We start from the raw sequence: 54467 nt of genomic DNA on the forward strand, positions 1-54467 counted from the left end.
AACTCAGGCGACGCGGGCGCAAGAGGGCTTTGCGGAGCCGACACAGGCCCATGCTAGAACTCCAGCTCCGCGCTGAAGTAGGCCAGGCGCCGCGAATCGTAGCGGTTGTCGACGAAGGTGGTGGGCTCGTGGTCCAGGCGCTGCTGCAAGGTGGCGGCCAGTTCCAGGCGGGCCTTGCCCAGGGCCAGGCGCTTGGCGATGCGGCTGTCGACCCGCTGGAAGCGGTAGCCGTTCAGTGCATTGTCGCCATAGTAGAACAGCGCACTGGACCAGCCCTGGCCCCAGTCCCGCAGCCAGCCGGCAGAACCGCTGTTGCTGGCGCTCAGGCGTTGGTCCAGGGGGTTGCTGGCCTGGGCGTGGACGTAGGCGTAGGTCAGGCGCAGGCGGTCGGCGCGGCTGGCCTGCCAGTCCAGCTGGGCCTCGCTGCCGGAGAAGCGCGAGGAATTGCTGTTGCTGGCGATGTACTGGTTGTTGCGCAGCGGTTCGCTGATCATGCCGCTGATTTCGTCGTAGAACAGCTTGAGGTCGAGGTTCAGCGCCTGGTCGGCAAAATAGCCGTTGTAGCCCAGCTCGCGGGAGCGCATGCGCTCCTGGTCGAGGTTGCCGGGGCCGCGGGTCTTGACGAAGTACTGGGCGCTGTTCTGGCCATAGACCGGGCTGCTCAGGCCGGTCACCCGGTAGCTCCAGTTGATGTTGTTCTCGAACATGTCCGGGGAGCGGATGGCTTCCGAATACACCGCCCGCAGGCCGTGGCGCGGGTTGATCAGGTAATTGACCGCCACCCGTGGCGTCAGGGAGTTGCCGGTCAGCTGGGTGTCTTCGTACATAGCCCCGCCCTGGATCAGCCAGTGCTCGCTGGCACGCCATTCCAGCTGGCCGAAGAGGCGCCAGGTGGTGTCATTGAGGGTGCCGTTGAAGTAGGTCTCGGAGTCGGCCCGGTCATAACGATAGTTCATGCCGGAGACCAGGCGCAGGCTGTCGCCGAGGCTCAGGGTGTCCTGCAATTCCAGGTCAAAGCGGGTTTCCCGGGAGCTCTGGTCGATAGTGCCGCAGACTGGGTTCTTGCCGCCGGCATTCCATTGATCGATGACTTGGCTGGCCAGTGCTCGTTCCTCCGCCGTTCCCTGAGGGGCTCCACTCAAGGTGTCCGGCATGTTGCGAGCCAGGCGTTCGGTGAAGTTCGGGTTGAGCTGCCACAAGCGGGTCAGTTCGGGGCTGAAGGAAACCGCGGCATCACAGGCTCTCCATGTTTGCTGGCGGTCCCAGTGCTGGGCCGAGCCCTGTATATAAAGGCTGTGCTCGGAGTTGACGTCCAGGTTCCAGCGCAGTGAGCCGGCGTAATCCTTGGCGACAACGTCAGAGTTGTAGCCCTTTTCGGCATAGTTCCTGAAAACCGGCTGATAGGTATAGGGCCGCTGGTTGCCGCCTTCCTTGGCATTCAACTGCCAGTCGATGCTCTGTTGTTCGTTGAGCATCTGGCTCACTGCCAGGCTGATGCGGTTCAAACGCTTGCTGTCGCGATAGTCGGCACCCAGGCGGTCCTTGTCGAAGCCGTCATCTTCCTGGCCCGACAGCGACAGGCGCAGGTCGCCGCCTTCCCAGCCACTGCCCTGGCTGGCGTACCAGTCGCTGATGCCGCGCTGGCCGCGGGTCATCTTGATCCGCGTGCCGTGGCTGTTGGCCGGGGCCCGGGTGATGATGTTGACCACCGCCATCAGCGCGTTGGCGCCGTAGCTGACGGTGTTGGGGCCACGAAACACCTCGATGCGCTCGATGTCTTCCATGGCCACCGGAATATCGCTCCAGTCCACCGTGGCCAGGCCCGGACGGTATACCGAGCGGCCGTCGATCAGTACCTGCATGCGCCGTGCTTCGCTGGCATTGGTGCCGTGATAGTTGACCGTGGCCTGGTTGCCGCTTATGGCGCCCACCATCATGCCCGGCACCAGGCGCAGCAATTCGCTGATATCCCGGGCGCCGCTGGCGTGGATCAGCTCGCTGTCGAGCACCGTCATGCTCCCGGGCACTGCGGCCGGGGACTGTTTCAGGCGGGTGGCGGTGAGAACCTGGGGCAATGCCGAACCATCGACGAACAGATCTTCGGCCAGCACCGATTGGCCAAGCAGCAGGCCCAGCAGCAAGGACAGACGAAGAGGTGAGGGGCCTGCGAACACGACACTGCCTTGTATCTTGGGAGGTGGCGCGCATGTTAACCGAGATACTCGAGTTTTCCAGTCGATAAACCCGACATTCCCGGTATGACCCCGCGTGTTCCCGACAGATCGCCTGAATGGCGGTCGGGGCTGGTGGTGACAGGTGCGCCCCGTATAATGCCGCCATCGCCACTGCTATGGATAAACGGATTGCATATGACACAACAGCGCCCGATTGCGGTCCTGGGAGGCGGAAGTTTTGGCACCGCCGTGGCCAACCTGCTGGCCGAGAACGGCCATGCGGTGCGGCAGTGGATGCGTGACCCCGAGCAGGCCGAGGCCATCCGGGTCAATCGCGAGAATCCGCGCTACCTCAAAGGCATCAAGATTCATCCGGCGGTGGAGCCGGTCACCGACCTCTCGGCCACCCTGAGCGACTGCCAGCTGTGCTTCGTGGCCCTGCCATCCAGCGCCCTGCGCACGGTGCTGGCGCCCCATGCCCAGGTACTTCGCGGCAAGCTGCTGGTCAGCCTGACCAAGGGCATCGAGGCCCAGACCTTCAAGCTGATGAGCCAGATCCTCGAGGACATCGCTCCAGAGGCGCGGATCGGCGTGCTCTCGGGGCCCAACCTGGCCCGGGAAGTGGCCGAGCACGCCCTGACGGCCACCGTGGTGGCCAGCGAGGATGAGGAACTGTGCCAGCAGGTCCAGGCCGCGCTGCATGGCCGCACCTTCCGTGTCTACGCCAGTGCCGACCGTTTCGGCGTGGAGCTGGGCGGGGCGTTGAAGAACGTCTACGCGATCATCGCCGGCATGGCGGTGGCCCTGGGCATGGGGGAAAACACCAAGAGCATGCTGATCACCCGTGCCCTGGCGGAAATGACCCGCTTCGCCGTGAGCCAGGGCGCCAACCCCATGACCTTCCTTGGCCTGGCCGGGGTCGGTGACCTGATCGTCACCTGTTCCTCGCCCAAGAGCCGCAACTACCAGGTGGGCTTTGCCCTGGGCCAGGGCCTGAGCCTGGATGAGGCGGTCAACCGCCTGGGTGAAGTGGCCGAGGGCGTCAATACCCTCAAGGTGCTGAAGGTCAAGGCCCAGGAGCTGGGCGTCTATATGCCGCTGGTGGCCGGGTTGCACGCGATCCTCTTCGAAGGGCGTACGCTGAACCAGGTGATCGAGCTGTTGATGCGCGGCGAACCCAAGACCGATGTCGATTTCATCTCCACCAGCGGATTCAACTAAGAGCACAGGAGCCAGACATGAACGAACCCCATTCCGAAGCCAAATACGAGTCCATCCTGCTGCGGGTGCTGTGGATGCTGATCTTCGCCATGGTGTGGCAGGTGGCCCAGTTCCTCCTCGGTGCCCTGGTGGTGGTGCAGCTGATCTACCGCCTGGTGTACGGCGCGCCGAATGCCGGGCTGATGAACTTCGGCGACAGCCTGAGCCAGTTCCTGGCGCAGATCGGTCGCTTCGGCAGCTTCCACACCGAGCAGAAGCCCTGGCCGTTCGCCGACTGGCCGGCGCCCCGGGCCCCTGAAGGCGAGGCGCCCCACAGCGTGCCGCCGGCGCCGCACCCGGTGCGTGACGAGGAGCCCAAGCTGTGAAGCTGTGGGTCCTGCGCCATGGCCAGGCCGAGGCCCATGCGCCCAGCGATGACCAGCGCCATCTAACGCCCCACGGTCGCGAGGAAGTGCTGCGCAGCGCCGCGCAACTGATCGGCCAGCCCATCGCCGCAATCATTGCCAGCCCCTATGTCCGCGCCCAGCAGACCGCGCAACTGGTGCGCGAGGCCCTGGGCCGGGACGATGAGATCCGCACCGTGCCCTGGCTCACCCCAGACGCCAACCCCTTGCAGGTGCTGGAGCAACTGGACGGTGCCGACAACCTGCTGCTGGTCAGCCACCAGCCCCTGGTGGGCAACCTGATCGGCCTGTTGCAGCACGGCCACCTGCGTGATCCGCAACTGATGAACACCGCCAGCCTGGCGGAACTGCAAGGCGACTGGCCGCTGGCCGGGCTGATGACCCTCAACAGCCTCAAGCATCCTTGAGTGTCTGCGGCGACGGGCCTTCTCGGCCCGTCGCCGGTCCCGGGACCTGGCGGGGTTGCCTGTTGGTCCGCAACATTTCTTAGCTTGCAGCGCTCCTGTGTGCATGGAATAGTCAGCCAAGCAAGTGCTTGGTTGGCTGGTCCAGAACAACAATAAAGGAGCGAGTCATGTCTGCTGCTTTTCGTTTGCCACTGCAACTGTTCTACGAGCGCGAGTCCCGTCACCCCCAGCAGGTTTTCCTGGTCCAGCCCAGCGCCGGCGGGCAGGTAGAGGAACTGAGCTGGTTCGAAGCCGGCCAGCAGGCCCGACGCGCCGCCCGCTGGCTGCGGGAGCGGCAACTGCCACCGGGCAGCCACATTGCAATCATCGGCAAGAACTCCGCGCACTGGATCATCTGTGACCTGGCGATCTGGCTGGCCGGGCACGTTTCGGTGCCCCTGTACCCCAACCTCACCGCCGAATCGGTGGCCCAGGTGCTTGAGCACTCCGAGGCGGCCCTGGCGTTTATCGGCAAGCTCGATGACTGGCCAGCGATGGCGCCGGGCATTCCTCCCGGTCTGCCGACCATCGGCCTGCCCCTGGCGCACCCGGGGCCCTTCGATTTCAGCTGGGAGCAGTTGCAGGGCTGTGCGCCGCTGGAGGACAACCCGGATCCACCGGCCGAGCAACTGGCAACCATCATCTATACCTCCGGCACCACCGGCCTGCCCAAGGGCGTGATGCACAGCTTCGGCAACCTGGGCTTTGTCGCCAGCCATGGGGTCCAGCTGTTCGGCCTGGGGCCGGGGGACCGGCTGCTGTCCTACCTGCCGCTGTGCCATGTGGCCGAACGCATGTTCGTCGAGATGGCAGCGCTCTACACCGGGCAGACGGTGTTCTTCGCCGAAAGCCTCGAGACCTTCCTCAGCGACCTGCAGCGGGCCCGGCCCACCGCGCTGTTCGGCGTACCGCGAATCTGGACCAAGTTCCAGATGGGGGTCTACGCCAAGGTGCCGGCCAAGCGCCTGGATTTCCTCCTGGGCCTGCCCTTTATCGGCAAGCGGGTCGGCCACCAGGTGCTGGTGGGGCTTGGGTTGGATGCCGTGCGCGTGGCCCTGTCGGGGGCGGCGCCGGTGCCCCAGGAGCTGCTGCACTGGTACCGGCGCCTGGGCCTGGATGTGCTGGAGGTCTACGGCATGACCGAAAGCTGCGGTTACTCGCATATCGGCCGCTGCGGCGAGCATATTCCCGGCTGGATCGGTCGGCCTTGCCCGGGGGTCGAGGTGCGCATCGACGAAGCGGGGGAGGTCCAGGTGCGCAGCGGGGCGACCATGCTCGGCTATTTCAAGGACCCGCAGAAAACTGCGGAAACCATCGCCGCCGACGGCTTCTTGCGCACCGGCGACAAGGGCGAGCAGGACGCTGCCGGCAACCTGCGGCTAACCGGTCGGCTCAAGGAAATCTTCAAGACCAGCAAGGGCAAGTACGTGGCCCCGGCGCCCATCGAGAACCGCCTGGCGGTGCATGCGCATATCGAGCAGGTGTGCGTGGTGGGCGATGGCCTGAGCGCGCCGCTGGGCCTGTGCGTGCTCTCGGCGGCCGGTTTGCAGGCGGCGGGCGGCAGCGCCCGTGACGGCCTGCACAGCAGCCTGGAAAACCTTCTGGCCCAGGTCAATGGCGGCCTCGACAAGCACGAGCGCCTGCACCGGCTGGTGGTGGTCAAGGACAGCTGGGCGGTGGAGAACGGCTTTTTGACCCCGACCCTGAAGATCAAGCGCAATGTGATCGAGGCCACCTACGGCGACAGTTTTCAAACCTGGAGCGAGCGCGGCGAAGCGGTGCTGTGGCAGGATTGAACGGCCGTCCCCCCTTTGGATCTTGGATAAGGAAGCGACTATGAGTCTGTGGCGAAGCGTGCCGAACATCGAGCAACTGAATGCGATCCAGAAGAACACCATCGGCGAAGTGCTGGATATCCGCTTCGAATCCTTTGATGAGCAGTCGCTGACGGCGAGCATGGTCATCGATCATCGCACCCATCAGCCTTATGGCCTGTTGCATGGCGGGGCCTCGGTGGTGCTGGCGGAAACCGTCGGCTCCATGGCCAGTTACCTGTGCATCGATGCCAGCAAGTTCTACTGCGTGGGCCTGGAGATCAACGCCAATCACCTGCGGGGGCTGCGCAGTGGTCGGGTGACGGCGGTGGCCCGGGCGATCCATATCGGCCGTACCACCCATGTCTGGGATATCCGCCTGAGCAGCGACGAAGGCAAGGCCAGTTGCGTCTCGCGCCTGACCATGGCGGTGGTGCCCCTGGGGCAGACGCCGCCCGGGGCATGAAGGCAGGGCGGCAGGGGTTGAGCCCGGGTGTCAGCATTCTTGTCCGTTACTGTCATTGCCCCGGTGCGGGGCCTTGCGGACAATCGCGATTGATTTGATGGATGGATGAGTCGGTATGTCGCAACAGGTGTTTTTCGCCCACGCCAATGGGTTTCCCTCTGGCACCTACGGCAAGCTGTTCGCCGCCCTGGCGCCTGAATTCCAGGTCAGCCATTTGCAGCAGCATGCCCATGATCCGCGTTTTCCGGTGGACGATAACTGGCGCAGCCTGGTGGACGAGCTGATTCATCACCTGCAACGGCAGGATCAGCCGGTGTGGGGCGTCGGCCATTCCCTGGGCGGCGTGCTGCACCTGCACGCCGCCTTGCGCTGCCCGCAGCTGTATCGCGGGGTGGTGATGCTCGATTCGCCGGTGCTGACCCGCGCCGACCAGTGGGTGATCCGCGCGGCCAAGCGGTTCGGCTTTATCGACCGCCTGACCCCGGCCGGCCGCACCCTGGGCCGGCGTGAGGAGTTCAGCGATATCGAATCGGCCCGCGACTACTTCTCGCGCAAGACCCTGTTCCGTGCCTTCGACCCGGATTGCCTGGACGCCTACCTGCAACACGGCCTGCTACCGGTCGGCGATCGACTGCGCTTGCGCTTCGACCCGGCCACCGAGATCCGCATCTATCGCGGCGTGCCCCACACCAGCCCCGGCAGCGCCCACAAGCTGCAGGTGCCGCTGGCGGTGGTGCGCGGGCAGCAGAGCCGAGTGGTGATGCGCCACCACACCAGTGCCGTGGGGCGCATGCCCCTGGGGGAATCCCTGACCATGCCTGGCGGCCACATGTTTCCCCTGGAGCGCCCGGAAGCCACCGCGGCCTTGCTCAAGGACCTGTTCAGCCGCTGGGAACAGCGCCAGCAACGGAGTTGTGCATGAGCCACGGGGTCGAGGAAGTGCGCCTGAACCTGCCGCATATCGAGCTGGCGGCCCATCTGTTCGGGCCCGAGGACGGTATGCCGGTGATTGCCCTGCATGGCTGGCTGGACAACGCCAACAGCTTTGTCCGGCTGGCGCCCAGGCTCGAGGGGCTGCGTATCGTCGCCCTCGACCTGGCCGGCCACGGCCATTCCGGGCATCGCCCTGTGGGCGCCGGCTATGCCCTGTGGGACTACGTGTACGACGTGCTGCAAGTTGCCGAGCAACTGGGCTGGCAGCGCTTCGCCCTGCTCGGACACTCCCTGGGGGCGATCGTTTCCCTGGTGCTGGCGGCGGCCATGCCGCAGCGGGTCAGCCACCTGGCGCTGATTGACGGGGTGATTCCGCCCACCGCCAATGGCGAAGGCGCCGCCGAGCGCCTGGGCATGGCCCTGCAGGCGCAATTGGCCCTACAAGACAAGCGCAAGCCGGTCTACAGCACCCTGGAACGGGCGGTGGAGGCGCGCATGCACGGCCTGGTGGCGGTCAGCCGCGAAGCTGCCGAACTGCTGGCCCAGCGTGGCCTGATGCCCGTGCCCGGTGGCTACACCTGGCGCAGCGACAGTCGCCTGACCCTGGCCTCGCCGCTGCGCCTGAGCGAAGAACAGGCCATGTCCTTCGTCCAGCGAGTGGCGTGCCCCACGCAGTTGGTGGTGGCCGCCGATGGCATGCTGGCCAAGCATCAGGAGTTGTTGCAACGGCTACCCTTCAACCACGAACAGCTGCCAGGGGGCCATCACTTGCACCTCAACGACGAGGCCGGTGCAACCGCTGTTGCAGACTGTTTCAATCGGTTTTTCGGCGTTTCTTGACTTGACCGGGGCAACTGTCGAGGCTGGGCGGGTTGAAATGGGAGACAACCATGATAGATCTCTACACCGCTGCGACCCCCAATGGCCACAAGGTTTCCATCCTGCTTGAAGAACTCGGCCTGCCCTATACCGTGCATGCCCTGAGTTTCGACCAGCGCGAGCAAAAGGCTCCCGGGTTCCTGAAGATCAATCCCAATGGGCGTATTCCGGCTATTGTCGATCGCGACAATGGCGATTTCCCGGTGTTCGAATCCGGCGCGATCCTGGTCTACCTGGCCGAGCGCAGCGGCCAATTGCTGCCCGCCGATGCCAAGGGGCGCTCCATCGTCATGCAATGGCTGATGTTCCAGATGGGCGGGATCGGCCCCATGCAGGGGCAGGCCAACGTGTTCTTCCGCTATTTCCCGGAGAAACTGCAGGGCGCCATCGACCGTTACCAGCATGAAACCCGGCGCCTGTACGAGGTGCTCGACAGCCGCCTGCAGCAGGTTGACTACCTGGCCGGGGACTACAGCATCGCCGATATCGCCAGCTTCCCCTGGGTGCGTGGCCATGCCTGGTCCGGGGTCTCGGTCGACGGCCTGCCGGCCTTGCAGCGCTGGATGGCAGCCCTGGAGGCGCGGCCGGCGGTGCAGCGCGGCTTGCAGGTGCCGCAGCGCAGTGACGATGCCAGCGTCGTCAAGGGCGCCCAGGCCATGCTGATCCGATGAGAGTGTCCATGCGTTCTATCAGTGTTCTGAGCCTGTCCCTGTTGAGTTCCCTGGCGTTTGCCGCCGACCTGCCGGGCAGCCACGACCTGCCGCTGGTGCCACGCCTGGCCGATGCGCAGATCGTCGATTACCGGCCCGACCTGCAGCAGGAACGGGTCTACCCCCTGGGCTCGATTCGCCGGATCAGCGGCCAGCTGCGTTTTGACGGCCAGGTCAATGCCCGGGGCAAGCTCACCGCCATCACCTATCAATTGCCCACCGAGCGCACCTCCGGCGAAGCCTTTACCCTGGCTCGCGAAGCCTTGCAGCAGCAGGGCGCCGAGCTGCTGTTCTGGTGCCAGGCGCGGGATTGCGGGGAAAGCAGCCTGTGGGCCAATGAGGTGTTCGGCAACGCCAAGCTGTATGGCATCGACGAGCAGCAGGCCTACCTGCTGCTGCGCCTGGCGGCGCCCCAGGACAATACCCTGGTGGCCCTGTACGGCATCACCCGGGGCAACCGCCGGGCCTACCTGCATGTGGAACAGTTCGATGCCGCCGCGCCCCTGGGCAACCTGCTGCCCAGCTCGGCGACCCTGCTGCGGCAGTTGAAGGACACCGGCAAACTGGACCTGGCGAAACTCACCGACCCCGAGCCGGTCTGGCTGAATCTGCTGTCACGCGGATTGAACCTGGACACCACCTTGCGGGTCAGTCTTTCCGGCAAGCAGGCCGAAGCCTGGCGTCAGGCCCTGATCGGCCAGGGCGTGCTGGCTACGCGCATGGAAACCGGCAATACCGAGGTTTCCGGGCTGCATTTCGAGCTGCTGCGCTAAGCTCTGCGGGCGAACCCGGCACCTCGGGTTCGCCTACTCTCCATTGGTAATTCTTGCGCGAGACCTTTCATGCCCAATAACGATCGCCTGCTGGTGCAGATCCTGCTCCTGGTGTTGTTCGGTGCCAGCTTCTGGGTGATGGCGCCGTTCTGGTCGGCGCTGTTCTGGGGCGCGGTGCTGGCCTTTGCCAGCTGGCCGCTGATGCGCCTGCTGACCCGCTGGCTCGGGGGCCGCGAATCCCTGGCCGCGGCCGTGCTGACCCTGGGCTGGATGATCCTGGTGGCCGCGCCGCTGGTCTGGCTCGGCCTCAACCTGGCGGACCACGTGCGCGACGCCACGGGCTTTATCAAGGATGTGCAGGTGGACGGCTTGCCCGCCGCCCCGCAATGGCTGGGCAACCTGCCTCTGGTGGGTGAACGCCTGGTGGGCTGGTGGAACAGCATCGATGAACAGGGCGCGGCGCTGATGGTCGCGCTCAAGCCGTATCTGGGGCAGGTGGGCAACTGGCTGCTGGCGCGCAGTGCGCAGGTCGGCGGCGGCATTCTCGAACTGACCCTGAGCCTGGTGTTCGTGTTCTTCTTCTACCGCGATGGCCCGCGCCTGGCGCTGTTCGTGCACAAGTTGCTGGAGCGGCTGATCGGTGAGCGGGCCGGCTACTACATCGATCTGGTGGCCGGCACCGTGCAACGGGTGGTCAATGGGGTGATAGGCACGGCTGCGGCCCAGGGCCTGCTGGCGCTGATCGGTTTCCTGATCGCCGGGGTGCCCGGGGCACTGGTGCTGGGGATAGTCACCTTCCTCCTCAGCCTGATTCCCATGGGCCCGCCGCTGGTGTGGATTCCGGCCACGGCCTGGCTGGCCTGGAAGGGCGAATACGGCATGGCGGTGTTCCTGGGGATCTGGGGCACCTTCATCATCAGTGGCGTGGACAACGTGCTCAAGCCGTACCTGATCAGCCGCGGCGGCAACCTGCCTCTGGTGATCGTGCTGCTTGGGGTGTTCGGTGGGCTGATCGCCTTCGGCTTTATCGGCCTGTTTATCGGCCCAACCCTGCTGGCAGTGGCCTACAGCCTGCTGCTGGACTGGAGCGCCAGCCAGGCACGCACCCAGGAGCCCCGCTAAGGCTCGGGGTGCCTCTGGGGATGAATAAGGCCGCTCACGGGCGCGGCAGGCGCAATACTGCGGTCAGGCCGCCGCCCGGGGTTTCCTCCAAGCGCAGTTCGCCGCCCATGCGCTGGGCGGCTTCACGGGCGATGGTCATGCCCAGGCCGACGCCGCCGGAGTTGCGATTGCGCGAGCCTTCGAGGCGGAAGAATGGCTCGAACACCGCCTCGCGCTTGTCGGCGCTGATGCCCGGGCCGTAGTCGATCACCCGGATCAGCAACTGTTCGCGGTGGTCTTCCAAGGCCAGGGTGGCCTGGCCGGCATAGCGCAAGGCGTTATCCAGCAGGTTGTTGAGGCACGACTGCAACGCCATGGGCTGCACCAGCAGGGGTGCGCAATGGCCTTGGGCCTGGGCATCGGCGCCCTGGTCCTGAGCGTTCTCGCACAGCGACTCCACCAGCGCCTGCACATCCATCCACTGTTCGGCCTCGCTGGTGCGCTGTTCGTGCAGGTAGCTGAGGGTGGCGTCGAGCATCTTGATCATGTCGTCCAGGTCCTGGCGCATCTGCCCTTGCAGCTTGCTGTCCTCGATCTGCTCCAGGCGCAGCTTGAGGCGCGACAGCGGGGTGCGCAGGTCGTGGGACACCGCGCCGAGCATGCGTCCACGCTGTTGCACCTGTTCGCGGATACGCTTTTGCATCTGATTGAAGGTACTGGCCGCTTGCCGTGCCTCACGGGGACCGACTTCCTCCAGGGGCGGGCTGTCGAGGTCTTCGCTGAGCCGCTCGGCGGCGTTACTCAGACGCTGGATCGGCCGCGACAGCAGCTTGGCGCCGTACCAGGCGGCAATGATCAGGGAAATGAACTGGAAGGTCAGCGGCACCAGCGGGCCGCCGAACCAGGGCCGTGGCGGGCGCCGTGGAAAGTGCGGCGGCGGGCCAGGAAACTGCTCGTTGTTGAACGCCGCCTCGGGCGGTGGCATGCGTGGCGGTGGCGGGTGCCCGTAGTAGTGGAACCAGAAGAATGCCAGCAAGTGGGCGAGCACGATCGCGATCAGCAAGACCCCGAACAGGCGGCCGAACAGCGTATCGAAACGCCCACGCATCAGCCGATGTCCCGGGCGTCGAACAGGTAGCCTTCGCCGCGCACGGTCTTGATCAACTGTGGCGATTTCGGGTCGTCGCCGAGCTTCTGCCGCAGGCGCGAGACCAGCAGGTCGATGCTGCGATCGAAGGCTTCGATGGAGCGCCCGCGGGCCGCGTCCAGCAACTGTTCACGGCTCAGCACCCGGCGTGGGCGCTCGATAAAGACCCAGAGCAGGCGAAATTCGGCATTGGACAACGGCACCACCAGGCCATCGTCGGCAATCAGCTGGCGCAGCACGCTGTTCAGGCGCCAGTTGTCGAAGCGGATATTGGCCCGCTGTTCGCTGCGGTCGTCGCGTACCCGGCGCAGGATGGTCTGGATTCGCGCCACCAGCTCCCGGGGCTCGAAGGGCTTGGCCATGTAGTCGTCGGCCCCCAGTTCCAGGCCGATGATGCGGTCGGTGGGTTCGCAGCGGGCGGTGAGCATCAGGATCGGGATGTCCGATTCGCTGCGCAGCCAGCGGCACAGGGACAGGCCATCCTCGCCGGGCAGCATCAGGTCGAGCACCACCACGTCGAAGTGTTCGGCCTGCAGGGCCTGGCGCATGCCCGCGCCATCGGTGACGCCGCTGGCGTGAATATTGAAACGCGCCAGATAGTCGATCAAAAGCTCGCGAATCGGTAGGTCGTCGTCGACGATCAGGGCCCGGGTATTCCAGCGTTTGTCTTCGCCATTGAGCGAGGCTTTGGAATCGTCGTGCACAGGGGCTGGAGTGTTATGCATGGGGCGTTCATCTGCCAGGTAGGCTGCGGGTCGCCAGTAGGCGACGGCGAGGTTATGGCTTCAGCATAGGCGTCCGGCCCGGGGGCTGGAAGTGCTGTTCGAGGGTCTTGCGGCTGGCGAGGGTAGCCTCGGGGATTGTTGCCGGCGTGTCTTAAGTGTATCGGTCTTGATACAAAACTCGGCCGGGCGACGAGGGATTGCTCGGGTTGGGCACCGTTGAGGATGATTTAGCGGTGATCGGGTCCCGGAGTGGCGCGGCTTGCGCTACAATCCGCGCCGATTTCGACTTGCCTGAGAGCCCCTTCATGTCCGCCTGCCAGACTCCTATCATCGTCGCCCTGGATTTCCCCAACCGTGACGCCGCACTGAAACTGGCCGATCAACTGGACCCGAAACTGTGCCGGGTCAAGGTCGGCAAGGAGCTGTTCACCAGCTGCGCCGCCGAGATTGTCGGGACCCTGCGCGACAAGGGTTTCGAAGTGTTCCTGGACCTGAAGTTCCACGACATTCCCAACACCACCGCGATGGCGGTCAAGGCGGCTGCGGAAATGGGCGTGTGGATGGTCAATGTGCACTGCTCCGGCGGCCTGCGCATGATGTCCGCCTGCCGTGAGGTACTGGACCAGCGCAGTGGTCCCCAGCCGTTGCTGATCGGCGTGACCGTGCTCACCAGCATGGAGCGTGAGGACCTGGCCGGCATCGGCCTGGACATCGAGCCCCAGGAGCAGGTGCTGCGCCTGGCGGCCCTGGCGCAAAAGGCCGGCATGGATGGCCTGGTGTGCTCGGCCCTGGAAGCCCAGGCATTGAAGGCCGCGCATCCGTCCCTGCAACTGGTGACCCCGGGAATTCGCCCAGCGGGCAGCGCCCAGGACGACCAGCGGCGCATTCTCACCCCGCGCCAGGCCCTGGATGCGGGTTCCGACTACCTGGTGATCGGCCGTCCGATCAGCCAGGCCGCCGACCCAGCCAAGGCCCTGGCCGATGTCGTGGCCGAACTGGCCCGCTAACACACCGGCGCCGCTATCACGCGGCGCCCGGCGCACGGCTGGAGCCGGCGTGTCGGCGAAGCGCTCAGCGCTTTGGCCGCCACGCCGGCTCTTGTCGTTTCAGACCTTGAGCACCAGCTTGCCGAAGTTCTCGCCGCTGAACAGCTTGCCCAGCGCTTCCGGGAAGGTCTCCAGCCCCTCGACAATGTCCTCCTTGCTCTTGAGCAGGCCCTGGGCCATCCAGCCGGCCATTTCCTGCCCGGCGGCGGCGAACTGCGCGGCATAGTCCATCACCACGAAGCCCTCCATGCGGGCGCGGTTGGCCAGCAGCGACAGGTAGTTGGCCGGGCCCTTGACCGCTTCCCTGTTGTTGTACTGGCTGATGGCGCCGCAGATCACCACCCGCGCCTTGAGGTTCAGGCGGCTGAGCACGGCATCGAGGATGTCGCCGCCGACGTTGTCGAAATACACATCCACACCCTTGGGGCACTCGCGCTTGAGTCCGGCCTGCACGTCTTCGCTCTTGTAGTCGATGGCGCCGTCGAAGCCCAGTTCGTCGATCAGGAACTTGCACTTGTCCTGGCCGCCGGCAATGCCCACCACGCGGCAGCCCTTGAGCTTGGCGATCTGCCCGGCAATGCTGCCCACCGCACCGGCAGCGCCGGACAGCACCACGGTTTCGCCGGCCTTGGGCGCACCCACATCCAGCAGGGCGAAGTAGGCGGTCATGCCGGTCATGCCCAGGGCGGAGAGGTACAGCGGCAGGGGCGCGAGCTTGGGATCGACTTTGTAGAAGCCCCGGGGTTCGCCGAGGAAGTAGTCCTGCACGCCGACCGCGCCATTGACGTAGTCGCCGACGGCATAGCCCGGGTGCTGGGAGGCGATCACCTCGCCCACGCCCAGGGAGCGCATCACTTCACCAATGGCCACTGGGGCGATGTAGGACTTCTGGTCGTTCATCCAGCCACGCATGGCCGGGTCCAGGGACAGGTAGTGGTTTTTCACCAGGATCTGCCCCGGGGCGGGTTCGCCCACCGCCACTTGCTGGTAGGTGAAGGTTTCGCGGGTGGCTGCGCCGACAGGGCGTTTGGCGAGCAGGAACTGGCGGTTGGTCAGGCTGGTCATGGTGGGCACTCAAGGGTGGAGGGAGTCTTATTTGATAGCCCCTCAAATCCGCCATCGCAAGCTTTGCCGGTGCAGCGAATGGAGGTCGATCCAGTGCCGTGATAAATGCCCAGGTGGGTTCATCACCAGCACGCATGAAACACCAACCGGCCTTTTGATAGTGCTGACGCGCACTTGGCCGGCTATGGCTAGATTGAGCCGGGCATGGGGCCCGCACTTGATCGAGGATCTGAAATGAGCATGAGCTTTTCTGGCCAGGTGGCCCTGGTGACGGGCGCGGCCAACGGCATCGGTCGGGCCACGGCCCTGGCGTTCGCCGCCGAAGGCCTGAAAGTAGTGGTGGCGGACCTGGACGTGGCCGGTGGCGAAGGCACAGTGGCGCTGATCCAGGCTGCGGGCGGCGAGGCGCGTTTCGTGCCGTGCAATGTCACCCTGGAGGCCGATGTACAGCGCCTGATGGCCGCTACCCTAGAGGCTTATGGGCGCCTGGACTACGCCTTCAACAACGCCGGCATCGAGATCGAGAAGGGCCGGCTGGCCGAGGGCACCCTGGATGAGTTCGACGCCATCATGGGGGTCAACGTCAAGGGCGTGTGGTTGTGCATGAAGCATCAGTTGCCGCTGCTGCTGGCCCAGGGCGGCGGGGCGATAGTCAACACCGCTTCGGTGGCGGGCCTGGGGGCGGCGCCGAAGATGAGCATCTATGCCGCGTCCAAGCATGCGGTGATAGGCCTGACCAAGTCGGCGGCCATCGAATATGCGAAGAAAAAGATCCGGGTCAATGCCGTGTGCCCGGCGGTAATCGATACCGACATGTTCCGCCGCGCCTATGAAGCGGACCCGAAGAAAGCCGAGTTCGCCGCCGCCATGCACCCGGTGGGGCGCATCGGCAAGGTCGAGGAAATTGCCAGCGCCGTGCTCTATCTGTGCAGCGATGGCGCGGCCTTCACCACCGGCCATGCGTTGGCGGTCGACGGCGGTGCCACTGCGATCTAAGGGAGCAGTGGGCCCTGGCCGGCAAAGTGCGCCGGGGCTAGAAGGAATCGACCTTGAGCGTTCTGAAAACGACCTCGGCGTAGCTTTTTGCCATTATTCCGACGTCAGAGACTTGTGCGCTGGTGCGCGCCGTTGCGACCCTTGATCCAGACAAAATGGCCCGCCGCCATTGGGGAAAGGAAGGGGACTGCGCACCATGACTTCGGCCGCAAGTGGACGCTTTGCCAACCTGGGCATGGCCAAGAAACTGGGTATCGGCTTTGCCCTGGTATTGCTTCTGACGGCCCTGGTGGCCGCTATCGGGGTCTGGTCCTTGCGGACCATCAGCCAGGGCTTCGATGGCCTCAAGCAGATGTCGCAGCTCAACAGCGGTGTGCTCAAGGTGCGCCTGCTGGAGCAGGACTATGCCCTGCATGGCGACAGCCAGACCGTGGATAACCTGCACCAGAGCTTGGAAGCCTTGCTGGCCCTGGCCCAGCAGCTCAAGGGGCAGTCCTCCGCCAATCAGGCGGTGATGGCCGATGTCGAGCTGGCCCTGAGCGATTACCGCAAGGCCTTCGACGAATTCGTCGAGCTGACCCAGGCCAAGGACCTGGCGCTGGAGATGGCCAGTTGGTCGGTGTCCAGCGTGGCCAACAACCTCGATGTGCTGCAGGCCGGGTTGGCGGATGACGGCACCTATACCCTCAAGGACTCCCAGGGCAAGGAGGGCGCCGAGTTCGTCGAGCAGGCCAATCAGATCAGCCAGGTCTCGCGGTTGATGTTGCAAGCCATGAACGAAGCCCGGCTGCGCCTGGACCAGAACCGCAAGGGCGGTGACCAGGAGGCCAGCGAGCAGGGCAAGATCGAACAGGCCGAGCAAGCCCTGGCCCAGGTCGAACAGTTGAAGGCCGCCGTCAAGGATGCGGGCTACCAGACGGTGCTGGGCGAAGTCTCGGGGCATATCGGCAATTTCAGCGAGAAGCTCAACGAATACACCGGCCTGCTGGCCCAGGAAAAACAGGTCTATCGACAGTTGCATGAGCGCGCTGCCCAGGTGATGGCGCGGGTCGACCAGGCCTACGCCGCGGGTGACCAGTCGATGCAGGGCGAGTTGCAGAAGAACTCGCTGCTGATCATCGGCTCCTCGGCCCTGGCCTTGCTGGTGGGCTTGCTGGCGGCCTTGAGCATCACCCGGCTGATCGTGCGGCCGTTGCGCAGTGTGATGCAGCTGGCCCAGCAGATCGCCGCCGGCGACCTGAGCGCCAGCGTGGCGGTGAACCGTCACGATGAGATCGGCCAACTGATGCAGGCCATGCAGCAGATGAGCAGCGGTTTGAGCGGGATTGTCAGCGGCTTGCAGGCGGGCATCGAGCAATTGGCCAGTTCGGCTCAGTCGCTGTCTTCGGTGACCGAGCAGACCAATGCCGAGGTCAGCACCCAGAGGGAAGAGACCGAACAGGTGGCCACCGCCATGAACCAGATGACCGCCACGGTGCACGATGTGGCGCGCAATGCCGAGCAAGCGGCCGAGGCGGCGCAGGCGGCCGATGACAAGGTCGAGAGCGGTCAGCAGGTGGTGCGCCTGAGCATGCAGCGGATCGAGCAACTGGCGGACTCGGCCACCCGTGCCAGCACGGGCATCGAGAGCCTGAGCGCGGAGATCGACAATATCGGCAGCGTGCTGGATGTGATCAAGAGTGTGGCCGAGCAGACCAATCTGCTGGCCCTGAACGCGGCCATTGAAGCCGCCCGGGCCGGGGAGCAGGGCCGCGGCTTTGCCGTGGTGGCCGATGAGGTGCGGGCCCTGGCGCAGCGCACCCAGCAGTCCACCGAGGAGATCGCGCGGCTGGTGACGGCCCTGCATGCCGCGGCCGATGCCTCGGTGCAGCAGATCCAGAGCAGTGGCGAGCTGGTGAAGCTGGCGGTCAGCGATGCCCTGCAGACCGAAAGCGCCCTGGGCAGCATCGCCGCGGCCGTGTCATTGATCCAGCAGATGAACCAGCAGATTGCCGCCGCCGCCGAGCAGCAGAGTTCGGTGGCCGAAGAGATCAATCGCAGCGTCACCAGCATTCGCGCCAGCGCCGATCAGTCTTCCCTGGCCATGCAGGGCAACGCCGCGTCGAGCATCGAGTTGGCGCAGTTGGGCGTGGAATTGAAGGGGATGGTGGGGCATTTTCGCCTGTAGCGGCGGGAGGAGGGTGGTGCCAGCCAAGCCTTGGGCGGCGCGTGGAGCGCGGCCCAGGGCTTTTTTGTATCAGTCGTAGATGGCTTTCTTTTTCCAGTCGGCGTCGGCTTCCGCGGTCTTCAGGCCTTGGGTTAGCTCGTTGACCTCGTCTTCCGCCGGCTCCATGGTCGACAGCACCATGGCGTTGGCCCGAACCAGGAGTTTGTCCAGGTATTCCAGCTGTTCGCTGTAGACCTTCGGGTCAGGCTGTTTGCGCAGGTACTGCACGGCGCGCTCGAAGGCCAGGCGGGCTTGCCCCGGCTGGTTTTGTTGCAGGGCGTGTTGTCCCAGGTTGTTGAAGAACTCGATATGCAGCAGCACCAGGATATGGCGGATTTCCTTGATCCAGCGCTTGGCTTCGTTGGGTTGCAGGAAGCCGTCATGGGCAGCGCGGGTTACCTGGCCGTGCATGGCTTCCAGGAGGAAGCGCACATCCTTGGCCTTGGCTTCGGTCTGGATCGGCGATGGCGGGTTGTTCACCGGGATCGACTCGCCCTGGCCGACCAGGGCATTGAGCTCGTCCAGGCGCGGCTTGAGCTTGGTATCGGCCTTGTCGAGGTTGAGAATGCGCTGCACCACGTTGAGTTCCAGGCGGGTGAGCAGCAGTTTCAGCGCCGGCGTCATGAACTGGCCGGGGAAGGTTTCGGTGATTTCGCCACAGCGACGCAGGCGATCGTTGAGTTCGACCTTGGTGCGGGCCCTCTCCAGTTTGTTGTTTTCCACCACATGGTTCATGTAGCCAATGGCGATCAAAAGTGCGATCCCGGCTATTACCAGCAGGGTGATCATGAGTGGTGTCACCGTTAAAACCTCGTTATAGGATTTCGCGTGCGAGTGTAGTGGCTTGGCATATCGACGCATAGCGTCGCTCGACGAGCCGGGCAGAGGCGTGTTGCTTTTATAGAGGCATTGAAAGGTGGCAGGGGTGCCCGGGTTCAAATTGCCATCACCGCTAACGCAGGACTATAGCGTCTTGTCGAGTGACAGAATATAGGCGTCAAAGCCCGGACGACAGAAAACCTCGCGGCGCCTTGAAAAGCACCCCGAAGTCGTTGATTTAAATAAAGTTATATCTGGGGGTTGACGACCCCTGAAAGCATCCATAGAATGCGCGCCACTTTCAACGGAAAGCTTGAAGCAAAACGTTGAAGGAAGTGAATGTTGTAGCGTGTCCCCTTCGTCTAGTGGCCTAGGACACCGCCCTTTCACGGCGGTAACAGGGGTTCGAGTCCCCTAGGGGACGCCAATGCGGGAATAGCTCAGTTGGTAGAGCACGACCTTGCCAAGGTCGGGGTCGCGAGTTCGAGTCTCGTTTCCCGCTCCAATTTTAAACGGCACTGCCTTCGGGCGGGGTCGAGTGAAACCAGAAGCACATCTTCGGATGGGGTTCTGGACACCGAAACACACACCATGTGTTCCGGGTAGCGTGTCCCCTTCGTCTAGTGGCCTAGGACACCGCCCTTTCACGGCGGTAACAGGGGTTCGAGTCCCCTAGGGGACGCCATTTGCGGGAATAGCTCAGTTGGTAGAGCACGACCTTGCCAAGGTCGGGGTCGCGAGTTCGAGTCTCGTTTCCCGCTCCAAATTCACAAAAACGCCGCTCATCGAGCGGCGTTTTTGTTTGTCGGCGATTTATCCCGATAAAAAAGGCCCGCCAGTCTGACTGTGCGGGCCTTTTGTTTGCCTGGGTCTACAGCGTCAGCAGCAAGCGCCCGGCAAACAGCAGCAGGATCAGCCCCATGCAGCGCTCGAACCAATGCCCCAGGCGCATGAACAACAGGCGCACCCGAGGGCTGGAGAAGAACAGCGCGACGATCACGAACCACAACGCATTCACCAGGCACATCCAGGCGCCGTACAGGGCTTGAATGCTCAGTGGCGTGGTGGCGCTGACCAGGGTAGTGAAGATCGCCAGGAAGAACAGGGTTGCCTTGGGGTTGGTGGCATTGGTCAGGAAGCCCGTGCTAAAGGCTCGCAGCAGTGTCTGTTGCGGCTCATCGGAGGGCGCCTCGCCGGGAATGCTGGTCTTGGCCTTGCTGCGCAGCAGGCTGATGCCCAGGTACAGAATGTAGGCGCCGCCCAGGAGCTTGGCCGCGCTGAGCAGCCAGGGCGTGGCGTGCATCAGCGCGCCCACCCCCAGCAAGGTATAGAGCACATGCACCGAGATGCCGGCGCCGATGCCCAGGGCGGTGCAGACGCCGGTCACGCGGCCAAAGCGCACGCTCTGGCGAATGGTCACGGCAAAGTCCGGCCCGGGGGCGAGCACTGCGAGAAAGTGCACCAGGGCCAGGGCGAGAAATTCGCCCAGATAAGTGGACAGCATGGGAACTCCGTAAAGCAGGAAGAGGGATATCAGTCGAGGCTGTAGCTGACCGCAAGGGTGCCTTTCTTTTCCGTGATGGCATCGATCCGCACCCGCCCCAGTTGTTGCAGATGGCTGACATGGGTGCCGCCACAGCCATAGGCCGGCAGGTGGCCGAAGCTGATCTGGCGCGAGCCATCCAGCATCGAGGTATGGCGTTCAAGGTCGGCGGCTATCCATTGCGCAATCGCGTTCTGGACGGTCTCGCAGTCGATTGCCCGGGGTTGTTCCCCCGGTTTGAACGACACCCGTCCTTCGCCCGGCCAGTGATGGGCCTTGATCGGTATCCAGCCCTGGCTTTGCACGAAATGGCCGATCAGGTGCCCGGCCGAATGCATGCGGCTGTTGAACAGCCGTGAAGCTTCATCGACCCGGGCCTCGGCGGTTCCCGGCGCCACTGGTTGGCCCAGGTAATGCAGGATTTGCTCGCCTTGCTGGGCCACACGCAGTACCGCCGCCTGGCCAATCCAGCCGGTATCGCTGGGTTGGCCGCCACCCTGGGGGTGGAAGGGCGTGGCAGCGAGGGTGGCAACGAAGTGCTGTTCGTCAGGGATACAGCTCAGGACCTCGACAGAGGCCAGCAATGGGGCGTGTTGGTAATACAGGCGCAGCGTCATTTCTCTAACCCTGGAATTTCTGTGTTTTTTATTATGCGGCCCGGTTGAATGCGTGATAATCCGTTCGAAACTCAATGGACTATTGCGTCATGAGCATAAATCTACCCCTGCCACTGTTGGCGGAAATGGCCATTTTCGTGCGCGTCGTGGAAACCGGCAGCTTTTCCGAGGCTGCGCGCCAGCTGGGTTCGTCGCCGTCGGCGGTGAGCCGCAGTGTCTCGCGCCTGGAAAAGGCCCTGGCCACGCGGCTGCTGCAGCGCACCACGCGCAAGTTGCGCTTGAGCGACGGCGGCGAGGAAGTGTTCAAGCGCTGTAGCGAGATGGTCAGCGCGGCGCGTTCGGTGATGGAGGTCAGCGGCCAGTTCACCCATGAGGCCGAGGGCGTGGTGCGGGTCAGCGTGCCCAAGGCGGTGGGGCGCTTTGTGGTGCATCCGCATATGCCGGAGTTCCTGAGGCGCTACCCGAAGGTGGATGTGGAGCTGCTGCATGAAGACCGGGATATCGACCTGATCGACGACCATGTCGACCTGGCGATTCGCATCACCGACCGCCCGCCGCCCGGGCTGATCGGCCGCCAGTTGCTGCGCATCGATCACCTGCTGTGTGCCACCCCGCAGTACCTGGAGGAGCATGGCACGCCGCTGCATCCCCAGGATCTGCGCCAGCACAGCTGCATCTACCTGGGCGAGACCCCCAGCGATTCCCGCTGGAAATTCACCCAGGGCAGCAAGGCGGTGACCGTGGGGGTGCGCGGGCGCTACGCCGCCAACCACACCGGGGTGCGCCTGGATGCGGTGCTGCAGCACTTGGGCATCGGCAGTTTGCCGTACTTCACTGCGCGCCATGCCCTGGAGCAGGGGCAGGTGGTCCAGGTGCTGCCGGAGTGGACCTTCCTCGCCTCCTACCACGGCGGCGCCTGGCTACTGCATTCGCCGACCCGCTACCTGCCGCCCAAGCTGCGGGTATTTATCGACTACCTGGTGGAATGCCTGGCCAAGGAACCGACCCTGAACCGCCCTGGCAAAGTGGAACGCCCGCTGTAGGAACTGGCAGACGAAGGGTGACGCCAGGTCGATTTCGCCGGCAAGCCGGCTCCTGCGGGAGAGGCGGGGAAGACGCGCATAAAAAAGGCCCGCCGGTTGAACCGTGCGGGCCTTGGCTGCCTGAGGCGCAGCGATCAGTGCTTGCTGTCGTCGTCGGACAGGGCCAGCAGCTGTTTTTCCTGGTTCCAGTCGAAGGGCTCGTCGTTCTGCTCGGCTTCGTAGCGACGCTCCTCCAGGGTCTGGAACAGGTTGATTTCCTCGTCGGGCATGTAGTGCAGGCAGTCACCGGCGAAGAACCACAGCAGGTCGCGTGGCACCAGGTGGGCGATCTGCGGGTAGCGCTGCATGATCTGGCACAGCAGATCCTGGCCCAGGTACTGGCTTTCGATCGGGTCGATCGGCAGCGAGGCGCGCAGTTCGTCGAAACGCTCGAGGAACAGCGCATGGCTTTCCTCTGGAACCTGTTCGGCTTCTCCCACTGCCACCAGGATGCTGCGCAGGTGGTCGAGGAGGACGAGATGATCGGCGACGATATTGGACATGACAGGGTCCTCAAGAGCAAAACGGGCGCGGGAGTATATAGCTCCCGCGCCCGGTTTCATAATCGACCTGTGTTGCGGGGCTGACCCTCAGCGGATCTTGCCCGGGCTTGGCGCCAGCTCCTCCTTGGCGAAATCGTCCACATCGATAACCTTGCGCCGCGCTGCCTCGGCTTCGCGCAGGCTGTGGGCCTCGCCCGGCTGCAACACGCCAGCCTCCAGGGCCGCGTCGATCGCCGACTCACCGGCGGCTGGCTTGAGCTGGCCGCTTTTCAGCGCTTCGTGAAGTTTCTTCTGCAGTGGATGGGCCGCGCTGAGCAATTCGCAGGCCTGTTGCAGGGCGCCTACCGGGTCGTCTGCCGCTTGCGGGCGGTAGCAGCCGGCGAGTACCGCCTCCAGCGCCGGGTCGCCCTGGGCGCGGCCGATGATCGCCGCTACTTCCGCGTCCAGCCGGTCCGAGGGCCCGGTGTGGCGCCGGCCGAAGGGAAACACCAGCAACCGCAGCAGGCAGCCGAAGGTGCGGCTGGGGAAGTTGCGCAGCAATTCGTCCAGGGCTCGTTCGGAATGGCCGAGGCTTTCCTCCAGGGCCCAGCTCAGCAGTGGCTGCAGGTATTCCGGGGTGTCCAGGTCGTGGTAGCGCTTGAGCGCCGCCGAGGCCAGGTACAGGTGGCTGAGCACATCGCCCAGGCGTGCTGACAGGCGTTCGCGGCGCTTGAGCTCGCCGCCCAGAAGCATCATCGAGAAATCCGCCAGCAGGGCGAAGGCCGCGGCCTGGCGGTTCAGGGCACGGAAATAGCCCTGGCTGAGCTTGTCTCCCGGCGTGGCCTCGAAGTGGCCCAGGCCCAGGTTCAGCACCAGGCTGCTGGCGGCGTTGCTCACGGCAAAACCGATGTGCTTGAGCAGCAAGTCGTCGAACTCCTTGAGCGCCTGGTCATGGTCCGCGCGCCCGGCCAGGGCCATTTCCTTGAGCACGAAGGGGTGGCAGCGGATGGCGCCCTGGCCAAAGATCATCAGGTTGCGCGAGAGGATATTGGCGCCCTCCACGGTGATGAAGATCGGCGCGCCCTGCCAGTTGCGGCCTAGGTAGTTGTTGGGGCCCATGATGATGCCCTTGCCGCCGTGCACGTCCATGGCGTGGCTGATGCATTCGCGGCCGCGCTCGGTGAGGTGGTACTTGAGGATCGCCGACAGCACCGAGGGTTTTTCCCCCAGGTCCACGGCGTTGGCGGTGAGCATGCGCGCGCTGTCCATCAGCCAGGCGTTGCCGGCGAGGCGCGCCAGGGCTTCCTGGATGCCTTCGAAGGCCGCCAGCGGCACGTTGAACTGTTCCCGCACCTGGGCGTACTGGCCGGTCACCAGGCTGGTGAACTTGGCGGCGCCGGTGCCTACCGCAGGCAGGGAGATAGAGCGCCCCACCGACAGGCAGTTCATCAGCATCATCCAGCCCTTGCCGAGCATTTCCTGGCCGCCGATCAGGAAGTCCAGGGGAATGAACACATCCTTGCCGGAGTTGGGGCCGTTCATGAAGGCTGCGCCCAGGGGCAGGTGGCGGCGGCCGATTTCCACTCCGGGGGTGTCGGTGGGGATCAGCGCCAGGCTGATGCCCAGGTCTTCCTCGTCGCCCAGCAGGTGGTCCGGGTCATAGGCCTTGAAGGCCAGGCCGAGCAGGGTGGCCACTGGGCCCAGGGTGATATAGCGCTTTTCCCAGTTCAGCCGCAGGCCCAGGGTTTCTTCACCCTGCCACTGGCCTTTGCAGATGATTCCAGTGTCGGGCATGGCCCCGGCGTCGGAGCCGGCCAGGGGGCCGGTGAGGGCGAAGCAGGGGATATCGTCGCCCCGGGCCAGGCGTGGCAGGTAGTGATTGCGCTGTTCGTCGGTGCCGTAGTGCAGCAGCAGTTCTGCCGGGCCCAGGGAATTGGGCACCATTACGGTGGAGGCCAGGTCGCCGCTGCGGGTGGCGAGTTTCATCGCCACCTGGGAGTGGGCGTAGGCGGAAAAGCCCTTGCCGCCGTACTCCTTGGGAATGATCAGGGCGAAGAAACCATGCTGCTTGATATGGGCCCAGGCCTCGGCAGGCAGGTCCAACTGCTGGCCGATCTGCCAGTCGCTGACCATGGCGCAGAGTTCTTCGGTGGGGCCGTCGATAAAGGCCTGCTCCTCGTCGCTCAATTGGGCCTTGGGGTAGGCCAGCAGGGTGTTCCAGTCGGGGCGGCCGCTGAACAGTTCGCCGTCCCACCAGACGCTGCCGGCGTCTATGGCATCGCGCTCGGTCTGTGACATCGGCGGCAGGACTTTCTGCATCCAGGCGAACAGCGGGGCGCTGAAATACTTGCGCCGCAAATCGGGCAGCAGCAGTGGCGCGGCCACCGCCGCCAGCAGCACCCAGAACAGCAGCAACAGCCAGCCGGGAGCATGGCTGAAGGCGCCCATGGCCAGCAGGTAGACGGCCACCGCGCCGAGGGCGGGCAGGGGGGCGGTGCGGCGGTGGGCCAGGTAGGCGATGCCCCCCAGCAGAACCAGTATCCATAACAGCAGCATGTTCAATCCTCCGTGAAACCAGGGGGGGGCAAAATCACCCAAAGAGCTTAGTCGGCCTGCGCTCGGGCAGGAGGGCGGTGGCGTGCTGCGGTTGCTGTCGAGCCAGCGTGGCAGGCGCGCCTCAAGGGGTCGGACAGGCCATGATGTTTGGCATAAACGTCGTTATCCCTGTGCCGGTCGGGTCGCTAGACTCCAGGCTTCACTCGGAGGTTCAGCCCATGCACGAGTACCTGCGTCCCAGCCGCTTCATCGATAGTGACCACCCGGCGGTGGTGGAGTTCGCCGAAACTCATCGCGGTAGCGACGCCGATCCGCTGCAGCAGGCGGTGAGCCTCTATTACGCGGTGCGCGAGGCCGTACGCTACAACTTCTACGCCTTCAGTCAGGACCCCCAGACCCTGCGTGGCAGCCATGCCCTGGTGGCCGGCGAAAGCTATTGCGTGCCCAAGGCCACCCTGCTTGCCGCCTGTGCCCGGCATTGCGGGATTGCCGCGCGCATCGGCCTGGCGGATGTGCGCAACCACCTGTCCACGCCGCGGCTGCTGGAAATGCTGCGCAGCGATGTGTTCGCCATGCACGGCTACACCGAGTTGTATCTGCGCGGGCGCTGGGTTAAGGCCACGCCGGCCTTCAACCAGGGCCTGTGCGAGCTGTTCGATGTGGCGCCACTGGATTTCAATGGCCTGGAGGACAGCGTTTTCCAACCCTTCAATCGCCAGGGCGCGCAGTCGATGGAGTACCTGGTGGACCACGGGCAGTTCGCCGATGTGCCGGAGCAGTTCTTCTTCGCCCACCTGCAACAGTGCTATCCGCATCTGTTCCAGGACGGCGTGCAGGGTGATTTGAGTCGTGGCTGATCAGGCGTAGACTGCCCCGGCATTCATAACCGAGGGATGGTCATGCTGAAGATCTGGGGTCGCAAGAATTCGTCGAATGTCAGGAAGGCACTCTGGTGCGCCGAGGAGTTGGGGCTGGCCTATGAGTCCCTGGACGCTGGCGGTGCCTTCGGCGTGGTGGATACCCCGGAGTACCGGGCGCTGAACCCCAACGGGCGCATCCCGCTGCTGGAAGACGAGGGTTTTGTGCTGTGGGAGTCCAACACCATAGTGCGCTACCTGGCCGCCCGGCATGCCAGCGGCACGCACTGGTACCCGGCCGATGTGCAGGCCCGGGCCAGCGCCGAGAAATGGATGGACTGGACCACCTCGACCTTCGCCGAACCCTTTCGCCTGCTGTTCTGGGGCGTGTTGCGCACCCCGGCGCCCGAGCAGGACTGGGAGCGAATCAACGCCGCCAAGGCCACCTGCGCCGAACTGCTGGCCCGGGTCGACCAGGCCCTGGCCACGCAGCCGTATCTGTCCGGGAGCGAGATAGGCGTGGGTGATATTCCCCTGGGCAGCTTTATCTATGCCTGGTTCGAAATGCCCATCGAGCGCCCCGCGATGCCCCATCTGCAGGCCTGGTACCAGCGTCTGCAACAGCGCCCGGCCTATCGTCGGGCGGTGATGACCGCGTTGACGTGATACCCACTATCAATACGGGTGACTGTACTTGCGCGGCGTCGACCCGCAACATGGCGAGGTTCGGCGTCGTTGCAATCTCCGGCGACGCCCTTATCTATAAAAATCCCCCTTCTTGGTGCATGAATCCGATATGAGTTCCGCTCTGTCCATCCGGCAGCTAACCAAAACCTACGGCAACGGTTTCCAGGCCCTGAGTGGTATCGATCTGGACGTCGCCGAAGGTGACTTCTTTGCCCTGCTCGGCCCTAATGGGGCCGGTAAATCCACCACCATCGGCATTCTCTCCACCCTGGTGAACAAGACCAGCGGCACGGTGAATGTCTTCGGCCACGACCTGGACCGCTCGCCCGCGGCGCTCAAGCGCTGCCTTGGCGTGGTGCCCCAGGAATTCAATTTCAACCAGTTCGAGAAGACCTTCGATATTGTCGTGACCCAGGCCGGCTACTACGGCATTCCGGCGAAGATCGCCAAGGAACGGGCCGAGCAGTACCTGACCCAGCTCGGCCTGTGGGACAAGCGCGATGTGCCGTCGCGCTCGCTGTCGGGTGGCATGAAGCGTCGCCTGATGATCGCCCGGGCCCTGGTCCACGAACCGCGGCTGCTGATCCTCGACGAACCCACCGCCGGGGTCGATATCGAGCTGCGCCGTTCGATGTGGACCTTCCTCACCGAGCTCAACCAGAAAGGCATCACCATCATCCTCACCACCCATTACCTGGAGGAGGCTGAGCAGCTGTGCCGCAACATCGGCATCATCGACCACGGCACCATCGTCGAGAACACCAGCATGCGCCAGCTGCTGGGCCAGCTGCATGTGGAGACCTTCCTGCTCGATCTCAAGCACAACCTGAGCGTAGCGCCACAGTTGGCCGGTTACCCGACCCGGCTGGTGGACAGCCATACCCTGGAGGTGCAGGTGGACAAGTCGGCGGGCATTACCGCGCTGTTCGGCCAACTGGCCCTGCAGAATATCGAGGTGCTCAGCCTGCGTAACAAAACCAACCGACTTGAGGAGCTGTTCGTGTCCCTGGTGGAGAAGAATCTGTCGAAGGTGGCGGTATGAGTTCGGAGCTGAAACCCAACCTGGTGGCGCTCAATACCATCGTCTACCGCGAGGTCCGGCGCTTTACCCGGATCTGGCCGCAGACCCTGCTGCCGCCGGCCATCACCATGGTCCTGTATTTCGTCATCTTCGGTAACCTGATCGGCCGGCAAATCGGCGACATGGGTGGCTTCACCTATATGGAGTACATAGTGCCGGGGCTGATCATGATGTCGGTGATCACCAACTCCTACGGCAACGTGGTGTCGAGCTTCTTCGGCAGCAAATTCCAGCGCTCCATCGAGGAATTGATGGTGTCGCCGGTGTCGCCCCATACCATCCTGGTTGGCTACACCCTGGGCGGGGTGCTGCGCGGGCTGGCGGTGGGGGTGATAGTGACCCTGCTGTCGCTGTTCTTCACCAAGCTGCAGGTGCACCACCTGGGGGTCACGGTGCTGGTGGTGGTGCTGACGGCGACGATCTTCTCGCTGCTGGGCTTTATCAACGCGGTGTTTGCGCGCAACTTCGACGATATCTCGATCATCCCGACCTTTGTGCTGACGCCCTTGACCTACCTGGGCGGGGTGTTCTACTCGATCAACCTGCTGCCGCCGTTCTGGCAGACGGTGTCCCTGGCCAACCCGGTGCTGCACATGGTCAATTCGTTCCGCTACGGCATTCTCGGGGTGTCGGACATCAGCATCGGCACGGCGATCAGTTTCATGCTGGTGGCCACCGCGGTGCTGTACATCGGCTGCGCCCGGTTGCTGGTCAGCGGGCGCGGCATGCGTCAGTAATTCGCGTCACGGCGCCACGCAAAACGGCCTCCCTCGGGAGGCCGTTTGCGTTGTTCAGAGGCGCTGCTGCCTGCGCCGGGACCACTGGCGCGCTACCCACCAGCGCCAATAGAGCATGGTCAGGCAGTAGGCCAGGGCGCCCAGCACCAGGCCGGCCACCACCGAACCCAGGAGAAAGGGTTGCCACAGGGTGGCCAGCTGGCTGCTGATCCATTCCCAGGTCAACTCGTCGGGCAGGCTGCGCGGCGGCACGTTCATCAGCCAGGCCCCCAGCTGATAGGTGCAGAAGAACACCGGCGGCATGGTGATGGGGTTGGTTAGCCATACCAGGCTGACGCTGATCGGCATATTCCCCCGCAACCAGATGGCCAGCACCGCCGCCAGCAGCATCTGCATCGGAATCGGAATAAACGCTGCGAACAGACCCACCGCCATGGCCCGTGCCACCGAGTGCCGATTCAGGTGCCAGAGGTTGGCGTCGTGCAGCAAGGTGCCAAGAAAGCGTAAGGACTTGTGTTCCCGGATGCTGCTCGGATCGGGCATGTAACGTTTGAATAAGCGCCGGGGCATAAGGCTTCTCGATCAGGTCAGGCAGCGATTATGACCGGATTCTAGGCGGCGAAAATTCAGACATTGTGACAAATGATAAAGCCGCGCCGGCCAGCCTCGGCTAAGACCTGAGTAGGGACTGCCAAGGACGGGGCGGGATATGCGTACAGGGTTGCTAGCCCTGGCCACGGGGCTGCTGGCAGTGGTTGGCCTGCCGGCTTTACCGCCGGTCTGGTTGCTGGAGCTGATGGCCGTGCTGGGGCTGATGTTGTTGCCGTTTCGCAGCTACCCATTGGCGTTCTTCCTGTTCGGCCTGGCCTGGGCCTGTGCCTCGGCCCACTGGGCACTGGACGATCGGCTGCCATGGCGCCTGGAGGGCCAGACCCGCTGGCTCGAAGGGCGGGTCAGCGGCTTGCCGGAGCAGGGCGGCGGGGTGCTGCGTTTCGAGCTGCATGGGGCCCAGGCCCGGCGCGAGCGCCTGCCGCAGCGCATGCGCCTGGCCTGGCATGGCGGGCCGCCGGTAAACAGTGGCGAGCGCTGGCGCCTGGCGGTCACGCTGCGGCGTCCGGCGGGGCTGTTGAATCTTCAGGGGTTCGATCGGGAAGCCTGGTTGCTGGCCCGGCGCATCGGCGCCACCGGCACGGTCAAGGACGGGCAATTGCTGGCGCCGGCCCGCCAGGCCTGGCGCGATGGCTTGCGCCAGCGTCTGCTGGCGGTCGAGGCCCAGGGTCGCAGCGGTGCCCTGGCGGCCTTGGTGATGGGCGATGGTTCTGGGTTGACGCGCCAGGACTGGCAACTGCTGCAGGACACCGGCACCGTGCACCTGATGGTGATTTCCGGGCAGCACATCAGCTTGCTGGCCGGGGTGCTGTACCTGGCCGTGGCCGGGCTGGCCCGCCGCGGTTGGTGGCCCGAGCGCTGGCCCTGGCTGCCCTGGGCCTGTGCCCTGGCCTTTGCCGGGGCCCTGGGTTATGGCCTGCTGGCGGGGTTCGAGGTGCCGGTGCAGCGAGCCTGCGTGATGATTGCCCTGGTGTTGCTCTGGCGCCTGCGCTTTCGTCACCTGGGCAGTGCCTGGCCCCTGTTGCTGGCGCTCAACGGAGTGCTGCTGTACGAACCCCTGGCCAGCCTGCAAGCGGGGTTCTGGCTGTCCTTTGCTGCGGTGGCGATCCTCATCCTGACCTTCGCTGGCCGCCTGGGTGCCTGGCGCTGGTGGCAGGCCTGGACCCGTGCCCAATGGCTGATCGCCATTGGCCTGCTGCCGCCGCTGCTGGCCCTGGGGTTGCCCATCAGCCTCAGCGGGCCCTTGGCCAATCTGCTGGCGGTGCCCTGGATCAGCCTCCTGGTGCTGCCGCCGGCCCTGCTGGGCAGCCTGTTGCTGCCGCTGCCTTATATAGGTGAAGGCTTGCTGTGGCTGGCCGGTGGTTTGCTGGAGGGGCTGTTTCGGGTGCTGGGGTTGATTGCCCGCTGGTGGCCGGCCTGGGTGGCGCCGGCCCTGGCCGGGTGGGTCTGGGCCCTGGCTGCCCTGGGCGCGTTGTTGCTGCTATTGCCCCGAGGCCTGCCGCTGCGGGTGCTGGGCTGGCCGCTGTTGCTGCTGGTGGCCTGGCCGCCGCAGCCGCAGTTGGCCGAGGGTGAAGCCGAGGTCTGGCAGCTGGATGTGGGGCAGGGGCTGTCGTTCATTGTGCGCACCCGGGACCATGCGCTGCTGTACGACGCCGGGGCCCGGGTGGCGGATTTCGACCTGGGTGAGCGGGTGGTGCTGCCGAGCTTGCAGCGGCTCGGAATCAGGCAACTGGACCTGATGCTGCTCAGCCATGCCGATAACGATCATGCCGGCGGCGCCCTGGCGGTGCAGCGCGGCGTGGCCATAGCCCGGGTGCGCAGCGGCGAGCCTGCGGCCTTGCCGCAAGCCTTGCTGGCCCAGCCCTGCGAATCCGGGCTGAGCTGGCAGTGGAACCAGGTGCGCTTCACCCAGTGGCAATGGGTTGAGGCTCGGGATGGCAACCAGGCCTCCTGCGTGTTGCAGGTCGAGGCCCGTGGCGAGCGCCTGCTGCTGACCGGCGATATCGATGTGCACGCCGAGCGGGCGCTGCTCGACAGCCCGCTGGCGGTTCACACCCACTGGTTGCAGGCGCCCCATCATGGCAGCCGCACTTCATCGTCCATGGCCTTGCTGCAAAAGTTGGCGCCGAGGGCGGTGCTGATTTCCCGGGGCCGGGGCAATGCCTTCGGCCATCCCCATCCCGAGGTGCTGGCGCGCTATCGGCGCCTGGGGCTGCAGATCCATGACAGCGCCGAGCAGGGCGCGCTGAGCGTGCGCCTGGGCAGCTTCGGGCCGGTGCAGAGCCTGCGACAGCAACGGCGATTCTGGCGTGAGTCGCCATTAATGCCTTAAATAACCGTGGGTTATTAAAGCCTGCGAGGATGCGACATCACGGTCTTCGGTGCGTCCGGCCCCTATGTTAGAGTGGCGCACTTTTTCGAGGGGACTGTCACTGTGTGGGAATTGGTCAAATCCGGTGGTTGGATGATGTTGCCCATCATCCTGAGTTCCATCGCGGCTGTGGGCATCATTGCCGAGCGTTTGTGGACCCTGCGGGCCAGCCGTGTCACCCCGCCCCATCTGCTGGGCCAGGTCTGGCGCTGGATCAAGGACAAGCAGCTGAACAAGGAAAAACTCAAGGAACTGCGCGCCGATTCGCCCCTGGGCGAGATCCTCGCTGCGGGCCTGGCCAACTCCAAGCATGGCCGCGAGATCATGAAGGAGTGCATCGAAGAGGCCGCCGCCCGGGTCATTCATGAACTGGAGCGCTACCTCAACGCACTGGGCACCATCGCCGCCATGGCCCCGCTGCTGGGCCTGTTGGGCACGGTACTGGGCATGATCGATATCTTCAGCTCGTTCATGGGCTCGGGCATGACCACCAACGCCCATGTGCTGGCCGGTGGTATTTCCAAGGCGCTGATCACCACCGCTGCGGGCCTGATGGTGGGTATTCCCTCGGTGTTCTTCCACCGCTTCCTGCAACGCCGGGTCGATGAGCTGGTGGTGGGCATGGAGCAGGAAGCGATCAAGCTGGTGGAAGTGATCCAGGGCGACCGCGATGTCGACCTGGCCGAGGGCAAAGCGTGAAATTCCGTCGCAAGCCCCGGGAAACCGTGGACATCAACCTGGCCTCGTTGATCGACGTGGTGTTTATCCTGCTGCTGTTTTTCGTGGTCACCACCACCTTCACCCGGGAAACCGAGCTGCGGGTCGATCTGCCGGAAGCGGTCAGCGGCTCACCCGCCGAAGACCAGCAGGTCAAGCAGTTGGACATCGCCATCAGCGCCGATGGGGTGTACTCGGTGAACAACCAGGTGTTGCCCAAGAATGACCTGGACACCCTGATAGAGGCCTTGCAGAAGGAATCGGCCGGCGACACGCAGATGCCGCTGTCCATCAGCGCCGATGGCAAGACCCAGCATCAAGCGGTGATCACCGCCATGGACGCGGCCGGCAAGCTCGGCTTCAGCCATCTGCGCATGACCACCGTCGATGCGGCGCCGGCTCCCTGATGGCACTCTCCGATCGCCTGCTCGCCGCCTGGTATGAGGGCCACCCTGGGCTGCAACTGCTGCGGCCGCTGGAGTGGCTGTACCGCCGGGTGGTGGTGGGCAAGCGCCAGCGTTTCCTGGCCGGCGAGGGCGACATCTATCAACCGCCGGTGCCGCTGGTGGTGGTGGGCAATATCACCGTGGGCGGCACCGGCAAGACGCCGCTGATCCTGTGGCTGGTGGAGCATTGCCAGCGCCTGGGCCTGCGGGTTGGCGTGGTCAGCCGCGGCTATGGCGCCAAGCCGCCGCAACTGCCCTGGCGGGTAGCCGCCGACGACAGCGCCGAAGTGGCCGGCGACGAGCCGCTGCTGATCGTCCAGCGCTGCGGCGTGCCCTTGATGATCGATCCGGATCGCAGCCGCGCGGTGCAAGCCTTGCTGGCCGCCGAGCCGCTGGACCTGATCCTCTCCGATGACGGGTTGCAGCATTACCGCCTGGCCCGCGACCTGGAACTGGTGCTGATCGACGCCGCCCGTGGCCTGGGCAATCGCCGCTGTTTGCCCGCCGGGCCCCTGCGCGAGCCGGTGGAACGCCTGCAGAGTGTCGATGCGCTGCTGTACAACGGTGCCGCCGAGGATCGTGCCGACGGTTTCGCCTTTCATCTCAAGCCCTCGGCGCTGGTCAACCTGCACAGCGGCGAGCGCCGTGGGCTCGAACACTTCGCACCGGGCCAGGCGCTGCATGCGGTGGCCGGCATCGGCAACCCGCAGCGTTTCTTCAATACCCTCGAAACGCTACACTGGCGACCTGTCCCCCATGCATTCGCCGATCACGCTCAGTACAGTGCGCAGGCCTTGGCTTTCAGCCCGTCGTTGCCGGTGGTGATGACCGAGAAAGACGCGGTCAAATGCCGTGCTTTCGCTGCCGCCGACTGGTGGTACCTGGCGGTGGACGCGGTGCCGTCGCCGGCCTTCGTCGCCTGGTTCGACACCCAGCTGATGCGCCTGTTGCCTGATCGTCTGTTGCCTTAATCGCTTCTATCCAGGGAATCCTCATGGACACCAAACTGCTCGATATCCTCGCCTGCCCGATCTGCAAAGGCCCCCTCAAGCTCAGTGCCGACAAGACCGAACTGATCAGCAAGGGCGCCGGCCTGGCCTTCCCGGTTCGCGACGGGATCCCGGTGATGCTGGAAAGTGAAGCCCGTACCCTGACGGCCGAAGAGCGCCTGGACAAATGACCCGCGCTTTCACCGTGGTCATCCCGGCGCGTTATGCCTCCACCCGCTTGCCGGGCAAGCCGCTGCAGCTGATTGCCGGCAAGCCGATGATCCAGTGGGTGTGGGAGCAGGCGCGCAAAAGCAATGCCGAACGGGTGGTGGTGGCCACCGATGACCCGCGTATCGTCGAGGCCTGCCAGGGCTTTGGCGCCGAAGCGCTGCTGACCCGCGAGGATCACAACTCCGGCACCGACCGCCTGGCGGAAGTGGCGGCCAAGCTGAGCCTGGCGGCGGATGCCATTGTGGTCAACGTCCAGGGTGACGAGCCGTTGATTCCGCCGGTGGTGATCGATCAGGTGGCGGCCAACCTGGCGGCCCACACCGAGGCGCGCATGGCCACCCTGGCCGAGCCGATCGAGGATGTGCACACCCTGTTCAACCCCAATGTGGTGAAGGTGGTCAGCGACCTCAATGGCCTGGCCCTGACCTTCAGCCGTGCCACCTTGCCCTGGGCCCGGGATGCCTTTGCCCAGAACCGCGACCAGTTGCCGGAGGGCGTGCCCTATCGTCGCCATATCGGCATCTACGCCTACCGCGCCGGGTTCCTCCAGGACTTCGTCAACTGGGGCCCATGCTGGCTGGAAAACACCGAATCCCTGGAGCAACTGCGGGCCCTGTGGCACGGCGTGCGGATTCACGTTGCCGATGCCCTGGAAGCGCCGCCCACGGGCGTCGATACCGCCGAAGACCTTGAGCGCGTTCGGCGCCTGCTGGAGGCCTGATGCGGGTCTTGTTCGTTTGCCTGGGCAATATCTGCCGCTCGCCCACCGCCGAAGGTGTGCTGCGGCGCAAGTTACAGCAGGCCGGCCTGGGCGACCGGGTGCAGGTGGCCTCGGCCGGCACCAGTGACTGGCACGTGGGCAAGGCGCCGGATTCGCGCAGCCAGCAGGCCGCATTGCGCCGCGGTTACGACCTGTCGGCGCAACGCGCGCAGCAGGTCGGCAGCGCCGATTTCGTCGCCTACGACCTGATCTTCGCCATGGACCAGAGCAACCTGCGCCACCTCAAGGCCCTGCAACCGTCCCGTGGCAAGGCCGAGCTGGACCTGTTCCTGCGGCGCTACCAGGCGCCGCTGGATGAAGTGCCAGACCCTTACTACGACGGCGAGCAGGGCTTCGAGCAGGTGCTGGACCTGATCGAAGAGGCCTGTGACCGGCTGGTGATCGAATTGCAGGGGCGGTTATGAGCCTGGATATTCAAGCCGATGTTTCCCTCAAACCGTTCAACAGCTTCGGCGTCGAGGTCAAGGCGCAGTTGTTCGCCCAGGCCCATGCCGACGACGACGTGCGCGAGGCCCTGGCCTATTGCGCCGAGCGGCAACTGCCGCTGCTGGTGATTGGTGGCGGCAGCAACCTGTTGCTGACCGCAGATATCCAGGCCCTGGTACTGCGCATGGCCAGCCGCGGCATTCGTCTGCTCAGCGATGACGGGCAGCGGGTGGTGGTGGAAGCCGAGGCCGGGGAAACCTGGCATCCGTTCGTGCAGTGGACCCTGGAGCAGGGCCTGTCTGGTCTGGAGAACCTGAGCCTGATTCCCGGCACCGTCGGCGCCGCGCCGATGCAGAACATCGGCGCCTACGGGGTGGAGATCAAGGATGTGTTCGCCGGCCTGACCGCCCTCGACCGGCAGACCGGCGAGCTGCACGAGTTCGATCTGCAGCAGTGCCAGTTCGCCTACCGCGACAGCCTGTTCAAGCATCAGGCCGGCCGCTGGCTGATTCTGCGGGTGCGCTTCGCCCTGAACCGCGCCGAGCACCTGCATCTGGAGTACGGCCCGGTGCGCCAGCGCCTGACCGAGCAGGGCATCGAACAGCCGACGGCCCGCGATGTCAGCCAGGCGATCTGCAGCATCCGCAGCGAAAAACTGCCGGACCCGGCAGTGCTCGGCAATGCCGGCAGCTTCTTCAAGAACCCGGTGGTTGCGGCAACGCTCGCGGCAAGGATCAAAGAGGCTTATCCGGGGCTGGTGGGTTATCCCCAGGCCGACGGGCAGGTCAAGCTGGCCGCTGGCTGGCTGATCGAGCAGGCCGGCTGGAAGGGCTTTCGCGAGGCGGATGCCGGGGTCCATCGCCTGCAATCCCTGGTGCTGGTCAACTACGGCGCGGCCAGCGGCCTGCAGTTGCTGGCGCTGGCCCGACGCATCCAGCAGGACATCGCCGAGCGCTTCGGTGTCGAGTTGGAGATGGAGCCCAATCTGTACTAGGCCCACCCCAAACCTTGTGCAGTTGAAGAAAAAGCCTTGCCCGGATGATATTCGGGCAAGGCTTTTTTGTTAATTGCGGCTTAACTTAGCAGGCTAAGAATCAGTTTTCCGCTGTTCCAAGAGGCCCGGTGAAGCCCTGTCTTCATTAGAGAGCCCGATTAGCCTGAGCCGATCTGCGTCTGCTGCGGCCGTGCTGCAAGCTGGCAGATAGCTCGACCCCATCACTCACAGAATGCGGGCGTGCCCATGATTACCCTGAAGCTCAACGGTCAAGATCATCCACTGGACGTCACCGAGGACATGCCGCTGTTGTGGGCCATCCGCGATGTGGCGGGTTACAGCGGCACCAAGTTCGGCTGTGGCATGGGCCTGTGCGGCGCCTGCACCGTGCATATCGACGGAGACCCGGCGCGCAGCTGCATCACCCCCAGCGGTGCGGTGCTGGGCAAGAACGTCAGCACCATCGACTACCTGCACCGCGACCCGGTGGGGCAGGTGGTGCAGCAGGCCTGGCTGGATGTGGCGGTGGCCCAATGCGGCTACTGCCAGGGTGGGCAGATCATGTCGGCGACCGCCTTGTTGAAAGTTCACCCTGACCCCAGCGATGAGCAGATCGAGGAGGCCATGCTCGGCAATATCTGCCGCTGCGGCACCTATAACCGGATCAAGACCGCGATCCGCCAGGCCGCTCGCCATCTGCAGGAGGCCAAGGCATGAATCATCTGCCGAGGGACTTTGCCCTGAGCAACCTCAGTCGCCGGGGTTTTCTCAAGGGGGCGGGCGCCACCGGAGCCCTGGTGCTGGCGGCGAGCTGGGGCTGGCCGCAGGCGTTTGCCGAGGACCAGAAGTTCGGTGCCGAGGGCATGCCCCATGGCTGGGTCGATGACCCCAAGGTGTATCTGAGCATCGACGCCGACGGTAGCGTCACGGTGATCTGCAACCGTTCGGAAATGGGCCAGGGCGTGCGCACCAGCCTGAGCATGGTGGTGGCCGACGAGCTGGAGGCCGATTGGGCGCAGGTCAAGGTCCGCCAGGCGCCGGGAGATGAAGCGCGTTATGGCAACCAGGACACCGATGGCTCGCGCAGCATGCGCCACTGGTACGAGCCCATGCGTCGCTGTGGCGCGGCGGCGCGGAGCATGCTGGAGCAGGCCGCCGCCGCGCAGTGGCAGGTGCCCGTGGCGGAGTGTCGGGCACAATTGCACAAGGTGATTCACCAACCCAGTGGTCGTGAACTGGGCTATGGCGCCCTGGCCGCGGCTGCCGGGGCCCTGGCGGTGCCGCCGCGGGACAGCCTGCGGCTCAAGCAGCCGGCGGAATTTCGCTATATCGGCAAGGAGGCGACGCGCGCCATCGACGGCCAGGACATCGTCAATGGCCGTGCGCAGTACGGCGCCGATGTGCATTTCGACGGCATGCTGTTTGCCGCGGTGGCGCGGCCTCCGGTGTATGGCGGCAAGCTCAAGTCGCTGGATGACAGTGCTGCGCTGAAGGTGCCTGGGGTGCTCAAGGTATTGCCTATCGACAGTCGTCCGCTGCCTTCCGAGTTTCAGCCCCTGGGCGGCGTGGCGGTGGTGGCGAGCAACACTTGGGCGGCGATCAAGGGCCGCGATGCGTTGAAGATCGAATGGGACGACGGGGTCAATGCCGGCTACAACTCGGTGGAGTACCGCAAGCAGCTGGAGGCCGCGGCGCACCAGCCGGGCAAGGTGGTACGCAACACCGGCAACCTGGATCAGGCCTTGAGCGATGCCCCCAGCAGCCTGGAGGCGACCTATTACCTGCCGCACCTGACCCAGGCGCCCATGGAGCCGATGGTGGCGGTGGCGCGTTTCGACAATGGCCGCTGCGAGGCCTGGGCACCGAGCCAGGCGCCGCAAGTGACCCGCGAGCGGATCGCCGAGCGCCTGGGCATCGGCTTCGACCAGGTCACGGTCAATGTCACCCTGCTGGGCGGTGGCTTCGGGCGCAAATCCAAGCCGGATTTCATTCTTGAGGCGGCAATCCTGGCCAAGGCCTTTCCCGGCAAGGCGCTGCGGGTGCAGTGGACCCGGGAAGACGATATCCATCACTCGTATTTCCATACGGTGTCGGCGGAGTACCTCAAGGCCGGGCTGAACCAGGACGGCATGCCGGCGGCTTGGCTGCATCGCACAGTGGCGCCGAGCATCACCGCGCTGTTCGCCCCGGGGATGAATCATGAGGCCGCCTTCGAGCTGGGCATGGGCTTTACCAACATGGCCTATGCGATTCCCAATGTGCGCCTGGAGAATCCCGAGGCCGCGGTGCATACCCGGGTGGGCTGGTACCGCTCGGTGTCGAATATTCCCCATGGTTTCGCCATTCAGAGTTTTGTCGACGAGCTGGCGCACAAGGCCGGCCAGGACCCCTTGAAGTACCAGCTCAAGCTGTTGGGGCCGGATCGGCGGATCGATCCGCGAACCCTGAGCGAGGAGTGGAACTACGGCGAATCCCCCGAGCGTTACCCGATCGACACCGGGCGCCTGCGCGCGGTGCTGGAAACCGCGGCCCAGGCCGCCGGCTGGGGGCGTGCGTTGCCCAAGGGGCGTGGCCTGGGGCTGGCGGTGCACTACAGCTTTGTGACTTACGTGGCGGCGGTGATCGAGGTGGAGGTCAAGGACGATGGCAGCCTGATCGTGCACAAGGCCGATATCGCCGTGGATTGCGGCCCGCAGATCAACCCCGAGCGGATTCGCTCGCAGTTCGAGGGCGCCTGTGTGATGGGCCTGGGCAATGCGGTGCTGGGGGAGATCAGCTTCAAGGATGGCAAGGTGCAGCAGGACAACTTCCATATGTATGAGGTGGCGCGCATGTCCCTGGCGCCGAAGGAGATACAGGTGCACCTGGTGACTCCGCCGGGCGAGGTGCCCCTGGGCGGAGTCGGCGAGCCGGGGGTGCCGCCGATTGCCCCGGCCCTGTGCAACGCGATTTTCGCCGCCACCGGCCAGCGCATCCGCAACTTGCCGGTGCGCTACCAGTTGCAGGGCTGGCAGCAGGCCGGTGCCTGATGGACAGCGTTGATCTGAATGTCTTGCGCAGTGTCCTGGAGTGGCGACGTGCCGGGCGTGGCGTGGTGCTCTACAGCGTGGTGCAGACCTGGGGCAGTGCACCGCGACCACCGGGGGCCATGCTGGCCCTGCGTGACGATGGGGTGGTGATCGGCTCGGTGTCCGGTGGTTGCATCGAGGACGACCTGATCACTCGCCTTGGGGATGGTCGCCTGTGCCTCTCCGGGCCGCCGGTGCAGTTGCTGACCTATGGCGTGACCCAGGTGGAGGCGGCGCGTTTCGGCTTGCCCTGTGGCGGTACCCTGCGCCTGGTGGAGGAACGGGTTGGCGATCCGTCCTGGGTGGCCGAGCTGCTGCAGCGTTGCGAGGGGCACCAGATAGTGGCTCGCGAGCTGCACCTGCAAAGCGGCCGGGTGCAGCTCAAGGCGGCGAGCAGGAATGATCAACTGTTGTTTGACGGGAGCACCTTGCGGGCTATTTATGGGCCGCGTTGGCGCCTGCTGCTGATCGGTGCCGGTCAGCTGTCGCGCTATGTGGCGCAGATGGCGCGCCTGCTGGATTTCCAGGTGCTGGTCTGCGATCCGCGCCAGGAATTCGTGCAGGGCTGGGACGAGCAGGATGGCCGTTTTGTCGCCGGCATGCCCGACGATGCAGTGCTGGCCATCGAGCCCGACGAACGCACGGCGGTGGTGGCTTTGACCCATGATCCGCGCCTGGATGACATGGCACTGCTGACGGCGCTGGATTCCCGGGCCTTCTATGTCGGGGCCCTGGGTTCCCGGGTCAATAGCCAGAAGCGTCGGGACAATCTGGCGCTGCTGGGGCTGTCGGCCGAGGCGATCGGGCGCTTGCACGGGCCGGTCGGCCTGTATATCGGCAGCCATACGCCGGCGGAAATCGCCTTGTCGCTGCTGGCGCAGATCGTGGCGCTGAAGAATGGAGTGGAGCCGGTGCCGGGCAAGGTGTCGCCAGGCCGGATGGAGGTTATCGGGTGAAGGCCATGCCCGCTGCGGTGATTCTCGCGGCGGGGCAGGGCAGTCGCTTTCGCCAGGTGGCGGGTGCCGACCAGGACAAGCTGCTGGCCGCCTGTCGCGGGCGCGATGGGGTGGTGCGCCCGGTGCTTGAGCAGGTATTGCTGAACTTGCCCCCGGGGCTTGAGCGCAGGGTGCTGGTGACCACCGCGGAGCGCGGGCAGGTGGCCGAACTGGCCAGGGCTTATGCCTGCCAGGTGGTGCTGCTGGAGTCGGCGGGGATGGGGCATAGCCTGGCTGCAGCGGTGGCGGCCAGCGAGGAGGCCGCGGGTTGGCTGGTGCTGCTGGGGGATATGCCTTTTATCCTGCCGGCCACCGTGCAGCAGGTGATTGCGGCCATGACTGAGGCGGGGATCTGTGTGCCCAGGCTTGGCACGGTCCTGGGGCATCCGGTGGGTTTCGGTCGAGCCTATGGCAAGGCGTTGCAGGGCTTGTCCGGGGATCGTGGTGCCAAGCCCTTGTTCGCTTCGGGCCAGGTGCTGGAAGTCTCGGTGACTGACCCGGGGGTGCTGTGGGATGTGGATCGGCCCGAGGCGCTGGTCTATCGATAGCGCTAAAGGGCGCAGGCATAAAAAAGCCCCATCCGGTGACCCGGACGGGGCTTTTTCATTGACCGCTGAAATCAGACGAGAGGTTTAGGCTCGTGCTGTTTTTCTTCGGTGTGCACAACGTGAGGGGCTTCCTCGACGGCCGGGGCCGCTTGCCCTGCCACAGGCTCATCGACGGGTGCCGGTGCCACTTCAGCCACTTCTACCGGTGCTGGAGCTGGCTCGGCCACCGGGGCCTCTACCACGGCAGGCTCGACGACCACGGCTTCGGCCGGGGCAGCAGTGGCAGCCAGTTCGGCTTCCTTCTGCAGGCGCTCGGCTTCACGCTTGCGACGACGCACTTCGCGCGGGTCGTTCGGGGCACGGCCGTTGCTGGTCAGGGCGCTGGCTGGAGCCGCTTCGATGGCTGGAGCTGGCACTTCGGCTACCACGGGGGCGGCTACGGGTGCTGGCTCTTCAACCTGGGCAGGTTCCTGGGCAACCACTGGCTGCGGGGCGGCTACTGGCTCGACGACAGCAGCTGGAGCTTCCTGAACCGGCTCTGGGGCTGGCTCTGGGGCTTTTTCTTCAGCCACAGGGGCTGGAGCTGCTTCTACGACAGGCTCGGCAACCTCTGGCTGCTGTTGCACGACCTCGGCGGGTTCGGCAGCCACTGCAACCTGAGCGGGCTCAGCTACAACCGGAGCAGCCTCGACCACTGGAGCCACTTCAACTGCCGGGGCTACAGGTGCTACCACCGCAGTGGTGGCTTCGACCGCAGGAGCTTCGACAGCCTTTTCTTCTACCGCAGCGGTAGCGCGTTCGGCCTGCTGGTGAGCTTCGGCTTCAGCCGTGGCGCTGATGGCCGTGCTGGCGACTGCGGCAGTGACGGCCAGGCCGGCAGCCAGATCGGCGCTGCTTGGCTCTTCGGCGCTTTCTTCGCTGCCTTCGATCTCATTGCCGTTGGCATCACGCTGACGCTCGCGACGGTTGCTGCGACGACGCTGGCCGCGGGAGCGACGACGTGGACGTTCGCCTTCGGCGTTGTCCTGGCCTTCTTCCTGCAGTTGCTCTTCGTTCGGCAGGGCTTCTTCTTCGCTGGCGGCGACGGCCTGAGCCTGCTCGGCGCGTGGTTGACGCTCTTCACGTGGTGGACGTGGCTGACGCTCTTCACGCGGTGGGCGAGCCGGACGCTCTTCGGCAACCACGGCGGCGGTAGCAGCGGCTGCGGCTGGAGCAGCGTCCAGAGGTTCGCGCAGTTCGCGCACGCGCTCTTCACGCTCGCCGCGCGGCTTGCGTTCTTCGCGCGGGGCACGTGGCTGGCGCTCTTCGCGTGGTGGACGTGGTGCGCGTTCTTCGCGGCTCACTTCCTCGCGAGGCTCGCGCAGTTCCCGTGGCTGACGCTCCTCACGTGGTGCGCGTTCTTCACGCGGCGCACGCTCTTCCCGCGGCTTGCGCTCTTCATCGCGGCGACCGTTACGGTTGCGGCTCTGCTGGCGACCGTTGCGACGTTCTTCATTGCTGCGAGCCGGACGCTCGGTAGCTGGTTTTTCCACCACTACTGGAGCTGCTGGCTCTTCCTTGGTGGCGAACAGGCTGACCAGGGACTTGACCAGGCCCTTGAACAGGCTTGGCTCGGCCACTGGGGCAGGAGCGGCGACCGGAGCGGGGGCTTCGGTTGGCACTGGGGCGTTGGCGCGAGCCGGGGCAGTCTTCACCGCGGCTTCCTGGCGAACCAGGGTGCGGGTGGCGGCGGCCGGTTGAGCTTCTTCGGCTTCGGCAGCGGCAGCAGCGATTTCGTAGCTGGACTGGGCGTTGTTGGCTTCCGGGCTGTCATCACGCAGGCGCTGGACTTCGAAGTGCGGCGTTTCCAGGTGATCGTTCGGCAGGATGATAATGCGCGCACGGGTACGCAGTTCGATCTTGGTGATCGAGTTGCGTTTTTCGTTGAGCAGGAAGGCTGCGACCGGAATCGGCACCTGGGCGCGAACTTCGGCGGTGCGGTCTTTCAGGGCTTCTTCTTCGATCAGGCGCAGGATCGCCAGGGACAGCGATTCGACGTCACGGATGATGCCGGTGCCGTTGCAGCGTGGGCAGACGATGCCGCTGCTTTCACCCAGGGATGGGCGCAGGCGCTGACGGGACATTTCCAGCAGGCCGAAGCGCGAGATGCGACCGATCTGCACGCGGGCGCGGTCGGCTTCCAGGCATTCACGGACTTTCTCTTCCACGGCGCGCTGGTTCTTGGCCGGGGTCATGTCGATGAAGTCGATGACGATCAGGCCGCCGATATCACGCAGGCGCAGCTGGCGAGCGATTTCTTCCGCTGCTTCCAGGTTGGTCTGCAGGGCGGTTTCTTCGATGTCGCTGCCTTTGGTGGCGCGCGCCGAGTTGATGTCGATGGACACCAGGGCTTCGGTCGGGTCGATGACGATGGAGCCGCCGGAAGGCAGTTCGACGACGCGCTGGAAGGCGGTCTCGATCTGGCTTTCGATCTGGAAGCGGTTGAACAGCGGCACGCTGTCTTCATACAGCTTGATCTTGCTGGCGTACTGCGGCATCACCTGGCGGATGAAGGTCAGGGCTTCGTCCTGGGCTTCAACGCTGTCGATCAGCACTTCGCCGATGTCCTGGCGCAGGTAGTCGCGGATCGCGCGGATGATGACGTTGCTTTCCTGGTAGATCAGGAAGGGGGCGGAACGATCCTGGGACGCTTCCTTGATCGCGGTCCAGAGTTGCAGCAGGTAGTCGAGGTCCCACTGCATTTCTTCGCTGCTGCGACCCAGGCCGGCGGTGCGCACGATCAGGCCCATGTCGGCCGGGGCTACCAGGCCGTTCAGCGCTTCACGCAGTTCGTTGCGCTCTTCGCCTTCGATGCGGCGGGAGATGCCGCCGGCGCGCGGGTTGTTCGGCATCAGCACCAGGTAGCGACCGGCCAGGCTGATAAAGGTGGTCAGGGCTGCACCCTTGTTGCCACGCTCTTCTTTCTCGACCTGAACGATGACTTCCTGGCCTTCGCTCAGGACGTCCTTGATATTGACGCGGCCTTCGGGGGCTTTCTTGAAGTATTCGCGGGAGATTTCTTTGAGGGGCAGGAAGCCGTGGCGCTCAGAGCCGAAATCGACAAAGGCAGCCTCGAGGCTAGGTTCGATACGAGTGATGCGGCCCTTGTAGATGTTGGCCTTCTTCTGCTCGCGTGCACCGGACTCGATGTCCAGGTCGTAGAGGCGCTGGCCATCTACCAGGGCAACACGCAACTCTTCGGGTTGAGTTGCGTTAATCAGCATTCTTTTCATGTAGTACCGTCGGTTTCCGGGCTGCCGGAAACGGCGTTCGGCACACACGACTTCTCACGGTCGGTGTCAGGTGCGTCAGGAGTACTTGAGCACTCCAGTGTCTAGCGAGGTTCGTCCAAGTAACTCTAATGACTCAAGTAGCCAAGAACGAAGTCGCGACTCACGCGTCCTGCTTGCTGTGGTGACTAAGGCACCGCTTAAGCAAATGTCTTTCAGGAGGAGGAATCAACCGGCGACTGTGGACGAGATGAAGCGTCTTGAATAAAGCCTAATGCTACACAGTCCGACGGTTGTGCATCTCCACCCTACACGTATCCCTGATAATTCGGGTGCTGCCGCGCGCAGATTCCGCAGCGGGTTGGCATTTACCGTGAACTCCGAAAGGGGAGGTCACGCATCATGGCTAAAGGCGTAGTTTCCGTAACTTCCACTCGGGGTTGTCAGGCGCTGACTGCACTTTGTGAACTGGCCGTTAATCGCTGCATAAAAGGCGAGTGAGTACTCAGCTTTTTACGGGTTTCAGGCCTTATGTCACCTGCGCTTGTTACAGCGTCGAACTTGTCCGTTAGGTAGCGAGAGTTGCGTAGGACGGCCTTGCGTCCTGATGAATTGCGTTGGTCAGGGCCGGCTGTTTGCCGCTGTTCCGCTGTCCAGCCGCTTTTGGCGGCGTTCGCGACTATAGCAGCAATCATTAAGTGCTTCAAATCCATAAAAAATTGTTATCATTCGCGCCATGACGACTACTGCCCCCTCGACTCCAGGCGTTCAAATGCTTGAGGTCACGCCGGAATATGCCGGCCAACGTATTGATAACTTCCTTCTTGCCCGGCTCAAAGGCGTGCCCAAGACCTTGATTTATCGCATTTTGCGCAAAGGCGAAGTGCGAGTGAACAAGGGGCGGATCAAGCCCGAGTACAAGCTGCAGGCCGGTGACGTGGTGCGCGTGCCGCCGGTGCGCGTGCCGGAACGCGACGAGCCGGTGCCGCTGGCGCAAGGTTTGCTGCAGCGCCTGGAGGCCTCGATCGTCTTCGAAGACAAGTCCCTGATCGTGATCAACAAGCCTGCCGGTATCGCCGTGCATGGCGGCAGCGGCTTGAATTTCGGGGTGATCGAAGCCTTTCGTCAGTTGCGTCCCGATGCCAAGGAGCTGGAGTTGGTGCATCGCCTCGATCGCGATACTTCCGGCCTGCTGATGATCGCCAAGAAGCGCAGCATGTTGCGTCATCTGCATGCGGCATTGCGTGGCGACGGTGTGGACAAGCGCTACATGGCGCTGGTGCGCGGTCACTGGGCGACCTCGATCAAGCAGGTGCGGGCGCCGTTGCTCAAGAGCAACCTGCGTTCCGGCGAGCGCATGGTCGAGGTCAATGAGGAGGGCAAGGAGGCCTTGACGGTGTTCAAGGTGCTGCGCCGCTTCGGTGATTTCGCAACCATGGTCGAGGCCAAGCCGGTTACCGGGCGTACTCACCAGATTCGCGTGCATACCCTGCATGCCGGGCATTGCATTGCCGGTGACAGCAAGTATGGCGACGATGACTTCACCCGCGAGATTCGCGAGTTGGGGGGTAAACGCCTGTTTCTCCATGCCTATATGTTGACCGTGCCGCTGCCCGACGGCGGTGAGTTGAAACTGCAGGCCCCGGTGGACGAGATGTGGGCCAAGACTGTGGAGCGCCTCAGTGCACCCTGATTACCAGCTGCTGATCTTCGATTGGGACGGCACCCTGGCCGACTCCATCGGTCGGATTGTCGAGTCGATGCATGTGTCTGCCGATCGTTCGGGGTTTGCCCGTCGTGATGATTTCTCCGTCAAGGGCATCATCGGGTTGGGCTTGCCGGAGGCGATTCGCACCCTGTATCCGGATATCGACGAGGCTCAGCTAGTAGCCTTTCGTCAGCATTACGCGGATCACTACATCGCCCTGGAGGCCGAGCCTTCACCGCTGTTCGCCGGTGTGGTGCAGTCGCTGGAGGCGTTTCGGGCTGAGGGTTATCGCCTGGCGGTCGCCACCGGCAAGGCGCGCCGCGGGCTGGATCGAGTGCTCAAGGCCCATGGTTGGGAGGGGTACTTCGATATCACTCGGGCGGCCGACGAGACCGCCAGCAAGCCGCATCCGCTAATGCTGGAGGAAATTCTTGCCCATTGCGGCGTCGGTCCTCGGCAGGCGTTGATGGTGGGCGATTCGTCCTTCGACCTGATGATGGCGCGCAATGCTGGCATGGATTCGGTTGCCGTGAGTTACGGCGCTCAGTCCATCGAGGCGTTGCAGGTGTATGAGCCGCGGTTGTCCATCGATCATTTTCCACAGTTGCATGCCTGGCTCAGCCAGGGTGCCGAATAAGATTTTCTTGGGGTAGCAGGCATGAGTGACGAATGGAAGGCGCCAGCCAAGTCTGGCGCTGAAGGTGCTGATGACAAGAGCTGGAAGCTGCTGGAGAAGACGCTGTTGGCCGGTGTCCAGGAGCAGCGTCGCTCGCGGCGCTGGGGGATTTTCTTCAAGCTGTTGACCTTTGTGTACCTGTTTATCGCGCTGGTGCTGTTCTCGCCATTGATGACCATGGAAAAGAACGCGACCCGTGGTCCGGGCTACACCGCGGTGATCGATATCGCCGGGATCATCGCCGACAAAGAGCCTGCCAGCGCAGACAATATTGTCGGCAGCCTGCGCACGGCTTTCGATGATCCCAAGGTCAAGGGCATCGTCCTGCGCATCAATAGTCCGGGCGGCAGTCCGGTGCAGTCCGGTTATGTCTATGACGAGATCCGTCGCCTGCGTGCCTTGCACAAGGACACCAAGGTCTATGCGGTGATCTCCGATCTCGGGGCTTCCGGTGCCTACTATATTGCCAGTGCCGCTGACCAGATCTATGCCGACAAGGCCAGCCTGGTGGGTTCGATTGGTGTTACGGCGGCCGGCTACGGGTTTGTCGGCACCATGGAAAAGCTCGGGGTCGAGCGCCGCACCTATACCTCTGGCGAGCACAAGTCGTTCCTCGATCCGTTCCAGCCGCAGAAACCCGAAGAGACTCAGTTCTGGCAGGGCGTGCTGGATACCACCCATCGCCAGTTCATTGCCAGCGTCAAGCAGGGGCGTGGCGAGCGTCTCAAGGACAAAGAGCATCCCGAGCTGTTCTCGGGGCTGGTCTGGTCGGGGGAGCAGGCCTTGCAGTTGGGCTTGATCGATGGCCTGGGTAGTACCAGCTTCGTGGCGCGGGATGTGATTGGTGAAAAGGAGCTGGTGGACTTCACCGTCCAGGAGTCGCCCTTCGATCGCTTCTCGAAGCGCCTCGGTGCCAGTGTGGCCGAGCAGCTTGCCCTGTGGATGGGGTTCCAGGGGCCGACCTTGCGTTAATCGCCTGAACTGCGTGAAAGAGCCGGCCCGAGTGCCGGCTTTTTTAGTGGTGGGTCAGGGGATTTGCACGCCTTCGGCCAACAGCATGTCCACCAGGCGGATCAGTGGCAGGCCCACCAGGCTGGTGGCGTCGCTGCCTGCGGTGCTCTGGAACAGGCTGACTCCCAGCCCTTCAGCCTTGAAGCTGCCCGCGCAGTCGAAGGGTTGCTCGCGGTGCAGGTAGCGTTCGATGCGCGCGCTGTCGAGATGGCGCATGTGTACCGTGAAGGGGATGCAGTCGACCTGGCAATGGCCTGTCTGGCTGTTGAGCAGGGCCAGGCCGGTGAGGAAGGTCACGCTGGCGCCGCTGGCGTCCAGCAGCTGTTGCCGGGCTTTTTCAAAGGTGTGGGGCTTGCCGATGATTCGCTCGCCGAGCACTGCGACCTGGTCCGAACCGATGATCAGGTGGCCTGGGTAGGTGCTGGCAAGGGTGCGGGCCTTTTCTTCGGCCAGGCGTTGTACCAGCGCGCTGGCGCTCTCGCCGGGGCGGTGGTTTTCATCGATATCGGGAGCGCTGCAACTGAACGGCAACTGCAGGCGGGACAGCAATTCCCGGCGGTAGGCCGAGCTTGAGGCGAGTAATAAAGGCAGCATGTGCATCTCCTGGAGCCGGCCGGGAATTCTAGCGAGGCTTGCTGGTGACGGACAGGGCTGAATTTCCTTTGACATGGCTGGGGGCATCCCTATAATGCTGCGCCTATGTTGAATGACCCGATTCCATCTCACGTTGACCCGCGCAAATTGGCTGATCGTGGCACCACCCTTGAAGGTGAGGTGCTGCTGGCCGATTTGGAGAGACTCTGCGACCCGCTTTCCGACAACGTCGGTACGGTGCAGGCTAAATTCGTTTTCGAGCGCGACGAGCGTAAGTCTGTGGTTATCCACAGCTCTATCGACGTCGAAGTCAAAATGGTTTGCCAGCGTTGTCTTGAGCTGGTCACCCTGCCGATCCACAGCGAGTGCAGTTACGCAGTGGTGAAGGAGGGTGCAAATACCCAGTCGTTGCCGAAAGGTTATGACGTGCTGGAACTGGGCGAAGATCCTTTGGATCTGCAGGCATTGATCGAGGAAGAGCTTTTGCTTGCCCTGCCAATCGTGCCTGCTCATCATCCGGAAGAATGCCAGCAGCCGGACGGGCTCGACGAGCCCGAGCCGAGCGAGGACGAGGTAACGCGGTCCAACCCGTTCAGTGTATTGGCGCAGTTAAAGCGTGACCCAAACGTTTAGGAGTTAATCAATTATGGCTGTTCAGCAGAACAAAAAATCCCGCTCTGCCCGTGACATGCGTCGTTCCCACGATGCTCTCGAGGCTAGCGCCCTGTCCGTAGAAAAGACCACCGGTGAAGTTCACCTGCGTCACCACGTATCGCCAGAAGGCGTATACCGTGGTCGTAAAGTGATCGACAAGGGCGCTGACGAGTAATCCTTGTCCGCTCAAGTCATCGCGATTGACGCAATGGGCGGGGACTTCGGTCCCCGCAGCATTGTTCAGGCCAGTATTGCTTGCCTGTCTGCCACCCCCTCGCTGCACCTGACCCTGGTGGGTCAACCCTCCCTTCTTGAAGAACTGATTGCCGCTCATTCGGCGGTGGATCGCGCGCGCCTGACTATTGCTCCGGCGAGCGAAGTGATCACCATGGACGAAAAGCCCTCCCAGGCCCTGCGTGGCAAGCCTGATTCCTCGATGCGCGTGGCCCTTGAGCTGTTGCGCGAAGAGAAGGTCCAGGCCTGCGTCAGTGCTGGCAACACCGGGGCGCTGATGGCGTTGTCGCGTTATGTGCTCAAGACCCTGCCTGGCATTGATCGGCCGGCGATGGTGGCGGCCATTCCCACTCAGCGCGGCTATTGCCAGTTGCTGGACCTGGGGGCCAACGTCGATTGCAGTGCCGAGCACTTGCTGCAGTTCGCGATCATGGGGTCGGTGGCGGCAGAGTCCCTGGGGGTGGTCCGGCCGCGGGTGGCCTTGCTGAATATCGGCACTGAGGACATCAAGGGCAACCAGCAGGTCAAGCTCGCGGCAAGTTTGCTGCAGCAGGCTCGCGGCCTGAACTACATCGGCTTTGTCGAAGGTGACGGGCTCTATCGTGGCGAAGCGGATGTGGTGGTGTGCGACGGTTTTGTCGGCAACATCCTGCTCAAGTCCAGCGAGGGCCTGGCCAGCATGATCGCTGCGCGTATCGAGGCGCTGTTCCGGCAAGGGCTGTTGTCCCGAGTTGTCGGGGCGTTGGCCTTGCCCTTGATGCGTCGCCTGCAGGCCGACCTGGCGCCGGCGCGGCACAATGGTGCGAGTTTCCTCGGCTTGCAGGGCATCGTGGTGAAAAGCCATGGTTCGGCGGGGGTCCAGGGTTTCCAGAGTGCGATCCAGCGGGCCCTGATCGAGATCCAGGAAGACCTGCCGCGGCGCTTGCACGGGCGCCTTGAAGACTTGCTGCTTTAAACGTCGGGTTGTCGAAATGCTTAAATGTGACCGCTCGGTTCAATCGGCCATCCAACTGTCAGTTTCTTGCGTCCACTGCGGTGTGACGTCAATTCTCCGACGACAAGATCATTAGGGGCTTGTTACATGTCTGCATCCCTCGCATTCGTCTTTCCAGGACAGGGCTCGCAGTCCCTCGGCATGTTGGCCGAGCTGGGTGCGCAGTACCCGTTGATCCTCGACACATTCAAAGAAGCCTCCGATGCTCTGGGCTACGACCTCTGGGCGCTGACCCAGCAAGGTCCCGAAGAGCTGCTGAACCAGACCGACAAGACCCAGCCGGCGATTCTCGCCGCCTCCATCGCCCTGTGGCGTGTATGGCTGGCCGAGGGCGGTGCGCGTCCGGCCTTCGTGGCCGGCCACAGCCTGGGCGAATACAGCGCCCTGGTGGCTGCGGGCAGCCTGACCCTGGCTGAGGCCGTGAAGCTGGTGGAGCGCCGCGGCCAGCTGATGCAGCAAGCCGTGCCAGCAGGGCAGGGCGGCATGGCAGCCATTCTGGGTCTGGACGACGCCGACGTGGTGGCCGCCTGCGCCGAAGCCGCGCAAGGCGAGGTGGTCAGCGCGGTGAACTACAACTCCCCGGGCCAGGTGGTGATCGCCGGCGCCAAGGCTGCTGTGGATCGCGCCATCGAAGGCTGCAAGGCTCGTGGTGCCAAGCGCGCCATGCCGTTGCCGGTCAGCGTGCCTTCCCATTGCGAGCTGATGCGCCCGGCGGCCGAGCGCTTCGCCGAGTCGATCGCCGCGATCGATTGGCAGGCACCGCAGATTCCGCTGGTGCAGAATGTCAGCGCCGCGGTGGCCGCCGATCTGGAAACCCTCAAGCGCGACCTGCTGGAGCAGTTGTACAAGCCGGTGCGCTGGGTCGAGTCGGTACAGACCCTGGCGGCCAAGGGTGCCACTCAACTGGTCGAGTGTGGCCCGGGCAAGGTCCTGGCCGGTCTCAACAAGCGCTGCGCCGAAGGCGTGTCGACCTCTAACCTGAACACCCCAGATGCTTTCGCTGCCGCCCGTGCAGCGTTGGCCTGAACTAGGAGAAGCTTGCATGAGTCTGCAAGGTAAAGTTGCACTGGTGACCGGCGCCAGCCGTGGTATCGGCCAGGCCATCGCGCTTGAGCTGGGGCGTATGGGCGCCATCGTGGTGGGTACTGCTACCTCCGCCTCGGGTGCCGAGCGTATTGCCGCGACCCTCAAGGAAAACGGCGTTGAAGGCACCGGCCTTGAGCTCAATGTCACCAGCGACGAGTCCGTGTCCGCAGTCCTGGCCAGCATCACCCTGCAGTTCGGTGCGCCGGCGATCCTGGTGAACAACGCCGGCATCACCCGCGACAACCTGATGATGCGGATGAAAGACGACGAGTGGTACGACGTGGTCGATACCAACCTCAACAGTCTGTATCGCCTGTCCAAAGGCGTGCTGCGTGGCATGACCAAGGCCCGTTGGGGTCGAATCATCAATATTGGTTCGGTAGTGGGTGCCATGGGCAACGCCGGACAAGTAAACTACGCCGCGGCCAAGGCCGGTCTGGAAGGTTTCAGCCGCGCCCTGGCCCGTGAAGTGGGGTCACGCTCGATCACCGTGAACTCGGTTGCTCCTGGCTTTATCGACACCGATATGACCCGCGAGCTGCCGGAAGCGCAACGTGAGGCCCTGCAGGCACAAATTCCGCTGGGTCGTCTGGGTCAGGCTCAAGAGATCGCGCAAGTGGTCGCTTTCTTGGCATCCGACGGCGCGGCATACGTTACCGGGGCTACAATCCCGGTCAACGGCGGGATGTATATGTGAGTCAAATGTGACGGATCGCTTCAAAAAAATGTCATACGAGCTGTCTAAAATCCGTTATAAAGCTGCAATCAATTTTTAGGGCAGATGGCCGAGGGATTTGTCGGTAAAGCTTTCAGTTGAAAAGCTGAAAAGCCTTTCTATACACTTACCCACTGGCCAGCTGCCTGAATTTGTCCATTAGGAGTGAAAACAAGGTATGAGCACCATCGAAGAGCGCGTCAAGAAAATCGTTGCTGAGCAACTGGGCGTTAAAGAAGAAGAAGTTGTCAACACCGCTTCCTTCGTTGAAGACCTGGGTGCCGACTCCCTTGACACCGTTGAGCTGGTGATGGCTCTGGAAGAGGAATTCGAGACCGAAATCCCTGACGAAGAAGCTGAGAAGATCACTACCGTTCAAGCAGCTATCGACTACGTTAACAGCCACCAGGCTTAATCGTTTGTAGTCGTCTTTTGCTGTCATGGAAAAACCGCACTGCCGTTACGGCGTGCGGTTTTTTCTTTAGGCCTGATGCAAAGCGTCGTCATTAGAAAAAGGAGAGTGCTGTGTCGCGTAGACGCGTCGTAGTCACCGGTATGGGTATGTTGTCGCCACTGGGTACCGATGTACCGAGTACCTGGCAGGGCATATTGGCCGGCCAAAGTGGCATTGGTCTGATCGAACACACCGACCTTTCTGCCTATTCCACCCGTTTTGGCGGCTCGGTAAAGGGCTTCAATGTCGAGGAATACCTGTCGGCCAAAGAGGCCCGCAAACTCGACCTGTTCATTCAATACGGCTTGGCGGCCGGTTTTCAGGCGGTGCGCAACGCCGGCCTGGAAGTCACCGATGCCAACCGTGAACGCATTGGCGTGGCCATGGGTTCGGGTATTGGCGGTTTGACCAATATCGAGGAAACCAGCCGCACACTGCACGACTCCGGTCCACGACGGATTTCTCCGTTCTTCGTGCCGGGCTCGATCATCAATATGATTTCCGGTTTCCTGTCCATCCACCTGGGTGTCCAGGGGCCGAACTACGCCATTTCCACGGCGTGCACCACGGGCACCCATTGCATCGGCATGGCCGCGCGCAATATCGCCTATGGCGAGGCTGACGTGATGATCGCCGGTGGCGCCGAAATGGCCGCCTGTGGCCTGGGCATGGGCGGCTTCGGTGCGTCCCGCGCGCTGTCGACCCGCAATGACGAGCCGACCCGCGCCAGCCGTCCGTGGGACAAGGGCCGTGACGGCTTCGTGCTGTCCGACGGTGCTGGTGCCCTGGTGCTGGAAGAGTTGGAGCACGCCAAGGCTCGCGGCGCCACCATCTATGCCGAGCTGATCGGCTTTGGCATGAGCGGCGACGCCTACCACATGACCTCGCCACCCGCCGACGGCGCCGGTGCTGCTCGCTGCATCGCCAATGCCCTGCGTGACGCGCAGATCAATGCCGACCAGGTGCAGTACATCAACGCCCACGGCACTTCGACCCCTGCCGGCGACCTGGCGGAAGCCGAAGCGATCAAGAGCGTGTTCGGCGATCACGCCTACAAGCTCGCGGTCAGCTCCACCAAGTCCATGACGGGCCACCTGCTGGGTGCCGCCGGGGCGATCGAGGCGATCTTCAGCGTGCTGGCGATCAACAGCCAGGTCGCGCCGCCCACCATCAACCTGGATGAGCCGGATGCCGGTTGCGACCTGGATTTCGTGCCGCACACCGCGCGCAGCATGGATATCGACGTCGTACTGTCCAACTCCTTCGGTTTTGGTGGCACCAACGGCTCCCTGGTGTTCCGCCGGTTCGCCGAGTGATGCACAGCTGGGTCGACGGTCAGCCGGCGGATGCGCTGTCGCTCAAGGACCGCGGCCTGGCCTATGGCGATGGTCTGTTCGAGACCATCGCCGTGCGCTGCGGGCGTCCACTGCTATTGGAGCGGCACCTGCAACGCCTGGCCGAAGGTTGCCTGCGCCTGGCGCTGAGCGCCGACCAAGCACTGATCCGCAGTGAAGTGCTGGCCTATGCGGCGGTCCTGGGCGAGGGCGTGCTGAAGCTGATCCTCACCCGCGGCGACAGTCTGCGCGGCTACGCGGCCAATCCCGTCACCAGTGCCCGACGGATTCTCCAGGGCAGTGCCCTACCGGTTTATCCCGCGGCCCATGCTGAGCAGGGCATCTGCCTGTTTGCCTGCGCCACGCGCTTGTCCGAGCAGCCCTTGCTGGCCGGGCTCAAGCACCTCAATCGTCTTGAACAGGTTCTGGCTCGTGCCGAATGGTCCGACGCGGAGCATGCCGAGGGCTTGATGCGCGATACCTCCGGGCGGGTGATCGAGGGCGTGTTCAGCAATCTGTTCCTGGTTCGCCAGGGGCGTTTGCTCACCGCCGACCTGAGCCGCTGTGGCGTGGCCGGGGTGATGCGCGCGGAAATATTGTGTCAGGCCGAGTCCCTGGGCATTGCGCTGCAGGTCGCCGATATCGGCTTCGAGCAGCTGCAACAGGCCGATGAGGTGTTTGTCTGCAACAGTGTCTATGGCATCTGGCCGGTGCGTGCCTGTGCCGGGATGCGCTGGTCGGCAGGACCGCTCACCCGTAAACTGCAGGGCATTACCCGCGCACTACTGGATGCTTGATACGTGAGACGTAAATTACTGCTCCTGCTGGAAACCGGACTGGTCCTGGCAGGACTGCTGCTGGGCGCGAGTGCGTGGAAACTGCACTCGGCCCTGGAACAACCGCTGAGCCTGAATCAGGAACAGCTGCTCGATGTACCCGCCGGCGCCACCCCCACCGGCACCTTCAATCGTCTGCAAGCCGATGGCGTGATCCAGG

55 protein-coding genes, 4 tRNA genes and 1 pseudogene (2 of these 60 running past the window's edge) are annotated in these 54467 nt (G+C 64.1%); 47 read left to right on the forward strand and 13 right to left on the reverse strand.

The window, feature by feature from the left end; translation table 11 throughout:
- Both J4P02_RS09195 and J4P02_RS09200 read right to left on the reverse strand, forming a co-directional pair.
- Nucleotides 1–52, reverse strand: partial view of an ABC transporter substrate-binding protein gene (locus J4P02_RS09195; RefSeq protein ID WP_426189343.1) — the start only. Its footprint begins 878 nt before the window's first position; only the first 52 of its 930 coding nucleotides appear in the window; it begins with the start codon at nt 50–52; its stop codon lies off the left edge, out of view.
- Nucleotide 53: 1 nt separating this feature from the next.
- Nucleotides 54–2174 carry a TonB-dependent receptor plug domain-containing protein gene (locus J4P02_RS09200; RefSeq protein ID WP_426189345.1) on the reverse strand — a complete coding sequence of 707 codons (2121 nt, stop codon included), beginning with the start codon at nt 2172–2174 and terminating at the stop codon, nt 54–56.
- Between the two features lie 195 nt (nt 2175–2369).
- Here J4P02_RS09200 and J4P02_RS09205 point away from each other — a divergent pair, with 195 nt between their 5' ends.
- From J4P02_RS09205 to J4P02_RS09250, 10 genes are all read left to right on the forward strand, one after another.
- Nucleotides 2370–3395, forward strand: coding sequence for an NAD(P)H-dependent glycerol-3-phosphate dehydrogenase (locus J4P02_RS09205; RefSeq protein ID WP_426189347.1), 1026 nt, complete (start codon nt 2370–2372; stop codon nt 3393–3395).
- A 17-nt stretch (nt 3396–3412) separates the two neighbouring features.
- Nucleotides 3413–3760, forward strand: coding sequence for a DUF4389 domain-containing protein (locus tag J4P02_RS09210; protein WP_426189349.1), 348 nt, complete (start codon nt 3413–3415; stop codon nt 3758–3760).
- A complete protein-coding gene (sixA, locus tag J4P02_RS09215) occupies nt 3757–4206 on the forward strand; it encodes a phosphohistidine phosphatase SixA (RefSeq protein ID WP_426189351.1) in 450 nt (149 codons plus the stop codon). Before J4P02_RS09210 ends, sixA begins: the two co-directional genes overlap by 4 nt.
- Nucleotides 4207–4373: 167 nt before the next feature.
- The gene (locus J4P02_RS09220) at nt 4374–6041 is read left to right on the forward strand and encodes an AMP-binding protein (protein WP_426189353.1); all 1668 of its coding nucleotides are present in this window, start codon (nt 4374–4376) and stop codon (nt 6039–6041) included.
- A gap of 40 nt (nt 6042–6081) precedes the next feature.
- A complete protein-coding gene (locus J4P02_RS09225; protein ID WP_426189355.1) occupies nt 6082–6525 on the forward strand; it encodes a hotdog fold thioesterase in 444 nt (147 codons plus the stop codon).
- A gap of 115 nt (nt 6526–6640) precedes the next feature.
- Entirely contained in the window at nt 6641–7447 is an 807-nt protein-coding gene (locus J4P02_RS09230) for an alpha/beta fold hydrolase (RefSeq protein ID WP_426189357.1), read from the forward strand.
- On the forward strand, nt 7444–8298 hold the full coding sequence (locus J4P02_RS09235; protein WP_426189359.1) for an alpha/beta hydrolase: 855 nt from the start codon (nt 7444–7446) through the stop codon (nt 8296–8298). The genes J4P02_RS09230 and J4P02_RS09235 overlap by 4 nt, the downstream gene beginning before the upstream one ends.
- Before the next feature lie 50 nt (nt 8299–8348).
- Nucleotides 8349–9008: a glutathione S-transferase family protein gene (locus J4P02_RS09240; protein WP_426189361.1), complete on the forward strand. Its 660-nt coding sequence runs from the start codon at nt 8349–8351 to the stop codon at nt 9006–9008.
- Nucleotides 9009–9016: 8 nt separating this feature from the next.
- Nucleotides 9017–9820: a DUF4892 domain-containing protein gene (locus tag J4P02_RS09245; RefSeq protein WP_426189363.1), complete on the forward strand. Its 804-nt coding sequence runs from the start codon at nt 9017–9019 to the stop codon at nt 9818–9820.
- A gap of 69 nt (nt 9821–9889) precedes the next feature.
- Nucleotides 9890–10942, forward strand: coding sequence for an AI-2E family transporter (locus J4P02_RS09250; RefSeq protein ID WP_426189365.1), 1053 nt, complete (start codon nt 9890–9892; stop codon nt 10940–10942).
- A 34-nt stretch (nt 10943–10976) separates the two neighbouring features.
- Here J4P02_RS09250 and J4P02_RS09255 read toward each other — a convergent pair whose 3' ends face one another.
- Nucleotides 10977–12029, reverse strand: coding sequence for a sensor histidine kinase (locus tag J4P02_RS09255; RefSeq protein WP_426189367.1), 1053 nt, complete (start codon nt 12027–12029; stop codon nt 10977–10979).
- Nucleotides 12029–12793 carry a response regulator gene (locus J4P02_RS09260; RefSeq protein WP_426189369.1) on the reverse strand — a complete coding sequence of 255 codons (765 nt, stop codon included), beginning with the start codon at nt 12791–12793 and terminating at the stop codon, nt 12029–12031. Before J4P02_RS09260 ends, J4P02_RS09255 begins: the two co-directional genes overlap by 1 nt.
- A 305-nt stretch (nt 12794–13098) precedes the next feature.
- Here J4P02_RS09260 and pyrF point away from each other — a divergent pair, with 305 nt between their 5' ends.
- Nucleotides 13099–13800, forward strand: a complete 702-nt coding sequence (gene pyrF, locus J4P02_RS09265; protein ID WP_426189371.1) for an orotidine-5'-phosphate decarboxylase — start codon at nt 13099–13101, stop codon at nt 13798–13800.
- A gap of 99 nt (nt 13801–13899) precedes the next feature.
- Here pyrF and J4P02_RS09270 read toward each other — a convergent pair whose 3' ends face one another.
- Complete coding sequence (locus J4P02_RS09270) at nt 13900–14904, reverse strand: NADP-dependent oxidoreductase (RefSeq protein ID WP_426189373.1); 1005 nt, start codon at nt 14902–14904, stop codon at nt 13900–13902.
- 234 nt (nt 14905–15138) lie between these two features.
- Between J4P02_RS09270 and J4P02_RS09275 the strand changes: the two genes are divergently transcribed.
- From J4P02_RS09275 to J4P02_RS09285, 3 genes and pseudogenes are all read left to right on the forward strand, one after another.
- Nucleotides 15139–15900 carry an SDR family oxidoreductase gene (locus J4P02_RS09275; RefSeq protein ID WP_426189375.1) on the forward strand — a complete coding sequence of 254 codons (762 nt, stop codon included), beginning with the start codon at nt 15139–15141 and terminating at the stop codon, nt 15898–15900.
- 1081 nt (nt 15901–16981) lie between these two features.
- Nucleotides 16982–17206: pseudogene (locus J4P02_RS09280) on the forward strand (HAMP domain-containing protein); the annotation flags it as partial.
- Nucleotides 17204–18067: a methyl-accepting chemotaxis protein gene (locus tag J4P02_RS09285; protein WP_426189482.1), complete on the forward strand. Its 864-nt coding sequence runs from the start codon at nt 17204–17206 to the stop codon at nt 18065–18067. The pseudogene J4P02_RS09280 and the gene J4P02_RS09285, both read left to right, overlap by 3 nt.
- A 69-nt stretch (nt 18068–18136) precedes the next feature.
- On the opposite strand, the gene J4P02_RS09290 is transcribed toward J4P02_RS09285, so the two are convergent.
- Nucleotides 18137–18895, reverse strand: a complete 759-nt coding sequence (locus tag J4P02_RS09290) for a hypothetical protein (RefSeq protein ID WP_426189377.1) — start codon at nt 18893–18895, stop codon at nt 18137–18139.
- 381 nt (nt 18896–19276) lie between these two features.
- Here J4P02_RS09290 and J4P02_RS09295 point away from each other — a divergent pair.
- From J4P02_RS09295 to J4P02_RS09310, 4 genes are all read left to right on the forward strand, one after another.
- Nucleotides 19277–19352 (forward strand) — tRNA-Glu (locus tag J4P02_RS09295).
- Between the two features lie 2 nt (nt 19353–19354).
- Nucleotides 19355–19430, forward strand: a tRNA-Gly gene (locus tag J4P02_RS09300).
- Between the two features lie 104 nt (nt 19431–19534).
- Nucleotides 19535–19610, forward strand: a tRNA-Glu gene (locus tag J4P02_RS09305).
- Between the two features lie 3 nt (nt 19611–19613).
- Nucleotides 19614–19689, forward strand: a tRNA-Gly gene (locus J4P02_RS09310).
- Nucleotides 19690–19796: 107 nt separating this feature from the next.
- Here the strand turns inward: J4P02_RS09310 and J4P02_RS09315 are convergent.
- On the reverse strand, nt 19797–20429 hold the full coding sequence (locus tag J4P02_RS09315; RefSeq protein ID WP_426189379.1) for a LysE family translocator: 633 nt from the start codon (nt 20427–20429) through the stop codon (nt 19797–19799).
- 29 nt (nt 20430–20458) lie between these two features.
- Nucleotides 20459–21085, reverse strand: coding sequence for an alanyl-tRNA editing protein (locus tag J4P02_RS09320; protein ID WP_426189381.1), 627 nt, complete (start codon nt 21083–21085; stop codon nt 20459–20461).
- Nucleotides 21086–21174: 89 nt separating this feature from the next.
- Between J4P02_RS09320 and J4P02_RS09325 the strand changes: the two genes are divergently transcribed.
- Nucleotides 21175–22128 carry a LysR family transcriptional regulator gene (locus J4P02_RS09325; protein ID WP_426189383.1) on the forward strand — a complete coding sequence of 318 codons (954 nt, stop codon included), beginning with the start codon at nt 21175–21177 and terminating at the stop codon, nt 22126–22128.
- Nucleotides 22129–22262: 134 nt separating this feature from the next.
- On the opposite strand, the gene J4P02_RS09330 is transcribed toward J4P02_RS09325, so the two are convergent.
- A complete protein-coding gene (locus J4P02_RS09330) occupies nt 22263–22670 on the reverse strand; it encodes a PA2817 family protein (protein ID WP_426189385.1) in 408 nt (135 codons plus the stop codon).
- 87 nt (nt 22671–22757) lie between these two features.
- Nucleotides 22758–25205: an acyl-CoA dehydrogenase gene (locus tag J4P02_RS09335; protein ID WP_426189387.1), complete on the reverse strand. Its 2448-nt coding sequence runs from the start codon at nt 25203–25205 to the stop codon at nt 22758–22760.
- Between the two features lie 218 nt (nt 25206–25423).
- On the opposite strand from J4P02_RS09335, the gene J4P02_RS09340 reads away from it, so the two are divergent.
- From J4P02_RS09340 to J4P02_RS09355, 4 genes are all read left to right on the forward strand, one after another.
- Entirely contained in the window at nt 25424–26062 is a 639-nt protein-coding gene (locus J4P02_RS09340; protein ID WP_426189389.1) for a transglutaminase-like domain-containing protein, read from the forward strand.
- A 42-nt stretch (nt 26063–26104) separates the two neighbouring features.
- Nucleotides 26105–26728, forward strand: coding sequence for a glutathione S-transferase family protein (locus J4P02_RS09345; RefSeq protein WP_426189391.1), 624 nt, complete (start codon nt 26105–26107; stop codon nt 26726–26728).
- Nucleotides 26729–26858: 130 nt separating this feature from the next.
- A complete protein-coding gene (locus J4P02_RS09350; RefSeq protein WP_426189393.1) occupies nt 26859–27791 on the forward strand; it encodes an ABC transporter ATP-binding protein in 933 nt (310 codons plus the stop codon).
- Nucleotides 27788–28567, forward strand: a complete 780-nt coding sequence (locus J4P02_RS09355; RefSeq protein ID WP_426189395.1) for an ABC transporter permease — start codon at nt 27788–27790, stop codon at nt 28565–28567. Before J4P02_RS09350 ends, J4P02_RS09355 begins: the two co-directional genes overlap by 4 nt.
- A 54-nt stretch (nt 28568–28621) precedes the next feature.
- Here J4P02_RS09355 and J4P02_RS09360 read toward each other — a convergent pair whose 3' ends face one another.
- Complete coding sequence (locus J4P02_RS09360; RefSeq protein ID WP_426189397.1) at nt 28622–29137, reverse strand: DUF2062 domain-containing protein; 516 nt, start codon at nt 29135–29137, stop codon at nt 28622–28624.
- A 139-nt stretch (nt 29138–29276) separates the two neighbouring features.
- Here J4P02_RS09360 and J4P02_RS09365 point away from each other — a divergent pair, with 139 nt between their 5' ends.
- From J4P02_RS09365 to J4P02_RS09420, 12 genes are all read left to right on the forward strand, one after another.
- The gene (locus J4P02_RS09365; RefSeq protein ID WP_426189399.1) at nt 29277–31508 is read left to right on the forward strand and encodes a DNA internalization-related competence protein ComEC/Rec2; all 2232 of its coding nucleotides are present in this window, start codon (nt 29277–29279) and stop codon (nt 31506–31508) included.
- A gap of 102 nt (nt 31509–31610) precedes the next feature.
- Nucleotides 31611–32246: a MotA/TolQ/ExbB proton channel family protein gene (locus J4P02_RS09370; RefSeq protein WP_016968261.1), complete on the forward strand. Its 636-nt coding sequence runs from the start codon at nt 31611–31613 to the stop codon at nt 32244–32246.
- The gene (locus tag J4P02_RS09375; protein ID WP_426189401.1) at nt 32243–32671 is read left to right on the forward strand and encodes an ExbD/TolR family protein; all 429 of its coding nucleotides are present in this window, start codon (nt 32243–32245) and stop codon (nt 32669–32671) included. The genes J4P02_RS09370 and J4P02_RS09375 overlap by 4 nt, the downstream gene beginning before the upstream one ends.
- On the forward strand, nt 32671–33681 hold the full coding sequence (gene lpxK, locus J4P02_RS09380) for a tetraacyldisaccharide 4'-kinase (protein ID WP_426189403.1): 1011 nt from the start codon (nt 32671–32673) through the stop codon (nt 33679–33681). The genes J4P02_RS09375 and lpxK overlap by 1 nt, the downstream gene beginning before the upstream one ends.
- Before the next feature lie 23 nt (nt 33682–33704).
- Entirely contained in the window at nt 33705–33890 is a 186-nt protein-coding gene (locus J4P02_RS09385) for a Trm112 family protein (RefSeq protein WP_426189405.1), read from the forward strand.
- Nucleotides 33887–34651 (forward strand): 3-deoxy-manno-octulosonate cytidylyltransferase, encoded by a 765-nt coding sequence (gene kdsB / locus J4P02_RS09390; RefSeq protein WP_426189407.1) that lies wholly within the window; start codon nt 33887–33889, stop codon nt 34649–34651. Before J4P02_RS09385 ends, kdsB begins: the two co-directional genes overlap by 4 nt.
- Entirely contained in the window at nt 34651–35115 is a 465-nt protein-coding gene (locus J4P02_RS09395; protein ID WP_426189409.1) for a low molecular weight protein-tyrosine-phosphatase, read from the forward strand. The genes kdsB and J4P02_RS09395 overlap by 1 nt, the downstream gene beginning before the upstream one ends.
- Nucleotides 35112–36131: a UDP-N-acetylmuramate dehydrogenase gene (murB, locus tag J4P02_RS09400; protein ID WP_426189411.1), complete on the forward strand. Its 1020-nt coding sequence runs from the start codon at nt 35112–35114 to the stop codon at nt 36129–36131. Before J4P02_RS09395 ends, murB begins: the two co-directional genes overlap by 4 nt.
- 246 nt (nt 36132–36377) lie before the next feature.
- Entirely contained in the window at nt 36378–36848 is a 471-nt protein-coding gene (locus J4P02_RS09405; protein ID WP_426189413.1) for a (2Fe-2S)-binding protein, read from the forward strand.
- Nucleotides 36845–39160 (forward strand): molybdopterin cofactor-binding domain-containing protein, encoded by a 2316-nt coding sequence (locus tag J4P02_RS09410; RefSeq protein ID WP_426189415.1) that lies wholly within the window; start codon nt 36845–36847, stop codon nt 39158–39160. The genes J4P02_RS09405 and J4P02_RS09410 overlap by 4 nt, the downstream gene beginning before the upstream one ends.
- Nucleotides 39160–40155 (forward strand): XdhC family protein, encoded by a 996-nt coding sequence (locus J4P02_RS09415; RefSeq protein WP_426189417.1) that lies wholly within the window; start codon nt 39160–39162, stop codon nt 40153–40155. The genes J4P02_RS09410 and J4P02_RS09415 overlap by 1 nt, the downstream gene beginning before the upstream one ends.
- Nucleotides 40156–40160: 5 nt before the next feature.
- Nucleotides 40161–40742, forward strand: coding sequence for a nucleotidyltransferase family protein (locus tag J4P02_RS09420; protein ID WP_426189484.1), 582 nt, complete (start codon nt 40161–40163; stop codon nt 40740–40742).
- Nucleotides 40743–40813: 71 nt separating this feature from the next.
- Here the strand turns inward: J4P02_RS09420 and rne are convergent, their stop codons facing one another.
- Nucleotides 40814–44014: a ribonuclease E gene (gene rne / locus J4P02_RS09425; protein ID WP_426189419.1), complete on the reverse strand. Its 3201-nt coding sequence runs from the start codon at nt 44012–44014 to the stop codon at nt 40814–40816.
- A gap of 733 nt (nt 44015–44747) precedes the next feature.
- Between rne and rluC the strand changes: the two genes are divergently transcribed.
- The 3 genes from rluC to sppA are packed head-to-tail and all read left to right on the forward strand — an operon-like array spanning nt 44748 to nt 47367.
- On the forward strand, nt 44748–45704 hold the full coding sequence (gene rluC, locus J4P02_RS09430; protein ID WP_426189421.1) for a 23S rRNA pseudouridine(955/2504/2580) synthase RluC: 957 nt from the start codon (nt 44748–44750) through the stop codon (nt 45702–45704).
- The gene (locus J4P02_RS09435) at nt 45694–46356 is read left to right on the forward strand and encodes an HAD-IA family hydrolase (RefSeq protein ID WP_426189423.1); all 663 of its coding nucleotides are present in this window, start codon (nt 45694–45696) and stop codon (nt 46354–46356) included. Before rluC ends, J4P02_RS09435 begins: the two co-directional genes overlap by 11 nt.
- 21 nt (nt 46357–46377) lie before the next feature.
- On the forward strand, nt 46378–47367 hold the full coding sequence (gene sppA / locus J4P02_RS09440) for a signal peptide peptidase SppA (protein ID WP_426189425.1): 990 nt from the start codon (nt 46378–46380) through the stop codon (nt 47365–47367).
- 54 nt (nt 47368–47421) lie between these two features.
- Here sppA and J4P02_RS09445 read toward each other — a convergent pair whose 3' ends face one another.
- Nucleotides 47422–48000, reverse strand: a complete 579-nt coding sequence (locus tag J4P02_RS09445; protein ID WP_426189427.1) for a Maf family protein — start codon at nt 47998–48000, stop codon at nt 47422–47424.
- Between the two features lie 105 nt (nt 48001–48105).
- Here J4P02_RS09445 and J4P02_RS09450 point away from each other — a divergent pair, with 105 nt between their 5' ends.
- The 9 genes from J4P02_RS09450 to mltG form a co-directional block, all read left to right on the forward strand.
- Nucleotides 48106–48633, forward strand: a complete 528-nt coding sequence (locus J4P02_RS09450) for a YceD family protein (RefSeq protein ID WP_068577967.1) — start codon at nt 48106–48108, stop codon at nt 48631–48633.
- A gap of 13 nt (nt 48634–48646) precedes the next feature.
- Nucleotides 48647–48829, forward strand: coding sequence for a 50S ribosomal protein L32 (gene rpmF, locus J4P02_RS09455; protein ID WP_010447173.1), 183 nt, complete (start codon nt 48647–48649; stop codon nt 48827–48829).
- A gap of 3 nt (nt 48830–48832) precedes the next feature.
- Nucleotides 48833–49843 (forward strand): phosphate acyltransferase PlsX, encoded by a 1011-nt coding sequence (plsX, locus tag J4P02_RS09460; RefSeq protein ID WP_426189430.1) that lies wholly within the window; start codon nt 48833–48835, stop codon nt 49841–49843.
- A 126-nt stretch (nt 49844–49969) separates the two neighbouring features.
- Nucleotides 49970–50908 carry an ACP S-malonyltransferase gene (gene fabD, locus J4P02_RS09465; protein WP_426189432.1) on the forward strand — a complete coding sequence of 313 codons (939 nt, stop codon included), beginning with the start codon at nt 49970–49972 and terminating at the stop codon, nt 50906–50908.
- Nucleotides 50909–50924: 16 nt separating this feature from the next.
- Nucleotides 50925–51665, forward strand: a complete 741-nt coding sequence (fabG, locus tag J4P02_RS09470) for a 3-oxoacyl-ACP reductase FabG (protein ID WP_426189434.1) — start codon at nt 50925–50927, stop codon at nt 51663–51665.
- Nucleotides 51666–51861: 196 nt separating this feature from the next.
- On the forward strand, nt 51862–52098 hold the full coding sequence (acpP, locus tag J4P02_RS09475) for an acyl carrier protein (protein ID WP_004884578.1): 237 nt from the start codon (nt 51862–51864) through the stop codon (nt 52096–52098).
- 110 nt (nt 52099–52208) lie between these two features.
- Complete coding sequence (gene fabF, locus J4P02_RS09480; protein WP_426189436.1) at nt 52209–53453, forward strand: beta-ketoacyl-ACP synthase II; 1245 nt, start codon at nt 52209–52211, stop codon at nt 53451–53453.
- The gene (gene pabC / locus J4P02_RS09485) at nt 53453–54268 is read left to right on the forward strand and encodes an aminodeoxychorismate lyase (protein ID WP_426189438.1); all 816 of its coding nucleotides are present in this window, start codon (nt 53453–53455) and stop codon (nt 54266–54268) included. The genes fabF and pabC overlap by 1 nt, the downstream gene beginning before the upstream one ends.
- A gap of 3 nt (nt 54269–54271) precedes the next feature.
- On the forward strand, nt 54272–54467 hold the 5' end (the start) of the coding sequence (gene mltG / locus J4P02_RS09490) for an endolytic transglycosylase MltG (protein ID WP_426189440.1). It continues 938 nt past the right edge of the window; 196 of the gene's 1134 nt are visible here — the first part of the coding sequence; its start codon is at nt 54272–54274; the stop codon falls past the right edge of the window.

Origin of the sequence: Pseudomonas sp. NFXW11 (assembly GCF_049887815.1) — a bacterium.
GTDB lineage: Bacteria > Pseudomonadota > Gammaproteobacteria > Pseudomonadales > Pseudomonadaceae > Aquipseudomonas.

What these genes read in the sequence shown, in the direction of transcription:
- J4P02_RS09205 (WP_426189347.1), top strand. Translation starts at nt 2,370, where the DNA reads ATGACACAACAGCGCCCGATTGCGGTCCTGGGAGGCGGAAGTTTTGGC.
- J4P02_RS09210 (WP_426189349.1), top strand. Translation starts at nt 3,413, where the DNA reads ATGAACGAACCCCATTCCGAAGCCAAATACGAGTCCATCCTGCTGCGG.
- J4P02_RS09220 (WP_426189353.1), top strand. Translation starts at nt 4,374, where the DNA reads ATGTCTGCTGCTTTTCGTTTGCCACTGCAACTGTTCTACGAGCGCGAG.
- J4P02_RS09225 (WP_426189355.1), top strand. Translation starts at nt 6,082, where the DNA reads ATGAGTCTGTGGCGAAGCGTGCCGAACATCGAGCAACTGAATGCGATC.
- J4P02_RS09230 (WP_426189357.1), top strand. Translation starts at nt 6,641, where the DNA reads ATGTCGCAACAGGTGTTTTTCGCCCACGCCAATGGGTTTCCCTCTGGC.
- J4P02_RS09235 (WP_426189359.1), top strand. Translation starts at nt 7,444, where the DNA reads ATGAGCCACGGGGTCGAGGAAGTGCGCCTGAACCTGCCGCATATCGAG.
- J4P02_RS09240 (WP_426189361.1), top strand. Translation starts at nt 8,349, where the DNA reads ATGATAGATCTCTACACCGCTGCGACCCCCAATGGCCACAAGGTTTCC.
- J4P02_RS09245 (WP_426189363.1), top strand. Translation starts at nt 9,017, where the DNA reads ATGCGTTCTATCAGTGTTCTGAGCCTGTCCCTGTTGAGTTCCCTGGCG.
- J4P02_RS09250 (WP_426189365.1), top strand. Translation starts at nt 9,890, where the DNA reads ATGCCCAATAACGATCGCCTGCTGGTGCAGATCCTGCTCCTGGTGTTG.
- J4P02_RS09255 (WP_426189367.1), bottom strand. Translation starts at nt 12,029, where the DNA reads ATGCGTGGGCGTTTCGATACGCTGTTCGGCCGCCTGTTCGGGGTCTTG.
- J4P02_RS09260 (WP_426189369.1), bottom strand. Translation starts at nt 12,793, where the DNA reads ATGCATAACACTCCAGCCCCTGTGCACGACGATTCCAAAGCCTCGCTC.
- pyrF (WP_426189371.1), top strand. Translation starts at nt 13,099, where the DNA reads ATGTCCGCCTGCCAGACTCCTATCATCGTCGCCCTGGATTTCCCCAAC.
- J4P02_RS09270 (WP_426189373.1), bottom strand. Translation starts at nt 14,904, where the DNA reads ATGACCAGCCTGACCAACCGCCAGTTCCTGCTCGCCAAACGCCCTGTC.
- J4P02_RS09275 (WP_426189375.1), top strand. Translation starts at nt 15,139, where the DNA reads ATGAGCATGAGCTTTTCTGGCCAGGTGGCCCTGGTGACGGGCGCGGCC.
- J4P02_RS09285 (WP_426189482.1), top strand. Translation starts at nt 17,204, where the DNA reads ATGAGCAGCGGTTTGAGCGGGATTGTCAGCGGCTTGCAGGCGGGCATC.
- J4P02_RS09290 (WP_426189377.1), bottom strand. Translation starts at nt 18,895, where the DNA reads ATGATCACCCTGCTGGTAATAGCCGGGATCGCACTTTTGATCGCCATT.
- J4P02_RS09315 (WP_426189379.1), bottom strand. Translation starts at nt 20,429, where the DNA reads ATGCTGTCCACTTATCTGGGCGAATTTCTCGCCCTGGCCCTGGTGCAC.
- J4P02_RS09320 (WP_426189381.1), bottom strand. Translation starts at nt 21,085, where the DNA reads ATGACGCTGCGCCTGTATTACCAACACGCCCCATTGCTGGCCTCTGTC.
- J4P02_RS09325 (WP_426189383.1), top strand. Translation starts at nt 21,175, where the DNA reads ATGAGCATAAATCTACCCCTGCCACTGTTGGCGGAAATGGCCATTTTC.
- J4P02_RS09330 (WP_426189385.1), bottom strand. Translation starts at nt 22,670, where the DNA reads ATGTCCAATATCGTCGCCGATCATCTCGTCCTCCTCGACCACCTGCGC.
- J4P02_RS09335 (WP_426189387.1), bottom strand. Translation starts at nt 25,205, where the DNA reads ATGCTGCTGTTATGGATACTGGTTCTGCTGGGGGGCATCGCCTACCTG.
- J4P02_RS09340 (WP_426189389.1), top strand. Translation starts at nt 25,424, where the DNA reads ATGCACGAGTACCTGCGTCCCAGCCGCTTCATCGATAGTGACCACCCG.
- J4P02_RS09345 (WP_426189391.1), top strand. Translation starts at nt 26,105, where the DNA reads ATGCTGAAGATCTGGGGTCGCAAGAATTCGTCGAATGTCAGGAAGGCA.
- J4P02_RS09350 (WP_426189393.1), top strand. Translation starts at nt 26,859, where the DNA reads ATGAGTTCCGCTCTGTCCATCCGGCAGCTAACCAAAACCTACGGCAAC.
- J4P02_RS09355 (WP_426189395.1), top strand. Translation starts at nt 27,788, where the DNA reads ATGAGTTCGGAGCTGAAACCCAACCTGGTGGCGCTCAATACCATCGTC.
- J4P02_RS09360 (WP_426189397.1), bottom strand. Translation starts at nt 29,137, where the DNA reads ATGCCCCGGCGCTTATTCAAACGTTACATGCCCGATCCGAGCAGCATC.
- J4P02_RS09365 (WP_426189399.1), top strand. Translation starts at nt 29,277, where the DNA reads ATGCGTACAGGGTTGCTAGCCCTGGCCACGGGGCTGCTGGCAGTGGTT.
- lpxK (WP_426189403.1), top strand. Translation starts at nt 32,671, where the DNA reads ATGGCACTCTCCGATCGCCTGCTCGCCGCCTGGTATGAGGGCCACCCT.
- J4P02_RS09385 (WP_426189405.1), top strand. Translation starts at nt 33,705, where the DNA reads ATGGACACCAAACTGCTCGATATCCTCGCCTGCCCGATCTGCAAAGGC.
- kdsB (WP_426189407.1), top strand. Translation starts at nt 33,887, where the DNA reads ATGACCCGCGCTTTCACCGTGGTCATCCCGGCGCGTTATGCCTCCACC.
- J4P02_RS09395 (WP_426189409.1), top strand. Translation starts at nt 34,651, where the DNA reads ATGCGGGTCTTGTTCGTTTGCCTGGGCAATATCTGCCGCTCGCCCACC.
- murB (WP_426189411.1), top strand. Translation starts at nt 35,112, where the DNA reads ATGAGCCTGGATATTCAAGCCGATGTTTCCCTCAAACCGTTCAACAGC.
- J4P02_RS09405 (WP_426189413.1), top strand. Translation starts at nt 36,378, where the DNA reads ATGATTACCCTGAAGCTCAACGGTCAAGATCATCCACTGGACGTCACC.
- J4P02_RS09410 (WP_426189415.1), top strand. Translation starts at nt 36,845, where the DNA reads ATGAATCATCTGCCGAGGGACTTTGCCCTGAGCAACCTCAGTCGCCGG.
- J4P02_RS09415 (WP_426189417.1), top strand. Translation starts at nt 39,160, where the DNA reads ATGGACAGCGTTGATCTGAATGTCTTGCGCAGTGTCCTGGAGTGGCGA.
- J4P02_RS09420 (WP_426189484.1), top strand. Translation starts at nt 40,161, where the DNA reads ATGCCCGCTGCGGTGATTCTCGCGGCGGGGCAGGGCAGTCGCTTTCGC.
- rne (WP_426189419.1), bottom strand. Translation starts at nt 44,014, where the DNA reads ATGAAAAGAATGCTGATTAACGCAACTCAACCCGAAGAGTTGCGTGTT.
- rluC (WP_426189421.1), top strand. Translation starts at nt 44,748, where the DNA reads ATGACGACTACTGCCCCCTCGACTCCAGGCGTTCAAATGCTTGAGGTC.
- sppA (WP_426189425.1), top strand. Translation starts at nt 46,378, where the DNA reads ATGAGTGACGAATGGAAGGCGCCAGCCAAGTCTGGCGCTGAAGGTGCT.
- J4P02_RS09445 (WP_426189427.1), bottom strand. Translation starts at nt 48,000, where the DNA reads ATGCTGCCTTTATTACTCGCCTCAAGCTCGGCCTACCGCCGGGAATTG.
- J4P02_RS09450 (WP_068577967.1), top strand. Translation starts at nt 48,106, where the DNA reads ATGTTGAATGACCCGATTCCATCTCACGTTGACCCGCGCAAATTGGCT.
- rpmF (WP_010447173.1), top strand. Translation starts at nt 48,647, where the DNA reads ATGGCTGTTCAGCAGAACAAAAAATCCCGCTCTGCCCGTGACATGCGT.
- fabD (WP_426189432.1), top strand. Translation starts at nt 49,970, where the DNA reads ATGTCTGCATCCCTCGCATTCGTCTTTCCAGGACAGGGCTCGCAGTCC.
- fabG (WP_426189434.1), top strand. Translation starts at nt 50,925, where the DNA reads ATGAGTCTGCAAGGTAAAGTTGCACTGGTGACCGGCGCCAGCCGTGGT.
- acpP (WP_004884578.1), top strand. Translation starts at nt 51,862, where the DNA reads ATGAGCACCATCGAAGAGCGCGTCAAGAAAATCGTTGCTGAGCAACTG.
- pabC (WP_426189438.1), top strand. Translation starts at nt 53,453, where the DNA reads ATGCACAGCTGGGTCGACGGTCAGCCGGCGGATGCGCTGTCGCTCAAG.